The 57,671-nt window shown below is 40.0% G+C and carries 45 protein-coding genes (1 of these 45 only partly in view); 29 read left to right on the top strand and 16 right to left on the bottom strand.

All coding sequences use genetic code 11. From position 1 onward, the window contains the following. A protein-coding gene (locus I6F41_RS04860) for an SDR family oxidoreductase (RefSeq protein ID WP_197107813.1) crosses the window boundary here: on the top strand, positions 1–516 show its 3' portion. The gene continues 165 nt to the left of window position 1, outside the view; the window shows 516 of its 681 coding nt (coding positions 166–681); its start codon lies beyond the left edge, outside the window; the stop codon is at positions 514–516. A 234-nt stretch (positions 517–750) separates the two neighbouring features. On the opposite strand, the gene I6F41_RS04855 is transcribed toward I6F41_RS04860, so the two are convergent. Both I6F41_RS04855 and I6F41_RS04850 read right to left on the bottom strand, forming a co-directional pair. After that, a complete protein-coding gene (locus I6F41_RS04855; RefSeq protein WP_011329810.1) occupies positions 751–1,050 on the bottom strand; it encodes a type II toxin-antitoxin system RelE/ParE family toxin in 300 nt (99 codons plus the stop codon). Next, positions 1,038–1,295, bottom strand: coding sequence for a type II toxin-antitoxin system Phd/YefM family antitoxin (locus I6F41_RS04850; protein ID WP_011329809.1), 258 nt, complete (start codon positions 1,293–1,295; stop codon positions 1,038–1,040). Before I6F41_RS04850 ends, I6F41_RS04855 begins: the two co-directional genes overlap by 13 nt. 451 nt (positions 1,296–1,746) lie before the next feature. Between I6F41_RS04850 and I6F41_RS04845 the strand changes: the two genes are divergently transcribed. Beyond that, the gene (locus I6F41_RS04845) at positions 1,747–3,060 is read left to right on the top strand and encodes a M20/M25/M40 family metallo-hydrolase (protein WP_197107812.1); all 1,314 of its coding nucleotides are present in this window, start codon (positions 1,747–1,749) and stop codon (positions 3,058–3,060) included. A 239-nt stretch (positions 3,061–3,299) separates the two neighbouring features. Here I6F41_RS04845 and I6F41_RS04840 read toward each other — a convergent pair whose 3' ends face one another. The 4 genes from I6F41_RS04840 to I6F41_RS04825 form a co-directional block, all read right to left on the bottom strand. Next, positions 3,300–3,617: a hypothetical protein gene (locus I6F41_RS04840; protein WP_182683741.1), complete on the bottom strand. Its 318-nt coding sequence runs from the start codon at positions 3,615–3,617 to the stop codon at positions 3,300–3,302. Positions 3,618–3,798: 181 nt separating this feature from the next. Further along, positions 3,799–4,596, bottom strand: a complete 798-nt coding sequence (locus I6F41_RS04835; protein WP_197107897.1) for a response regulator — start codon at positions 4,594–4,596, stop codon at positions 3,799–3,801. 63 nt (positions 4,597–4,659) lie between these two features. Next, positions 4,660–5,376 (bottom strand): SIR2 family NAD-dependent protein deacylase, encoded by a 717-nt coding sequence (locus I6F41_RS04830; RefSeq protein ID WP_197107895.1) that lies wholly within the window; start codon positions 5,374–5,376, stop codon positions 4,660–4,662. A gap of 98 nt (positions 5,377–5,474) precedes the next feature. Beyond that, positions 5,475–6,350, bottom strand: coding sequence for a sensor domain-containing diguanylate cyclase (locus I6F41_RS04825; RefSeq protein WP_182683743.1), 876 nt, complete (start codon positions 6,348–6,350; stop codon positions 5,475–5,477). Between the two features lie 384 nt (positions 6,351–6,734). Between I6F41_RS04825 and I6F41_RS04820 the strand changes: the two genes are divergently transcribed. The 3 genes from I6F41_RS04820 to I6F41_RS04810 all read left to right on the top strand — a co-directional run bounded on the left by I6F41_RS04820 (position 6,735) and on the right by I6F41_RS04810 (position 11,381). Then, positions 6,735–8,816, top strand: coding sequence for a TonB-dependent receptor plug domain-containing protein (locus I6F41_RS04820; RefSeq protein WP_331460865.1), 2,082 nt, complete (start codon positions 6,735–6,737; stop codon positions 8,814–8,816). 84 nt (positions 8,817–8,900) lie between these two features. Further along, the gene (locus I6F41_RS04815) at positions 8,901–9,356 is read left to right on the top strand and encodes a YfiR family protein (protein ID WP_231613390.1); all 456 of its coding nucleotides are present in this window, start codon (positions 8,901–8,903) and stop codon (positions 9,354–9,356) included. 3 nt (positions 9,357–9,359) lie between these two features. Beyond that, positions 9,360–11,381, top strand: coding sequence for an EAL domain-containing protein (locus tag I6F41_RS04810; protein ID WP_197107810.1), 2,022 nt, complete (start codon positions 9,360–9,362; stop codon positions 11,379–11,381). A 9-nt stretch (positions 11,382–11,390) separates the two neighbouring features. On the opposite strand, the gene I6F41_RS04805 is transcribed toward I6F41_RS04810, so the two are convergent. The 4 genes from I6F41_RS04805 to I6F41_RS04790 form a co-directional block, all read right to left on the bottom strand. After that, positions 11,391–12,026 (bottom strand): methyltransferase family protein, encoded by a 636-nt coding sequence (locus tag I6F41_RS04805; protein ID WP_197107890.1) that lies wholly within the window; start codon positions 12,024–12,026, stop codon positions 11,391–11,393. A 143-nt stretch (positions 12,027–12,169) separates the two neighbouring features. After that, positions 12,170–15,097 (bottom strand): TonB-dependent receptor, encoded by a 2,928-nt coding sequence (locus I6F41_RS04800; RefSeq protein ID WP_197107809.1) that lies wholly within the window; start codon positions 15,095–15,097, stop codon positions 12,170–12,172. 247 nt (positions 15,098–15,344) lie between these two features. Then, a complete protein-coding gene (gene dsbG / locus I6F41_RS04795; protein ID WP_197107808.1) occupies positions 15,345–16,118 on the bottom strand; it encodes a thiol:disulfide interchange protein DsbG in 774 nt (257 codons plus the stop codon). Between the two features lie 9 nt (positions 16,119–16,127). Then, positions 16,128–16,949 (bottom strand): TlpA disulfide reductase family protein, encoded by an 822-nt coding sequence (locus tag I6F41_RS04790; RefSeq protein WP_182683748.1) that lies wholly within the window; start codon positions 16,947–16,949, stop codon positions 16,128–16,130. Positions 16,950–17,109: 160 nt separating this feature from the next. Here I6F41_RS04790 and I6F41_RS04785 point away from each other — a divergent pair, with 160 nt between their 5' ends. The 7 genes from I6F41_RS04785 to I6F41_RS04755 all read left to right on the top strand — a co-directional run bounded on the left by I6F41_RS04785 (position 17,110) and on the right by I6F41_RS04755 (position 28,580). Continuing rightward, a complete protein-coding gene (locus tag I6F41_RS04785; protein WP_086999058.1) occupies positions 17,110–17,781 on the top strand; it encodes a response regulator transcription factor in 672 nt (223 codons plus the stop codon). Then, entirely contained in the window at positions 17,781–19,097 is a 1,317-nt protein-coding gene (locus I6F41_RS04780) for a histidine kinase dimerization/phospho-acceptor domain-containing protein (protein ID WP_197107807.1), read from the top strand. Before I6F41_RS04785 ends, I6F41_RS04780 begins: the two co-directional genes overlap by 1 nt. A 341-nt stretch (positions 19,098–19,438) precedes the next feature. Further along, a complete protein-coding gene (locus I6F41_RS04775; protein WP_197107806.1) occupies positions 19,439–22,042 on the top strand; it encodes a sodium:solute symporter family transporter in 2,604 nt (867 codons plus the stop codon). Positions 22,043–22,102: 60 nt separating this feature from the next. Then, positions 22,103–23,245, top strand: coding sequence for a sialidase family protein (locus I6F41_RS04770; RefSeq protein WP_197107804.1), 1,143 nt, complete (start codon positions 22,103–22,105; stop codon positions 23,243–23,245). 331 nt (positions 23,246–23,576) lie between these two features. After that, positions 23,577–26,408 carry a TonB-dependent receptor plug domain-containing protein gene (locus tag I6F41_RS04765; RefSeq protein ID WP_197107802.1) on the top strand — a complete coding sequence of 944 codons (2,832 nt, stop codon included), beginning with the start codon at positions 23,577–23,579 and terminating at the stop codon, positions 26,406–26,408. Positions 26,409–26,523: 115 nt separating this feature from the next. Then, on the top strand, positions 26,524–27,657 hold the full coding sequence (gene nagA / locus I6F41_RS04760) for an N-acetylglucosamine-6-phosphate deacetylase (RefSeq protein ID WP_058374773.1): 1,134 nt from the start codon (positions 26,524–26,526) through the stop codon (positions 27,655–27,657). 17 nt (positions 27,658–27,674) lie between these two features. Then, on the top strand, positions 27,675–28,580 hold the full coding sequence (locus tag I6F41_RS04755; protein ID WP_011329793.1) for a dihydrodipicolinate synthase family protein: 906 nt from the start codon (positions 27,675–27,677) through the stop codon (positions 28,578–28,580). Positions 28,581–28,816: 236 nt separating this feature from the next. Here I6F41_RS04755 and I6F41_RS04750 read toward each other — a convergent pair whose 3' ends face one another. The 3 genes from I6F41_RS04750 to I6F41_RS04740 all read right to left on the bottom strand — a co-directional run bounded on the left by I6F41_RS04750 (position 28,817) and on the right by I6F41_RS04740 (position 34,190). Beyond that, positions 28,817–29,977 carry a Kelch repeat-containing protein gene (locus I6F41_RS04750; protein ID WP_197107800.1) on the bottom strand — a complete coding sequence of 387 codons (1,161 nt, stop codon included), beginning with the start codon at positions 29,975–29,977 and terminating at the stop codon, positions 28,817–28,819. A gap of 87 nt (positions 29,978–30,064) precedes the next feature. Next, positions 30,065–32,968 (bottom strand): TonB-dependent receptor domain-containing protein, encoded by a 2,904-nt coding sequence (locus tag I6F41_RS04745; RefSeq protein ID WP_197107798.1) that lies wholly within the window; start codon positions 32,966–32,968, stop codon positions 30,065–30,067. A gap of 436 nt (positions 32,969–33,404) precedes the next feature. Continuing rightward, on the bottom strand, positions 33,405–34,190 hold the full coding sequence (locus I6F41_RS04740) for an alpha/beta hydrolase (RefSeq protein WP_197107796.1): 786 nt from the start codon (positions 34,188–34,190) through the stop codon (positions 33,405–33,407). A 173-nt stretch (positions 34,191–34,363) separates the two neighbouring features. On the opposite strand from I6F41_RS04740, the gene I6F41_RS04735 reads away from it, so the two are divergent. From I6F41_RS04735 to nagB, 6 genes are all read left to right on the top strand, one after another. After that, positions 34,364–35,341 (top strand): DUF4862 family protein, encoded by a 978-nt coding sequence (locus I6F41_RS04735; protein ID WP_197107794.1) that lies wholly within the window; start codon positions 34,364–34,366, stop codon positions 35,339–35,341. A gap of 81 nt (positions 35,342–35,422) precedes the next feature. Continuing rightward, a complete protein-coding gene (locus tag I6F41_RS04730; RefSeq protein ID WP_197107792.1) occupies positions 35,423–36,127 on the top strand; it encodes a transcriptional regulator NanR in 705 nt (234 codons plus the stop codon). A 148-nt stretch (positions 36,128–36,275) separates the two neighbouring features. After that, the gene (locus I6F41_RS04725) at positions 36,276–38,714 is read left to right on the top strand and encodes a sodium:solute symporter (RefSeq protein ID WP_197107790.1); all 2,439 of its coding nucleotides are present in this window, start codon (positions 36,276–36,278) and stop codon (positions 38,712–38,714) included. A gap of 19 nt (positions 38,715–38,733) precedes the next feature. Further along, a complete protein-coding gene (locus tag I6F41_RS04720) occupies positions 38,734–39,441 on the top strand; it encodes an N-acetylmannosamine-6-phosphate 2-epimerase (RefSeq protein WP_011329788.1) in 708 nt (235 codons plus the stop codon). Next, positions 39,441–40,316 (top strand): ROK family protein, encoded by an 876-nt coding sequence (locus I6F41_RS04715; protein WP_197107788.1) that lies wholly within the window; start codon positions 39,441–39,443, stop codon positions 40,314–40,316. Before I6F41_RS04720 ends, I6F41_RS04715 begins: the two co-directional genes overlap by 1 nt. A 1-nt stretch (position 40,317) precedes the next feature. Further along, a complete protein-coding gene (gene nagB, locus I6F41_RS04710; protein WP_011329786.1) occupies positions 40,318–41,124 on the top strand; it encodes a glucosamine-6-phosphate deaminase in 807 nt (268 codons plus the stop codon). A gap of 55 nt (positions 41,125–41,179) precedes the next feature. On the opposite strand, the gene I6F41_RS04705 is transcribed toward nagB, so the two are convergent. Then, the gene (locus tag I6F41_RS04705) at positions 41,180–41,434 is read right to left on the bottom strand and encodes a YfhL family 4Fe-4S dicluster ferredoxin (RefSeq protein ID WP_011329785.1); all 255 of its coding nucleotides are present in this window, start codon (positions 41,432–41,434) and stop codon (positions 41,180–41,182) included. A 563-nt stretch (positions 41,435–41,997) separates the two neighbouring features. Between I6F41_RS04705 and I6F41_RS04700 the strand changes: the two genes are divergently transcribed. Then, positions 41,998–42,882, top strand: a complete 885-nt coding sequence (locus I6F41_RS04700; RefSeq protein WP_011329784.1) for a LysR family transcriptional regulator — start codon at positions 41,998–42,000, stop codon at positions 42,880–42,882. Positions 42,883–42,961: 79 nt separating this feature from the next. Here I6F41_RS04700 and trhP read toward each other — a convergent pair whose 3' ends face one another. Continuing rightward, complete coding sequence (trhP, locus tag I6F41_RS04695; RefSeq protein WP_011329783.1) at positions 42,962–44,368, bottom strand: prephenate-dependent tRNA uridine(34) hydroxylase TrhP; 1,407 nt, start codon at positions 44,366–44,368, stop codon at positions 42,962–42,964. A 258-nt stretch (positions 44,369–44,626) separates the two neighbouring features. After that, positions 44,627–45,127: an acyloxyacyl hydrolase gene (locus tag I6F41_RS04690; protein WP_225740922.1), complete on the bottom strand. Its 501-nt coding sequence runs from the start codon at positions 45,125–45,127 to the stop codon at positions 44,627–44,629. A gap of 309 nt (positions 45,128–45,436) precedes the next feature. On the opposite strand from I6F41_RS04690, the gene I6F41_RS04685 reads away from it, so the two are divergent. The 10 genes from I6F41_RS04685 to der form a co-directional block, all read left to right on the top strand. Then, entirely contained in the window at positions 45,437–47,053 is a 1,617-nt protein-coding gene (locus tag I6F41_RS04685) for an esterase/lipase family protein (RefSeq protein WP_231613386.1), read from the top strand. Between the two features lie 143 nt (positions 47,054–47,196). Then, positions 47,197–47,628 carry a nucleoside-diphosphate kinase gene (gene ndk, locus I6F41_RS04680; protein ID WP_011329780.1) on the top strand — a complete coding sequence of 144 codons (432 nt, stop codon included), beginning with the start codon at positions 47,197–47,199 and terminating at the stop codon, positions 47,626–47,628. 169 nt (positions 47,629–47,797) lie between these two features. Continuing rightward, a complete protein-coding gene (locus I6F41_RS04675) occupies positions 47,798–48,928 on the top strand; it encodes a bifunctional tRNA (adenosine(37)-C2)-methyltransferase TrmG/ribosomal RNA large subunit methyltransferase RlmN (RefSeq protein ID WP_011329779.1) in 1,131 nt (376 codons plus the stop codon). Positions 48,929–49,073: 145 nt separating this feature from the next. Next, positions 49,074–50,816, top strand: a complete 1,743-nt coding sequence (pilW, locus tag I6F41_RS04670) for a type IV pilus biogenesis/stability protein PilW (RefSeq protein ID WP_197107786.1) — start codon at positions 49,074–49,076, stop codon at positions 50,814–50,816. Next, entirely contained in the window at positions 50,813–51,676 is an 864-nt protein-coding gene (locus tag I6F41_RS04665) for a RodZ domain-containing protein (protein WP_011329777.1), read from the top strand. The genes pilW and I6F41_RS04665 overlap by 4 nt, the downstream gene beginning before the upstream one ends. Positions 51,677–51,681: 5 nt before the next feature. Continuing rightward, positions 51,682–52,800, top strand: a complete 1,119-nt coding sequence (gene ispG, locus I6F41_RS04660) for a flavodoxin-dependent (E)-4-hydroxy-3-methylbut-2-enyl-diphosphate synthase (RefSeq protein ID WP_086998188.1) — start codon at positions 51,682–51,684, stop codon at positions 52,798–52,800. A gap of 179 nt (positions 52,801–52,979) precedes the next feature. Further along, positions 52,980–54,260, top strand: coding sequence for a histidine--tRNA ligase (gene hisS / locus I6F41_RS04655; RefSeq protein WP_011329775.1), 1,281 nt, complete (start codon positions 52,980–52,982; stop codon positions 54,258–54,260). A 47-nt stretch (positions 54,261–54,307) separates the two neighbouring features. Next, positions 54,308–54,928 (top strand): YfgM family protein, encoded by a 621-nt coding sequence (locus tag I6F41_RS04650; RefSeq protein ID WP_011329774.1) that lies wholly within the window; start codon positions 54,308–54,310, stop codon positions 54,926–54,928. Between the two features lie 10 nt (positions 54,929–54,938). Continuing rightward, complete coding sequence (gene bamB / locus I6F41_RS04645) at positions 54,939–56,117, top strand: outer membrane protein assembly factor BamB (protein WP_011329773.1); 1,179 nt, start codon at positions 54,939–54,941, stop codon at positions 56,115–56,117. Positions 56,118–56,210: 93 nt separating this feature from the next. Then, positions 56,211–57,671: ribosome biogenesis GTPase Der (gene der, locus I6F41_RS04640; protein ID WP_011329772.1), on the top strand; the 1,461-nt coding region annotated here is incomplete at its 3' end.

Here is a 57,671-nt window from a genome sequence, read left to right as displayed (position 1 = left end):
GTTGCCGCAGATGCCACCGACTTTACCGCGCTCGAAAACGTAGTTACCAAAGGCATTGAAAAGTTTGGCCGATTAGATGTAGCCTTTGCTAACGCAGGTATGGGCGTTTCAACTGCTGGCACCGAAAAAGGTGATCCGGATGAGTGGTCAACCATGATCGATATAAATATTAAAGCCCTATTGTGGAGCGCAAAATTAACACTGCCGCATTTACGCAAAACTACCGGACACTTCATTTTAACCAGCTCTGCCGCTGGCCGTAAGCCAATTGGTGGCTCTATTTACGGTGCAACTAAATGGTTTGCTTATGGCTTTGGACAAAACTTAGCTGAGGAAATGAGCGAGTGGAATGGCCGCTGTACAACCATAGCACCAGGCATGGTAAACACCCCGTTTTTTGATGAAGCTAAACCCGACAAACTCGACCCACAAGATGTAGCCGACGCCGTACTGTTTGCTATTGAAGCAAACCAGCGCAACAGCGTACGCGAAATTTATTTAATGCCGACTAATTAAAGCGTTAGTTGGTAGAGTTTGGCTGTCAGGTTTAATGCTAATGGTGTTAAACCTAATGGTTGCTTGTCCTAAATATGGGCTGAGAGCTGTTTGAGAGAAAAATTTTGGTCGTTTAAAAGCCCTGTTATATTTTTTAAACTGCACTTGTCGCTCTATTTTAATTTGCGATTTTCTTAGTAATCAAGATGGATTCAGCCAAATTTTCATACTAGTGGATTTACTTGTTAACCGTATTTAATTCTGTAAAAGAAACCTGCGTAAATCTCGCTCTTGTCGCATTACATGTAAAATATAAACCTTATCATTTTCAATTTTATAGAAAATACGACACGGATTAACAATAACTTCTCGGTAGTTTAAGTTATTTAGCTCAGCAGGCCTTTTACCTGATTCTGGATGATTTTCTAACCTTGATACTTTCTCAAATACTTTTTGAACCAATTTTTTAGCCACAATCAGATTACTTAAAGCAATATATTCAGCAACATAATTTAAATCATCGAGAGCTGGAGATGTCCATATTATTTCAGCCATTTACTCATTTTCTCTTTTGCTTCTTGATTAGAGAATAAATGGCCATTTTTAATAGCTTGTTCACCGCGCGCTACACCTTCAAGGATTGCTATTCGTTGTTGCATGAATTCATAATCATCAACATCAACTAGATAAGCAGATGGTTTACCATGTTCTGTAATTAACACAGGCTCTTTTGAAGTATGAAGATCAGCTAATATTTTAGTAGCTTGGCGTTTAAGAGTCGTAACTAGCTCAACTTTCATAAAAAATCCTATCTAGAACTTAAGTAATGTATCACTATAGTATCACAGTAGCCGGAGGTTACAACGACACGACTAAAAATTAGCCTACGATATTTGTCATTTCACAAACCGAAATATTCCTATATTACAACAACTTAACCAAGCTATAAAATAAACAACTGTAAACAGTTAGTTAGCTTCGCCTTACCTTTTCTAAATGTAGCAAAACCCCAAAATGGTGGAGTTCAGTAATATCAGACGTATAGCTGATTAGTTATACCCGTTGATTATTAATTAAGTGGTTATATTTAAATACCTGTGTTTAAACCAATAACGCGTTCACCCTATAACTCTTAAACTTGTAACTCGTTATTGCTTATAAAATTAGTTAAAAATCACAATCTACTCCTATTGAATCCTAATTAATTTTACTTCATATTAAATACTCTTATTTCTCACTTATTATGCTGTTATGTCATTTTTAAAATTTAGCCATGCACTAATACTCACACTTGCTAGTACCTTACCGCTTATAAGTCATGCTGCGCTTGATAAAAACGAGCGTGAAATAGTAAAACAGGTCGATAAAAATATTCCTCAAGCACTTAAAGAAATAGAGCAAGCTGTAAATATTAATAGCGGTTCGCTTAATATTGCAGGTGTAAAAAAAGTAGGCGCGCTGACAAGCGAGCAGCTTAAAGCTATTGGTTTTAAAGTAGAATGGCTGGATGGCAGTGCGTTTAACCGCGCAGGGCATGTATTAGCAACCTTTGAGAGTAAAAACCCCGATGCAATAAAAATACTGATGATCGGCCATCTAGATACAGTCTTTGCCAAACACGATGATTTTACAACCTACAAACAGCTTGATGCCGATACAGCCAGTGGCCCAGGCGTTGCCGATATGAAAGGCGGTAACACGATAATAATTACCGCACTTAAAAGCTTGCAAGCGCTTAACTTACTTGAAAATGTAAGCATAAAAGTAATACTCACTGGCGATGAAGAAAGCAGCGGTCGTCCGCTTAGCTTATCTAAACAAGCCATTGTTGATGCGGCAATGTGGGCAGACGTTGCTTTAGGCTTTGAAAATGGCGATAACAATATTAAAACCGCCATGGCGGCGCGCCGTGGTTATACCGGCTGGACGCTAAACGTAAGTGCTGCAGCGGCGCATTCGTCGCAAATATTTAGTGATAATGTAGGCTATGGCGCTATTTACGAAGCATCGCGTATTTTAAATAGCTTTAGAGAACAACTTGCCACACAACCTAATTTAACTTTTAACCCAGGGCTTATTGTGGGTGGCACAAATGCCGACTACGACAGCGCTAATTCGTCAGCAACTGCGTTTGGTAAAAGTAATGTAATAGCACAAACCGTACATATAGCAGGCGATTTACGCGCACTTTCACCAAAACAATTAGAAAACGCAAAAAGGTCAATGCAACTCATAGCTAGTAATAGTTTAAATGGCAGTAAAGCAGAGCTTATTTTTGAAGACGGCTACCCGCCAATGGCATTAACCGATGGCAATAAAAAGCTATTAGCATTATACAGCGATGCGAGCCACGATTTAGGTTACAACAAAGTAGTGGCAGCCAATCCACGCAATGCAGGCGCTGCGGATATTTCGTTTGCCGCAAGCCATGTTAATATGGCACTTGATGGCTTGGGCTTAATGGGCAGTGGCGCGCACACTAAAAACGAAACTGCCGATTTAACTAGCCTTGATAAAAACATAAAAAAAACCGCATTGCTTATTTACAGGTTAGGGCAGCTGTAAGATTATTATTTAATGTTTTCTACCAGTGAGCCAACTAATTATGTTTAATGCCATTAACCCAAGAGCAGGTTAATTAACTCTGCCACCCTACTCTTTAGCCTAGCTTTAATTCTGGTAATAAGTATGCAAAAGGCCAATAAAATTGGCCTTTTGCATAAGTAATGTTGCATGTATAAGGTGATCTGGGTAATTAACTCACCATTGAACCATTACAATAACCAACGCTGGTACTATTAATTTTATGTTTCACGGTGCTTTTTCTCATGGCTGTCGTAATCAGCATCGCGCACTCTTCTATCACTGTCTCTTTTGCCTTTTTTGCGTTTTCTTTTAACTGCTTCGGCCATATCATTAACTTTAAGCCCTTCTTCAGGGTTGTCCGACTCACAGAGTATTTCATCTATAGCTAAGTCCATTTCAGCTCTGATCTCTGCAATTGCAATTCTTTTTTCTTTGAGAATTTCATCTATAGCCATTTTTTTTGCTGCAACAATTGCCTCTATTTGCTCACCAGCAGCGTCTTTACTATTGAGATTATTGATATCGGGATCAGACATAATGTGTCCTTAGCTAAAGTAGTCAGGAGTTACTAACCTTTATACTTTAGTATATAAATAGCAAAAATAAAATTGTCTCTTTATTGCTTTATACCCTAAATATTAGGGGTAAAGTAATAAACCTGAGCTCCGGATAATAACTTAAAATACTGCTATTTCTTCGAGTACTTGCTTAAACTTGTTAAGACATTATTTTAAATAGTAAATCTCTCACTGTTGCTGGTTCAAACGGTTTGTCGCATATGGCATCCACTCCGGCTTGAGAGATGTTTGCTAGGTGGGTTTCATTGGCTTCTGAGCTCACCATTAAAATAGGAATATGAGAATAGCTATTTGAGCCTCTAACCGCTGCTGTTAGCTCTCGGCCATCCATTTCCGGCATATTGTAATCGGTTACTATTAAGTCAAACGCTTGCTCGTTTAGCTGCTCAATTGCTTGTTTGCCATTCTCAGCCTCTACCGGCGCAGGTATTCCCATACCAGCAAGCACCCGAATAATATGTTTACGAGCAAAGCGGCTATCGTCAACCACTAATACGCGCAGCAAAGTAACATCAAAGTGTTCAAGCTCTACTTCTTGTTCGCTAATTATATCTAAGGTAGCTTTAAGCGCTCGGGTAATGGCTTCGCTGGTAAAGGGTTTAGGTAAAATAGCTAACACGCCCGATTGCCTTAATTGCTCAAGATACTTTTTATTACGCTCGCTCGATACCAACATAAATGCTTGGTGCTCTGTGCGCGGGTTCGATCTAATGTTTTGTAGCAGTGAATCGGCGGTGCCGTCAGCTAAGTACATACTGCTAATAACTAAATCTGGTTGGTAATTTGCAAGCAGGGTTAAAGCTTGGGTTTGTGTAGTGGCGGTTTCTATTTGTTTTACACCACTTTGTATTAATGATTTTATGATCAGTTTTTGCTGCACTTCTGAAGGCTCGACCAATAATATTGATAGATTAGCTTTTTCAGTTAAGTCACTAATTTATATCTCTTTATTATTATAATCTTGCTGTTTTTATAAGGAGCTAACACTCGGTTTAAAACTTTAATTACTCTGAATATATTCAAGCGCGGTCATTTTTTTATAACTTACATTTGGATGTAAAATATGTGCTGGGTGTGGATCTACAACTTCTAACGCAATATTGTATTCGCGGGCTATTTCCAGCGCCATTTGGGTAATGTTAACGCTAAACGATGTACCCATAAATACAATTTTATCGGCATTGACCATGCGTTGTTGTGCTTCGCTAATTTTATATAACTCGGTGTAGTATTCATCAAATAATAATACAAACGGTTTAAAAGAGTGATTAAGCACTGGCGCTTGGTTTTGAATATTAAACACCTCAAATAATGAGTTGTGTAAATGAGCCTCATCTACCTTATCCCAAGGGGTAATCACCGTTTCTACGTTTTCGCCTTGCTGATGAAACAGGGTCATTTGATCTAACCTGCCATGAACTGCAATATAGTTTTTATTTCCTGCTTTACCATCAAGCCCATCTATATTTTGCGTTATTAGGTTTTTATCTTTTAGCCAATAATGTACGTCGTTAGGGCCGTGGTTTCTATACGTTGCAAACCTGTGGTAATACCAAGCTAAAAACTCTTTAGGGGCGTTTTGATACATAGCGCGTGTGGCCATTTGCATTGGTGTATAACTTTTACTACCAATAGTCCAATAACCATCTTCACCTCTAAAGGTAGGAATACCGCTGGCTGCGCTAACGCCCGCGCCTGTAATATATAACGTATTAATTGCTAACCTCTGCACTTACTATTTGAATCTAAGTTATGTAACATAAAATACTTAACTTACCTAACTGGCCTGCTTTTTTATTATTTGAGCGTTTAATTTTAAGTTGGGTAATCTATGCTATTGGCACTCATTCTTTTGATTTTATACATGGCTTGATCAGCGTGTTTTATTAATTGATGGTCTGTTTCTCCGTGGGTGGGGTAATTTGCAATTCCAATACTCGGAGATACATTTAATGATAGCTCATCTAGTTTAAATGGCTGTTGGAACTGCCCAATTATTTTTCTTTTAACGGCCGTGGTATCGCCAGCGCTACTTAAGCCCTCTAGCACAATCAAAAACTCATCTCCGCCTAAGCGCCCTACTGTATCGTATTCTCTTACTACGCTTAAAAGCCGCTGTGCTATGTGTTGCAGTAACTTATCACCCATAAGGTGGCCATACGTATCATTAATAGCTTTAAAGCCATTAATATCAATAAATAATATCGAAAATAGTGTGTTTTCTCTTTCTGCTTTTATTATTGCAGCCTGTAACCTGTCCATTAGTAATGAGCGATTTGGTAAACCTGTAAGCCCATCGTGGCCAGCCATATAATAAAGCTGCTCTTCCATTTTTTTTCGCTCGGTAATATCGTGAGCAACTGCAATTCTTACTTGGTGATCTGATGACCAGCACACTGACCACAAAATATGAATTATTTGACCGTCTTTACGAACCCAGCGGTTTTCGAACCGTGAATGAGTTGTTTCGCCCGACAAAAGTGAAGCAACGGCATTATAAGTTTTATTATGATCGCCTTTATAAACGTAATCAATCATAGGCTTGCCTACTACTTCGGCAGCTTTATAACCAAATATTTGTTCAAACGCGGCACTTACAAATACAAACGTACCTACTTTATTTACCACGCACACAGCATCAAGCATTAAATCAAGTACTTCTTCTAGTTCTATTAACTCATTCTTTATCATACTTTGTTTGCCTCTAAAGCAAGGTGAAGCTAGTTAAGTATTCGGTATACACAAAAGTTACATTTTATTTATTGTTAAATAAAGTTAATTTTTACTCGCTCGTTTTACAAATAAGACATTAAAAATAAGACTAACCTCATAATCTAATACTAAGCCTATGATCTTAATAGTAACTACTCTTAACACACAATAATAAATGTTTTTTCTATAATTGCTCGGGCAGGCTATATGCTTAAATATAAAAAGTTGCCTACTACAAAATAACATCTATGCTTTTGAGTAGCATAAAGGATGCTTTAGCCAGTCACACATGTTAATTTTATGTGTTAATGTGTGTTTTTATAAAACCAATGACTGTTTTTAATTAGTGCGGGAGCCGCCTAGGTGAGTATTTTACAACGATTTTTATTAACAACACTTTTCATTACTCCGCTTTTAGCGGCCCAAACATTTAATAACAGCGACCTAGAGCTTGACACTCTAATGGGTATGGATGTTCAAACCACCTCTGCAATGAAAAGAGCACAATCGGCTTTCGATACCGCGTCATCTATTTACGTTTTAAATAAAGAACAAATTAGCCAATCGGGAGCAACGTCTGTTCCTGAAGCACTTAAAATGGTACCTGGCCTTATTGTAAGGCAACTAGATAACAATCAATGGGCTATTTCATCTCGTGGTGTGGCATCTCGTTTTTCAAGCAAGTTGTTGGTAATGATTGATGGCCAAAGCTTATACTCTCCGCAGTTTGCAGCTGTATATTGGGAAGCGCTTAATGTTCCGCTATACGATATTGAGCGCATAGAAGTTATCCGTGGACAAGGCGGGCTCTTATGGGGAAGTAACGCTAATAATGGCGTTATTAACATAATCACTAAAAATAGCCTTGATACTCGTGGCGGATATACAGATGTTACAACTGGTAGCCAAGTAAACAGTGACGTTAATTTTCGTTATGGCGACGATATCAGTAGAAATGGGAGTTACCGTGTTTACGGCCACCTAAATAATACTCAAGCTTCTAAACGTGAAAGTATTTACCGAGATAACATACTTACTCCCAATGATACTAAAAAACAATATTCGCTTGGTTTTCGAACTGACTTTACACCCAGTAATAACTGGAACATATTAGTTCAAGGCGATATAACTCATTCTAAATTATCTCAAAACTTACGTGCCGCAGTTGATGAAACAAATAGAAATATAGCTTTTACCGAAAACTTTAAAAGAACCGATTCACGTTTAATGGCTCGTATTGATAGTAGAATATCTACCAGTGCGAATCAGATGTTACAAGTATCGTGGCTTAAACAACGTGGTACCGAAATATATTTAAAAGAAGATTTTGAGTCTTTAGATATAGATTATCAAATGAACTTTATTCACAACTCTTTACAGTTAGATTGGGGGTTAAGCTACCGTTACAACGATGTTGTATCAAAAGAGGGCTTACTATTTAATTATGATAAAGGGATTGAGCATTTAAAACAGTATGGGGGCCTTTTACAACTTCAGTATGACTTAATTCCAGAAAAGCTCGCCTTAATTATTGGCACCAAACTTGATCATAACGATTTAACTGGTTGGGAAAACCAACCCTCTGCAAGGTTTACTTATAAACTGACCAAAAAACACCTCGCATGGGGCGCTGTTTCACGCAGTGTACGTATTCCTGCACTTTTGGAGTATGACTATAACTTTAAAGTAAGCGGAACCGAAACAAGCAAAATATTACAAACAACAACGGGGATTGCTGCAATCGATGAATATAGGGTGGCAACATTTTTAAACGGCAATGACAAGGTAGAATCAGAAAAGTATTTATCTTATGAGCTCGGCTATCGATTTAGTGATGCAAACTGGTCTGTCGATTTTTCAGCGTATCGTACTGATGCAAAAGATGTCGTGGTTTTTAGTACAGATCCGACTGATCAAGTAGCACAATTTTTTCCAGTACAAGCACTGTTGCAAGCAGGAAAATTCACACAAGCAGCTCAAGTACTTACAACTACCCAACTTAACTTAGATTTAGTTGCTGTTGCAGAAGCCAAAACAGATGGGCTTGATCTTGTATTTGCATGGCAAGCCCTTGATACACTTAATACAGAGCTTGGTTATAGTTATACCGATTTTACTTACGATTTACCGCCAAATACAATACCCACTATTGGCTATGACTCAATAAATAGGCAAGTTTTTGCTAAAGCCAATTACACCCCGCTAAATGGCCATAATATACTTGCTGTATTGCGATCAGAAAATTCTAGCGCATACGGTACAAATAGCTACACTGCACTGGATCTTACCTGGAATTGGCAAATAAATTCACAGTGGTTAGGCAAACTATCGGCTAAAAACTTATTTGCCGACTCTCACCTTGAATTTCACAACACAAACGAAGCGTATACAATACCAACTTATATAGACAAAAGTATTTCACTTACAATTGCCTTGACGTTTTAAGTTAAAACAATGCTTAAATTAAGATATTTACCCCAAAGCCTTTTAATAACACTAATGCTGTTACCGAGCACAAGTAGTTATGCTATGGAAAAAGAGTATCAATTGAAAGCTGCTTTTTTATATAATTTTGCACGATTCAGCCAATGGCATAATTCGCTCTCCCAGCGTGAGTATTTCACTTTATGCAGCCCCGACAAACACTTTGTAGATACAGCAAGCACGACTTTAAAAGGTCGTTCAATAAACAAACAACCCATTCAAAATAAACATGTAGCATTGGATCAAATATCAATTAATGGCTGTCATATGTTGTTTATTACTTCAAGTACAGCAGCAAATTGGCAAAGTGCACAACAGCTATTTTATAAGAATATTATGCTCGTAGGCGAAGCCGAAAATTTTATTAAAAACGGTGGGCAAATTAGGTTTTTTTTAGCTGGTGGTAAAGTTCGTTTTGAAATTGCCCCTCAAAAACTCGAAGAAGCAGATATTGCTATGAGCTCAAAAGTACTACGCCTTGCTCGCATTGTTAAGGGATAACAAATGAGAAAGCTATTTAAGTTAAATACAATGAATAAAAAATTGCTCTTTATTTTAATGAGCGTTGCTTTAGTTTCAACTGCTACAGTAACAATTGTATTTAGTGCATATGAAATGGCAAATGCTAAAGAAGAGCAAGCTAAAAGCCTAAATTCGCTGTTAAAGGTACTCTCCCCCAATATTACTACCGCGCTCATGTTTGACGATACCGACGCAGTACAAGAACTAATAAACCCTATCCTTATTCGTTCAGATATTGTATCGGTTGTTGTAAATAGTGCCTTTGGTAAGCAGCTTGCAATAGCGCCCGCGTTAGCACATAGCCAAGCGGTTGAGCACAGCTTTGAAGTATCGACAGCGCTTTCGTTAGATTCACAGTATTATGGTGAGCTAAAAATACGCACGAATAATAGTTACATAAATGATCGAGGCGAGTTTTATACTAAATTTATTATTATATTAATAATTTTTACCTTTGTAATTAGCCTACTTTTGTCGTTATTACTAAGACGACGTTTTTTAAACCCTATTTTATACTTAGCGCAAACCGCAAATAAAATAACTACATCGAACGACTATAGTTTACGCGCAAAACAACTCTCTGAAGATGAAGTAGGCCAACTTACCGCTTGTTTTAACGATATGCTATATACAATAGAGCAACGAGAAAACTCCTTAGAAAAACAAGTTAGCTTACGTACAAAAGAGCTAGAAAGCGCCAACATACAACTCCACAAATTTGCATATCAAGATGGCCTCACAGATCTACCCAATAGGCGCTATTTTTACGAAAAACTACAAAGTTTAATAAACACTAAAAATATGACCTTTACGCTTATTTTGATTGATTTAGATGGTTTTAAAGAAGTAAACGATAGCCTTGGCCATGACTACGGCGATTTATTGTTACATCAAGTAGCAACTCGACTAAAAAGTTGTGTGCGCAATAACGACACGGTGGCTCGCCTTGGAGGCGACGAATTTACACTTATTTTAGAAGGTGTTGACGATTTAAGTACTGCACAACAAATCGCTAAAACAATAAAAAACAGTTTAATTCAATGTATCCATATAAAAAAAGAGCCTATTTATATTACCGCCAGTATAGGTCTCGCATTTTTCCCTGATGATGGTTGTACTGTTGAAGAACTGGTAAAACGCGCTGATCAGGCTATGTACTTATCTAAAAGTAAAGGGCGCAATCGTTATGAGTTTTTCTCGTATATTATTGAAGAACAAGCCATAGAAAAACGGCTTTTAATAGAAGAAATCAGAGTTGCCCTCAAAGAAGAGCAGTTTGAGCTTTACTACCAACCTATTTTTTCAATTGATGGTGAAACAGTGCAAAAAGCAGAGGCATTAATACGTTGGAATCACCCTATACGAGGCTTAATTGGCCCAAATGATTTTATACCAATCGCTGAAAAAAATGGCTTAATTTGTGATATTGGCCGCTGGGTAAAATTACAGGCAATACGCGATACCATAGAATTTAATGACGTATGTGAAATACCAATGCAAATTAGTGTTAATACCTCACCATTAGAAATTGACCGTGCCGGCAACTGGGTTGACTTGTGGGTCGAGGCAAGTAAGCAATATGAATTAGCCGCACACACCATTTTAATTGAGGTAACCGAAAATACCTTAATGATCCCTGACTCGCCAATTCAAAGCCAATTTAAACGTTTAAATACAATAGGTATTGATATTGCTATTGATGATTTTGGCGTTGGTTATTCATCGCTTTCTTATTTACAGCGGCTTCCTATAAGCATACTTAAAATAGATCGTTCATTTATTAACGACATAGAGAGCAATAACAATAGCATTGCACTCATTAAAGCTATTATTACTATGGCCCATAACTTAAAGGTTAAAGTGGTTGCCGAGGGGGTAGAAACTCAAGAGCAATACGCACTTTTAGAACAGCTCAATTGCGATTATATTCAGGGGTATATATTTTCAAGACCCATTGCTAAAAAAACATTTATTGAACTATATGTTAAACCTAATAATTGCTAAGCCTTAGCGCTATAACCAACGTGGTACTAATTCTTTATATTTTTTATATTGGGTGTTAAATATGCTCACTAAATGCTGCTCTTCAATCAACACCTGACGATATAACGCAGTAAGCCCAACCAGTAAACACACTAAGCTAAACACACTCGGCAATGCTAAAAAAAAGCCTAACTGCGCCGCAGCAACGCCTAAATACATAGGATTACGAGAATATGCATAAAAGCCGTTTATTTTTAGCTCATCGGGCCCTTGTGGGTCTATTCCTGAACGCCAAAGTGATGCCATATTAAAATGCACCACCATAGTTAATATAAAACCAACAGTTAATAAAGCATTACCTAGCATTACGCCTGGCCATGTATTTAACGGCAAAAAAATTCCGAGGTAGTTATCGGTTGCAGGTATAAATACTCTTACAACGCACACCAACCAAATAGCAGCTCTAAAAAAACGAAAAACGAGGTGATTCCACCAATTAGCGCAGTATTTTTTCCCTGTAAAAATTACTCCCGATGGTGTATTGCTGTTTTTATAGAGTATTCTAACGGTGTAGAACCCCGCTACAAAGGTATAAAAAACGGCTAAATAAATGCGGGTAAATTCGATTAAGGACGCAGAGTCATTAATTAAAGGCTGATAGGTTATCAATATTAGTTACTCGCGGTGATTACTCAATTTTAATTATAAATTCATCATAGTATTCATACCGTTAAGAAACAAGGTAAACACAAATAATAAGCCAACTTTATGTTTAAGCCGGCTTATTAAAAGTTGCTTTAGGGAGCAGTTTAAAAGCTGTAGTTAAACCCAGCGTAATAACGCCTGCCCGAGTAGCTTGAGTTTAGTAACCGTGCGTCACTATCGTTACCTAAACGGGTAACCGACTCTGACTTGGTTAAGTTTATAATTGCTGCGGTAAAACTAAGGCCTTCGTATAAGTTAATTGAGGCATTAACATCAACCTGATCGTATGGGTCTTGGTACACGTTTAAGCCACTATTTAAGCCCAGTACCGTTTCGCCGCGCTTATTGTATGAGGCACGTATGTTAAAATCATCACCCTCAAAATAAACCGAAGTATTATATTGATACTTAGCACTGCCGATCAGTGGCGATTGTCCAAATGCTTCGCCATCTACGGTTACTTCTGCTTTATTGGTTTTGTTATAGGTGTAGTTAGCGTAAAAACCAAAGCCGCTATCAAAGGCATGTTGCAAAAACACCTCGGCTCCTTTAGATACCGCGTTAGTGCCATTACCTACTGTGCTGTAAGGAGTAATATTTATATTACCCGCCTCTACAATACCGTCTTTACCAGCAAAGTTTTGTTGGGCGTTAATTACCACTGGCACTACAAAGTTATCAACTTTTTTATGAAACAGCGCTAAGCCAATTGCTGAGCCTTCAGCGTAATAGTATTCGATAGATAAATCGGCTTGTACCGATATAAACGATTTTAAGTTTTTATTACCGCCACTGCCACTAAAGCCAGGTTGCTCGTTAAAATCGGCTCTGTCGGCTGCCCACTCGTCTGAAATATAACTAATGCGTTGCTGCGCGCCTAAATCAGCATAATCGGGGCGCGACATTACTTTAGCAACCGCGCCACGAATAACTAAGTCATCTGTGGCATCCCAGGCAATGTTAAAGCTAGGCAGTACTTGGGTGTCGGTGTTTTGTTGCACTACAAGTTGGTAATCCTCGACTGAGCGATCATCACCGGTAACAGGCTCCCCTGTTTCATCATTGGTATGATCTAAAAAGTAGGTATATAAATCGGTAGAAGCACTCATGGTTTTGCTGCGTACAACCCGTACCCCTAAATTACCTCTAACTTGATTAAATTCAAAGTCACCTTGCAGATAAAAAGCCGCTATTTTTTCTTCTATATCGTATACAAAGTTGTCTTCCATACGGGTGTAAGGCACGTAGTTACTGGTAATCATATCGCGGTATTTATCCCAATCAATACTGGGCATTTGGTTTATATTAAAGCCCCCTGCAATATTGCCTTGGTTAATAAAAACATCTTGCGCTGCCGGCATACCGTTATTCCACTGGTAACTATCAAAGCGGGTTATGCCGCCCTCTTTGGCTTCCCCGGCGGCAATATCAAAACGAGGATCTAAAAAGAAGGTATTACCGGTTTCGCGGTGCAATGTGGCTTCGCGGTATTTTACGCCGGTTTTAATGGCTGTTAAAAAACCCCAATCGGTGTAAAAATCTAGATCGCCTTGGTAGTAACTTTCTTCAAGCTCGCTGCGTACAAAGCTTGAGTTTGATGAACCCGGATCGCGCCCACCGCCTACGCCACTGAGTAAATTAGCCAGTGTATTTGGGTCTATATTGAGGGTTACATCGTTTTTACCAAGTTGCCAACCAGCATTTTGCGCTGCGTTTTCAATGGTTGTTGGGTTTTCGCTGGCATTTGAGCTTTTATAGGCGGCCTCCCAGCTTTCTTCTGGGCCGCCTTTTGAGCGAGTATTGCCCGCAACAAAGCGCGCTTTAAAATCATCACCTTCGTAAGTTAAATTAAAATCGAAGGTATCTGAACTCGACTCCTCACGAACATAACTGCCACGCATCCACGGAAACTGCATGTCACCTTGTGCGCCACTCGCTGTAGCATCAAACTGCATACCATTAACAATCGTGCCCGATTCATCCAAGTTCACATCGGTTAGGTAATCGGGATTTAACGACCACTCTGGCATATCAATAACCGACTCAGTTCTGTTTTGCCCCAGCGTAAAGCCAAAATAGTTTAATCCTATTTCTACACGATTGGTTGGACGCCACTGCGTACTAAACTGTATGCCTTCACGTTCACGTTTTTCATTAAGTACCGAGCCGCGCACGACTTGTGGAAACCACACGCCATCATAATTATTACCATTGGTATCGGTAATTGTATCCCAGCTATTATTGTTATTTACCGCATTACCATTTACATCTACCGGTTGGCCATCGCCCGTGTAGCGCCACACATTGGCATCGGTGCCACCAGAGAGGGTACGGTTGGTGCGCTCTTGGCGAGTATACCCTACTAAAAAACCAAGCGTTTCTGCATCGTTTTTCCAAGAATATAAACCGGTTAGTTGTGGCTCACTGTTTTGCGTTACATCACTGTAAGTACCTTCAACATTGAGTACTCCAGAGTTTGCCTCCATGCTAAGCGGCTTACGGCTATGCATTAATACTGTGCCACCTACACCACCTTCATCTAAACGCGCTTCGGGCGATTTATATACCTCAACACTGGCTATCATGGCTGAAGGAAGTAGCGTGTAATCAAACGAACGCGAAGGCTCGCCTGGTGACGAGGCAATAAAATTACCGTTAAGCTGAGTAAAAGTAAGCTCAGACGACAAACCACGAATACTTACCGATGCGCCTTCGCCGCCATCACGCTCAATCATTACCCCTGGTATACGTTGCAATGAGTCGGCTACGTTTTTATCTGGAAACTTACCAATATCTTCTGCGGTTATAGCATCAACAACTGAGCTAGACATGCGTTTAATGTCGAGGTTTTCGGCCATACTGGAGCGAATACCGCGTACTTCTATTACTTCTATATCGGCATTATTTTTAGCTGTGAGGGCTGGTTGCGCCGCATACGCACTACCTATGGCAGATAAAACAGATAAACACAGTGCTGATTTTATAAATGTTAATGCTGGTAGTGAAAAGGGGCGATTATTGCAAGTACTCATGACAGTGTACGGTTCCATTTTATGCGCTTTTGATACTTAGCGGCAGCGCTATCAATAAAGGTCAATAGCGGGTCAAAAATTGCTGCTAAGTCTACAGCGCCAAACTTAATGGCCGATTAATAATGTTGATAACTTACTGAATAGCTTATGTAAATAACAAAGTGTAACAATGTTTAACGTTATTTATAAAAAAGCCGGTAAAACTTTTACCGGCTTGACGTTGCACACTATGTACTTGGTTGGTTGTTTACTTGGTTGGCTTACTTGGCAGTGGGCCGAGGATCTCAGTCATTAATGGCGCAGGCGGTAACCCCATTTGCATTTTTACCGCACCATTAGCATCGTGATAAAAAGTAGCGGGGGTGGCTCTGGCACCAACCCCCATCATTATTTGATGGTTTTTCATTAATTGCGCATTTATGTGCTCAGGTGGATTTTTTAGCGGCTGTAATGTACGCGCTAAATTATCGTTTTCAAACTTTTTTAACACTTCTTCAGGGTTGCTTGCACTCATAATAGCCGCCGCTTTGCCTAAGCTGTCGGCTTTTAAAATACCCACTAAAATATGGCGTATTTGTACCTCACCCGCATCCACCCAAGGACGCGCATTTTGCCAAAACTGTCTGCAGTACGGGCAGTTTGGATCAGTGAAAGTATAAACTACTCGCTTTGCCTTGGCTGAACCATCGACTATCCAATGGCTACTCTCTAATGTTTGCCAGTCTTTTTGCGCTTTAGGGCCTGTGGCGTAGTCGTTTGCCGCTTGCTCTCCTACATTATTACCATTGGCGTCAAGCATAGGGCCGGTAAATAAATATTGCTCGTCGGCGGTGATATATAAAGTAATAACTTGGCCTTTAAAGTCGGCAACATAGCCTTTCATGTTGGCAGGCGCTGCAAACTCGCTGACTATTTCGCCGCCTTGCTCAGTAACTAACTTAAGGGGTGCTGGCAGTGCTTTTTGTTGAGCCAATATGGGCGAGGTAAACGCAAGTAATGGCAATAAATAAATTAACTTCATGAGGCATCCTTATTGTGCAGACTGTTGATTTATAGCTTGCATGTAATAACGCAAACTCGCGTGTGAGAGCTCTCCCATGTGACTGGTTACTAATTTGCCATCACTGCTATAAAAAAGCGTGGTTGGTAACCCAGCAGCTCCTGATTCACGACTTACATTACTGTTTTGATCAAAAAACACATTGCGTAAGTCGAGCTGCTCAGCATTAATAAATTTTTGTACCGTAAATAAATCCTCTCCTTGGTTAACAAAAACAAAAGCTATATTAGGATTGTTTTTTTGCGCAGCCTGTAATACCGGCATTTCTTTACGACACGGTGGGCACCACGACGCCCAAAAGTTAATAACGACAGGTTTGCCTTTAAATGACTGTAAATCAACCTCTTTACCACGCAGGTTATATACCGCAGATTGTGGCAGCTCAACCCCAGCTTTATAAATAGAGGCAGCAAAGGTAGGCACCATAATGGTAAACAACGCGACAATAGCCGCTATGAAATAGGTTTTCAGCACTGCTTTTTTGCCTCGCGCATACAGCGCCAACACAAGCGCACCCGCCACCCAACCATAGGTAGGCATAAAGCCGCCATCGCTTATATTTATGAGTTGCCACCAGTTTTCTTGATACGCATCCCACATAATCAAAACAAACATTAATCGCGCAACAATAAAGCCCACTACAAATGCTTTAAATACCGTGTCTAAAATTGCTTTTTGCTGTGGTTGCTTACGAGTTTGTAAATAAGTAAGCAACCAAAATACGCCTAAGCCTAATAAAATAATAAGCTGCGAAATGGCAATAACAAACGGCCCGAGTGAAATACTTAACATGGCTATAAATCTTCTTTAAATACGGTTAGCCGCTATAGTATACAAAGCGTTAATTAAGCCAATATTAAGAGCAAAAATTAATAGTAAATAAGCACATAGCAGTTACTTCACCAATGGAAACAGGTATTCTAGCTAGGGTGTTTTAAACAGGGTAGCGAGTATGTTTGTATTGTTAGTGGAAGATGATGACGTAATAGCCGACGCTATTTGTACTTACTTAACCCACCAAGGGCTAGCCGTTGAGCACGTTAGTACACTAAGCGCAGCCACTACTTATATGCAATCGAGCAATTTTGATTTATGCATTCTTGATTTAAACCTACCCGATGGTAATGGCATTAACTGGTTAAGCTGGCTGCGTGACAATCGTTTTTCGCTACCCGTGCTTATTCTTACCGCCAGCAATACCATAGATGACAAAGTTATTGGATTAAAAAAAGGCGCCGACGACTACCTGGTAAAACCTTTTGATTTAAGAGAGTTATTAGCGCGGCTATTAAGCTTAAAGCGCCGCGCAAGCGATAGGCTCAGCAATACAATTACTCACGGCGCACTGCAATACGATTTAGAGCAACATAAAGTATTACTCAATGGCACGCTTGTTTCCTTGTCACGTAACGAGGACTTATTACTGCAAACCTTTTTAAATAGTCCGCAACAAATTTTAACCCAAAGCCAGTTAAAAAATGTACTTTATGGCGTGTGCGATGATGTAGCGAGTAACGCACTTAACGTACATATTTTTAATTTACGTAAAAAACTAGGCGCACCGGCAATAGAAACCATACGTGGCCTAGGCTTTAGATTAGGCACAATAGAGGTGAGCCACTAATGAGCTTGCGTTTGCGGTTAACGGTATTGGTTGCAGCGGTATTTTTAGGCTTTTGGCTTATCGCCAGTGTGTGGATGATATCGGGGTTAAACAATAAGTTAGAGGTTAACTTTGATCAGCGCCTGCGCTCAACCGCTTTTATGTTAGGTAACATTTTAGCCCACGTACCCAAAGATGCGCTCAGTAAAAGCCTCCCTGATATTATAAATGCCAGTGGGGTAAACACTGAAAAAGGCCTAACCTGTCAAATAAGCTCCCTGCAAGGCAGTATAATTGCCAGCAGTAACAGCCAATCGTTTCCCAATCAGCCTAGCTTAAACCAAGGTTTTAGTTATTTAAGCTCTGAGCAAGCGCAGTGGCGTACATTCACCTTAATTACTGCGCAATATAAAATTACCATTGCCGATAAAGTGGCCGAGCGCGATGTGCTCTATCACGACTTACTCATTAGCATACTCATTCCACCGGCGTTAGCTATTTTTGTTGCCCTAATATTACTTTGGTTTGCAATTGGCACAGGAATACGGCCAATAAAGTTATTAATACACGCGCTTGAAAAACGCGGCAGTCACGACTTAGAACCGATACAGTTAAACCAGCCTTTAAAAGAACTGCAACCGCTTATAACTAGCCAAAATGCCTTAATGGCCCGCTTAGCAAAAGGGATCAGCCGCGAAAAACACTTTACCAGTAATGCCGCGCATGAGCTAAGAACCCCACTAGCCGGCATTTTAGCGCAAATACAATTAGCTGAGCTTACGCAAGATACCACCCAGCAAAAAGCACTAGGGCAAGCTAAAAAAAGTGCGCATAGATTAAATACTATTTTAGACAATCTACTGGTGTTAGCCCATGTAGATGCCGACACGCCGCTAAACATTACAGAGCCTTGGGAGCTTGATTCGTTAATTACTACTGTGGTAACAGAATCAAACAACAATAACGCCCGCTTAACCTATAATATAACAGCAAGCCAGCCAGTGTACTGTATTCCCAGTGCCATGCTCACTATAGTGTGTCGTAATTTACTTGATAACGCATTTAAGTACAGCAAAGCGAATACACCAGTCATTTTAGCCGCTAATTTAACAGCCACAGCACTAAAAATAACCATTGGTAACCACGCCTATATTAACCAAGCTGACTTAGCTAATATGGCAACTCGTTTTTGGCGTAAAGGCGCAGCAAACGGCGCTGGGCTTGGCCTATCAATTGTGGCCAGCATCGCCGAAAAGTACCAAGGTTCGCTCACTCTTAAAAATAATAATGCGTTATTTATTGCCGAATTTACCGTGCCCGTTAAGGTAAATAACTAAGTTACGAAGTAACCTGATGTAACAACCTTCCTTTTACTGCATGTTTTTTTTAAGCTAATAGCTGTTTTATTAAAATATGCTGAGCACTTGCTAATACATGCTCAGCAACCCGCACACTATCTCGCGCTAAGTACTAGCTGCGGCCAATATTATTAATAAATCAGCGTTGCCCTGCACAACATTTATTTACCTACCGACTACAACACCAACAATTAATTCACCCCATTTACCTTGTATTGCTAGATTTAGAAAATAACAACTGGTATAACAGGTATACATCCGAAACAGTGTTATCCATCTTTGTGTATTAAACTCTGCTAAAAATAATAGGAATACCCGCTATGCATCGTCTTTTTTCAATGCGCTTACGCACTCATTCATTGCGAGCTTTACATGTTATTTTTTGCCTCTTGGCAATCTTGCTTGGCTTAACTTCTCATGCATATGCTGGCGAGCGCGTTGCTCTACACTGGAGTAAGCAAGCCGCGCCAGTAGAAGCCGTTTCTCGTTATGCTCCTTTAGTTGGGGTACATAATGAATTACTGATAATTGCTGGCGGAATAAGTACTAACAACTCCCGAAATAGCACACCCAAATACCTCAGTTCAATATGGTTTGGGGAGCAAAACCCTAATCAGCCACGTGCTTTAAATTGGAAAAAAGCTGCCATAAAGCTGCCTTCACCACGTGCATATGGAGCCTCTGCCTCTTTTGAAAATGGCATAGTACTGCTTGGTGGCAGTGATGAAACTCATACCTTTAACGACACTTTGCTAGTGCGTCGTAACCAGGCATCTGACATAGAAATGCATACACTGCCTGCGCTACCTATTCCTATGCGTGAAGGTTCTGCTGCCTTTGTTGGTAGTACCTTATATGTACTGATAACGGCAACTGACACAGGTAAAACCACTGCACTTTATGCGCTTGATTTATCCACAACAGCGCTAGCTGCTTTCACCCAAGGTAGTGAGCCAAAGCACTATACTGCAGCGGCAAACTGGCATAAATTAACGCCTCGCCCGCAATCAATTACATTAGTTAGCCAAAATGACGGCCGTGGAGATGTATTATTTGCTTTAGAAATGCCAAATTCCGACAGCCAAAGTTCACTATGGAAATATAAGGCAGACGATTCACAACCACATTGGACGCCACAAAGCGGGTTTAACAGTGAGTTACCTAATTTACAGTTGAGCTCTGGTAATGCACTGGCAATTGGCCAGTCTCATTTTTTACTTTTTGCCAGTAGCGCCAACCAAACACAGGTGCTGAGCTATAACGCCATCACTAATGTGTGGGCAAAATATGACAGCATTGATCCACAGCTTTTGGCTATGCCTGTTCAGCAAACGGCAACCTCAATGGCAGTATTACCTTGGGATGGAAAAATACTCGTTCATCAAGCCAATAAATTTAATAGTAGTCTACAAGTAGCAGCAATTGCCGAAGCGAGTGACGCCTTTGGCTGGCAAAATATGACAGTATTGGTTGTGTACTTGTTTGCTATGGTGCTAATTGGCGTGTACTTCGTGTTTAAAAACAAAAACGTGAACGACTACTTTCGCGGTGGCCAAAATATTCCTTGGTGGGCTAATGCCTGCTCAATGTACGCAACTATGCTCAGCTCGCTGACCTTTGTGGGTATTCCTGCCATTGTTTACAGAACCGACTGGTTATATTGGGGCGGTATTTGGATGATTTTAGCGGTAACGCCTATTGCAGCTTATGTTGCTATGCCGTTCTTTCGTAAAATAGATGCCACCAGTGCTTATGAGTTTTTATCACTGCGCTTTAATATGCCGGTGCGCCTGTTTGCCAGTGGCTTATTTACCCTGTTTCATATTAGTCGCATGGGTATTGTTATGGCGTTAACTGCCCTTGCGCTTGCAGCTGTAACTCCTTTTGATGCTTGGCAGTGCGTGCTGATCATTGGAGTACTGAGCTTAATATATTGCACACTCGGTGGTATTGAAGCTGTTATTTGGACCGACACCATACAAACCGTGGTTCTGCTTTTAGGTGCGCTATTATGCTTTGCTTATATTGTCAGCGGTGTTGATGGTGGCATAGCGGAAATATTTCGCAGTGGTATCGCCAATGACAAGTTTAAAACCCTAGATATAGACTTCAGTATGGATAGTTTCACTAAGCTCTCTATCTGGGTAATTGTGCTGGGCGGTATAGGGCAAAATCTATCAACTTATACAGCCGATCAATCTATTGTACAACGCTACATGACCACTAAAGATGTGGCCTCTGCCCGCAAATCAATTTGGACTAACGGTATTATGGCACCGGTAGCATCTGTATTGTTTTTTATTATTGGTACTGGTTTATATGTTTTTTACCAGTCGAATCCTGAAAAGCTCGATCCAACCAAGCAAATTGACCAAATATTTCCTGCTTTTATTTCCAGTGAGCTACCTATTGGCATTGCAGGGCTTATTATTGCTGGCATTTTTGCTGCTGCACAATCTACCGTATCAACCAGTATGAACTCAATGTCGACCACATTAGTAACCGATTTTATGCGCCCTTTTAACCTTTGCCGCAGTGAAAAAGGCTACCTAAATGCAGCGCGACTGTTAACTCTATTGGTAGGCATTTTTGGTACTTTAGTTGGCTTATTATTTATTAGCCCCGAAATCCGCTCGTTAATGGAGGAGTACTTTAAAGTGGTAGGTATGTTTATGGGTGCACTCGGTGGGCTATTTATTTTGGGTATAATTAGTACCCGAGCCAATGCCTCTGGTGCCATGGTTGGGTTATTTTTTGGCGTAATTACTATGATGTTTGCATGGATATTTGAGCTAGTAGAAGGCTATTTATTTGGCACCATTGGCATAGTTAGCTGTATTTTTGTTGGCTATGTTGCCAGCGCCTTATTTAGCAAACAACCGGCTAATAACCTTAGCGGCTTAACTATTCATACTATGAAGTGATCGGCTAGCTGCAGCCGTTTAAACCACTATTATGCAACCCTTGCAGCCGAGGAGTTTTAAATGAGTACTGTGCAACCTTCACTGACAAATACCACAGTGATCAGCAATATTTTTGAGGCCGAAACAGATGGTTTTGGTAGTTATCGTATTCCGGCATTATTGCCTATGCCAGATGGAAAACTACTCGCATTTTGCGAAGCACGTGCGATATTGTCAGACCATGCTCACAATAAAATTGTACTAAAAACCAGCCAAGATAACGGCACAAGCTGGAGCGATCAAATTCTGGTAGCCGATGCTGGCGATAATGCCTTAAATAATCCTTTGGTTGTAATTGATGCTGGCTCAGGCGATATAGTATTAATGTACCAAGAGTACCCATACACCACACCGGAACAAGTTGAAAACCCCGCTGCGTGGGTATCTCATGCAGGACAAAACTTTCCATCTAATGTTCACGAAGGCGCGGTAGAGTCAGGCTACCAAGGGCGAATTTGCCGCACCTTTGTACAACGCAGCAGCGATGGCGGACTCAATTGGTCTGCACGGGTAGATGTTACCCGCCAAGTAAAACGCCCAACCGAGGTTACCTGCTACGCTGGTGGCCCAGGCATAGGTATTCAACTGCGCACCGGGAGCTATAAAAACCGTATTGTAATGCCATTTACCCAAGGCCCTTGGGATAATATGAAAGTATATGCTGTGTATAGTGACGATGGTGGACATCAGTGGCAATACGGTGAGGTTGCCCCTGCTGCAATAGCTGAGCACGCTAATGAAACACAAATGGCCGAGCTTGCTGATGGTCGGGTACTACTTAATGCTCGCAGTTACCATGGTAATCACCTGCGTAAAACTGCCTTTAGTGAAGATGGCGGTATTAGTTGGACACCACTGCAAGACACCCCCGATTTAACCGAGCCTGAATGTCAGGGCAGTATTATTAGCTTACAACACGACGCTAAACACAGCGGACTATTATATTGCGGCCCAGAAAACCAGTCACAACGCATTCAAGGCACTCTAAAAATAAGCCTAGATGACGCTACAAGCTGGCAACACATAGCATGTGTTTATAATGGCTCATTTGGCTACTCTTCTATTTGCCAGTTAAGCAATAACGAGATAGGCGTGATGTTTGAACGCGATAACTATAGTGCTATTTCATTTACGCGCATTAGTTTACAAAATAACGACGCATAAAGCGCAAATAGCCCCTTATAACTCTCTTCATAATTACCTCATAACGCCTTCGGCTAGCTCATTGCTAGCCACATTTACAGTGTTAATAGCCGCATATAAAATTTTATATGAATAACCTAAATAAAATTAACAATATAGCGCCAAACATGTAAACAACCAGTTAAAAAACAGATTTTAACTTTGACATTTAAAACACTCAAGTGGTACGCTGGTATAACAGGTTAATGGCGTACTTGTAACTTCAGTGCTTTGTTGTGTTATTTTGCTGTTATCGAGCAAAGCGAGTTATGAATAAACATTTAAAAAATAATTATAAATTTTTGGGGATACCATGTTGAAATCAAAAACACTTGTTAAATCACTACTGGCGATCAGTATTGCTTCGGTAACAACTTATTCATTAGCTGCAGATGCAGACAATGTAAAAGCAGAAGCAAAAGTAGAAAAAATAATTGTAACTGGATCATATATTAGTAAAGGTGACTTCGAATCTGCTTCACCGGTAAAAATATTAGACGCCGATGATATTGAAGGTGTTGGCGCAGTAAACGTGGGTGACCTACTAGCTAGAATGCCCTCAGTAGTGGGTGATACAACCTCGGCAAGCTCAAATATCAGTGAGCAAGATTCAGGCTTAAATACCGTTGCTTTACGTAACTTAGGATCTTCGCGTACCTTAGTACTAGTTGATGGTAAGCGTTACGTTTCTGGCATGTCTGTTGGCTCTGGCTACGGTGTTGATTTAAACACAATTCCTACCACTATGATCCAAAGTATTGAAGTACTTACCGGCGGTCAATCTGCTGCTTATGGCTCTGATGCAGTTGCAGGTGTGGTTAACATTATCCTTAAGAAAAACTTTGACGGTGTCGCTTTTAAAGCACAAGCCGGACGCAGTGGCGAAGGTGATAAAGACACAAGAGATATCGAATTTTCAATTGGTAAAAACTTTGATGACGGTAATGCTTGGTTATCCGTTGGTTACTCTGAAGATGATGGCTTAATGGCTGGCGATCGTGACTATTCACGCGTGCACAAAGATGCTGTTGATACCAATGGCGATGGCATACTAGATACGTCTCAGTTTGTGGGTTCTTCGCATGTTTTTGGTGGCCGTATTGATAAATACAATGGTGACGGTAGCTTATTTACCCGTACCGATGATCCCGCAACATCTGATGCGTTTAACTTTCACGATTATCGCTCTATGGTAGCGCCACTAACACGCCACTTTGTTGCCACTGGTTTATCACTGGATTTAAACGAAAAATCGCGGATGAACTTTACTGCTAACTACGCGCGTGTAGATTCACGAGCTCGTTATGAGCCTATTCCACTTGATACCCGCAACGACATTTTTAAGTTATCTAAAGGTGGTACTACAGGTATTGATATTGCAACGCACCCTTGGTTTGCAGGTACTGCACTTGGCAATAACTTACTTGCCGACGGCATTAATAGTCTTGATGATGCAAGCTTAACATTTAGACGCCTATATGAATTTGGTGACCGTGGCGCGGAGAACACCCGTAGCACATTTAGAGTTGCTGGCGAATATGAATATGATATTTCAAATGATATTTACTTAAAAGTAAGCGGCACTTATGGCGTTACAGACCAAAAGCAAACTAACCATGGCGATATTAACCTTGACCGTGCTCGCTTTGCTTTAAATGTTGAAGATAATGGCGCTGGCGGATTCCAATGTGCTGATGATATTGCACGCATTAACGGCTGTGTTGTATTTAACCCGTTCTCGCTTAATGGCATTTCGCCTGAAGCAGTAGATTACTTATCAGCTGATACCAACCTAGAAGGTAGTATTGAGCAAGTGGTAGTAACCGCCGTTGTTGCTGGTCGATTAGATTATGCCGTTAGTAACGACGTAGACACTATTGGTTTTGCTGGTGGTGTAGAATACCGCGAAGAAAAAGGCCATGAAACACCAGATCCACTACGCCAAGCGGGTATTGTACGCGGTGCAGCAATTGCTAAAACCGAAGGCTCATTTGATGTTGTTGACGTATTTGGTGAGTTACATATTCCACTGCATGAAAAGTTAAGCTTATCTGCTGCAGTACGTTTTGGCGATTACTCGTCTGTAGGTAGCACTACTAACTGGACTATTGGCTTAGATGCACCAATAACCGATAGTATTCGCCTACGTGGTGCTATGGCAACTGCAGTACGTGCTCCTAACGTAAGTGACTTGTTTGCTGGTGGTACTGCAACTGCAGCACTAATAACCGACCCTTGTAACGGAGTAACTAATGCCGATAGCGGTAATATCGCCGTTAACTGTCGTTCAATTGATGCGATTTCAGATCGTATTGATAACGATGGCGCGTTTAACTTAACGCAAGTAGAGCGCCAAAATACCGCAGGTTTATTAAGCGGCTCTACCGATGTTAAAGAAGAAAAAGCTGATACCTTCACTGCGGGTATTGTTTTTACTCCAGAGTCGATTTCTGGCTTACAAATGTCACTTGATTATTACGACATTAAGATTGATGATGCCATCGCTAAAACTGACCGTACCGTTATCTTAAATCGTTGTTACTCTGCAGATCCTAGCAATTTTGATGCACAATGTGGCGGCTTAGTACGCCGTGATGGACGTTCAGGTGCAGCACTTGAAGTAAATGCAGCATCTGGTAACGAAAACCTCATTGAAACAAGAGGCCTTGATATTGATGTGTCATACATGACCGACTTAGGTGATGGCGATTTGTATGTAGGCTTTGCAGCAAACATCTTAGACACTTATAGCATTACAGGACTCGAAACGGGTGACAAACAAGAGCTAGCTGGCGAAGTAATGTTCCCAGAGCTGCGTTTTAACGTTAATGCATCGTACACAATTAATGAGTTCAATGTGTACTGGCAAGTACGTTACTGGGATGAAACCAAAGACCGTAACGATAATACCGTATTAACAGAAGAGCTTAACTCTATCGACTCACGTCTTTATAACGATGTGCGTTTTAGCTATAACTTTACTAACCAAATCAATGCTTACTTTGGTATCACTAACTTATTTGACGAGCAGCCACCACACCTAACGGCTGGTCATAAGTATCAGCAACAAGGTACTTTAACAAATGGTAGTGCGTATGATTTAACAGGCCGCTCGTATTACGCCGGTGTTAAATTAAACTTCTAATCTAAGTAAGCTTGGGTTAACCGTTTAATACTTAAAATATTAAATGCAATGGTGGACTAACCATAAAAAATTAGTCCACCGCTTTAAATGTCAGTACTAACTTAGAAGACTTGTCATGATCACCACTTTAATAGCCGATCATCTATTTGATGGCAAAACACTACACTCTAACCACCCTATTAGTATTAAAGATGGCAAAATTATTGCTTTTGATACTGTAAAAGGCGCCATTGAAACTAAAGTTAGTGGCTTATTAACTGCTGGATTTATTGATACGCAAGTTAATGGTGGCGGAGGTTGTTTACTCAATCAAAATACCAATTTACAAACCCTAACAGCAATGAGCACAGCACATGCTAAGTATGGTACTAGCAGCTTACTGCCTACGCTAATCACCAGCAATTTAAATAAAATAGAACAAACTGCCAACCTAATAAGTACCGCTATAGCACAGCACACCCCTGGTATTTTAGGAGTACATTTTGAAGGCCCACATATTAGCGAGCCTAAAAAAGGCATTCACAGTAGCCAACAAATTCGCGGTTTAAGCCAGCAAGAATTAGATATTTATTGTCGTGACGATTTAGGCATAAAAATAGTCACATTAGCCCCTGAAAATGTCAGCTGCGAAACAATTAAAATATTAGTAGATCACGGTGTACATGTTTGTTTAGGTCACTCAAACGCAAGTTTTGAGCAAGCACAAGCCGCACTAGCTGCTGGCGCAACGGGTTTTACCCATTTATTTAATGCTATGTCAGCACTTGAGTCGCGCGCGCCAAATATGGTGGGAGCTGCATTACTTGATGAGCAAAGCTGGTGTGGCATTATTTTAGATGGCCACCACGTACACCCAAGTACTGCCAAACTAGCTTATAGAGCAAAAGCCGCTCGTAAAATGATGCTAGTTACCGACTCAATGTCGACTATAGGTAGCGAGCAAACACAACTGCATTTTGACGGCCATGACATTAACTTAGTTGGCGACAAATTAACCAGCAATAGCGGCCAATTAGCGGGCTCAGCACTAAATATGATCACCGCAGTGAATAACGCAACACACATGTTAGACATTTCCTTAACCGACGCCCTCAATATGGCTAGTTTATACCCAGCTGAGTTTTTAGGAATAGAGGGCTCTCGTGGGCAGTTAAGCATTGGCGCCAATGCCGACTTAACTTTACTTTCAACAACAAATTCGTCGCCTCGTGTGTTAAACACATGGATTGGCGGCAAAGCAATATTTTAAAATTACAGAGGCTAAAAATGAATAAACTTACTGGACTGATCGCAGCCCCTCATACTCCGTTTGATAAAAATGGTGATGTTAACTTACCAGTTATTGACCAACTTGCTGAGCTACTAATTAAGCAAGGCGTTAAAGGCGTTTATATTTGTGGTACTACAGGCGAGGGCCTTAACTGCTCGGTTGCTGAGCGCAAAGCTATTGCTGAGCGTTGGGTTACAGCAGCTCAAGGTAAACTAAGTATTACTGTGCATACCGGCGCATTATCAATAGCCGACAGCCTTGAATTAACCAAGCACGCAGAAACGCTTGATATTTTTGCTACCTCTATTATCGCACCGTGTTTCTTTAAACCCGGCTCAGTTGACGATTTAGTGCATTACTGTGCAACGGTTGCCGCTGCCGCACCATCAAAAGCATTTTACTACTACCACTCAGGTATGTCGGGTGTGATGTTTGATATGGAGCAGTTTTTAATTAAAGCTGACAAGGTTATTCCTAACCTTGCAGGTATTAAGTTTAACCATGGTGATCTTTACGAATTCCAACGTTGTAAGCGTGCTTGTGGCGGCAAATTCGATATTCCATTTGGTGTTGACGAGTTTCTTCCAGGTGGCCTAGCAGTAGGTGCTATTGGCGCAGTAGGCAGTACGTACAACTACGCAGCTCCACTTTATTTAGAAATTATCGAAGCGTTCAACAAAGGTGACCAAGAAACCGTAACTGCGTTAATGGATAAAGTTATCGCATTAATTCGTACTCTGGTTCAATATGGCGGCGTAGCAGCGGGTAAAGCAGCAATGCAACTACATGGTATTGATGTAGGTAACCCACGCTTACCAATTCGTGCGCTTAACGACGATGAGAAAAAAGACGTGGTTGCTAAAATGCAAGCCGCAGGTTTTATGGATCACCAACCAGCGTAGTAACAGTTGGGTAGCACGTTACTTTTTAGCGCTACCTAAGATTAATATTTTGCTATCCCCTTATTAGCCGCATTTATGCGGCTTTTTTATTGTTAAAGATTACAGTGCGGCTAAGCTACACAACATGATTAAAAGTTAAGGAATTTAACGCTCACTGTAGAAAGAAGTAAAATTAGTGCACCACACGCTGTTGCTTTATCGTTAAAGTAGAAAATAAATTAAAGCCCAGGGTTAGCCTAACGCTGTACTTTTGCTTGATAAATATAGGGACTACGTTGCACTGCTTTGACCTCGCCAGAAATCCAATAAATCATCTTATTATATTGCGCAGTTTGTAACGGTCCAGCGCCACCGGCAAAAGGTACATCTTGCTGCAATGCAGACCAGTTCATGGTGTGTGTATCAAATACAACCTGCTTTCGGCTAAAGTTAAATGCGCTAATCGGCATTGAGAAATACTCTAGTTTAAATTGCTCAAGCTTACTGCCTTGTAAGGTATTGAGCTTTAATACCGCATTGTTAAATACGCTTTTATTAATTCCTCCTAATACTAATATTTTTTTATTCGTTAAGCGCAAGGCACTCCCACCCGCTAAGGTAAAGTCTTCATTATTAAGTTTAGTCTTGGGTAACACACGCCACTTAGCGGTTTTGTAATCAAACGAATAAGCATCTGTGAGTGCAAAGTTATTGCTTTTAGACTGGCTATTAATCCCGCCAAACAACATAAACTGACCATTAATAGCAATTGCTGGAAATTGCGTGCGTGGACTTGCTGGTAGTGCAGGAATTTTGCCACTAACATCGCACTGACCGCGGGCAAACGAAAATTTACATACTTGATTCGATATTTTTTCATCCACCATACCTGCAAATAAATATAAAGAATCAGCGTGTAAATCAGCTGCGCCATCAGACCAAGTAAATGGCAGCGTAGCCACTAATTGGCTTTGCGGCATATGATTTTCATCTAACGTGAGCGCTATCACCGTATTATATGTTTGCTGATTGTCTTTGCCGCCAACTAACAATAAACTATTGTTTTTACTTACAGTTGCGCCATAACCCATTGGCATTGGTAGCTTACCGGTAGCAACTAATTTAAATTGCTCATTACTGAGGTCATATACATAAATATTGTCATGATAATGCTTACTTGCACCATCAAAGTAAGGGTGACCATTAGGAAAGTTAGCCCCTCCCGCTATCACTAAGTATGAGCCAATCATCCCTGTATAGGCAGCTGATATTCCTGTTGGTTGCCCTTTATGAGTATAAAGCGGCAACTTTGCAACCTCTGTCCAATTAGAAATTATGCTGTCGGTTTTTGCCTCAAGCGGCGCTACAAAAAAAATACTAAGCACTAAATAGCTGCACAACATTAACGATCGCAACATATTAACCTCGCAATTTTAATCTAAAAAATAAAAAACCTAATCTTTACGATTAGGTTTTTAACTGTGTTAATAACTTAACGAAACAAATTAAAACTTATATTTAAGACCAACAAAATACTGACGGCCAATAATATCATAAGCTCTTGGCTCAGTATTTGTGCCTGCTGCTGATGAAGTTACCGTGCCACGCGGTATAATGTCTGGCTGTTCATTAAATAAGTTGTTAGAACCGGCATATAAATTAAGTGATTCATTAACGTTATATGAAGCTCTTAAATCTACATAATATACAGAATCTAATGTGTTAATATCGTTAGATAGTGTTTGATTCACATCATTATTTACATCATTTTGAGTTTCATCTCTGTAAGTTACTTGAGTAAATAAGCTAAAGTCGTCGGTAAAATTATAAGTACCGTGCATGGTATATCTAAACTTAGGGTAAAGTACTTCACCTTTATAGTCGCGCTCTACGCCCGCCTTACTTGTGGTTACATACTCATCTAAATATGATGCAGATAGGCTTAGGTCTAATTTATCCATGGTATAGAATACTTCTAAATCAACACCGCTGGTTTTTACTTCGCTTTCGTTAATTGCTTTTGAAGTAATATTTAAAATAGGGCCATTTACTGCACGTACTACACTACCACCACAAGTTGCATCAAATTCACTTGGATCTACATTGTAACAACGATTAATAATGTCACCGGCTCCCACATTTAAAATCGCATCTTCAATCTCAATTGAATAATAATCTACTGAAACAGAAAGCGACTCCATTGGCGTAAATACAGCACCTATAGTGTAAGTATCTGCTTTTTCCTCTTTTAAGCTTTCAGAACCCGTTGTTAATAAACGTTCATTTTGACTTTCAGAACCCACTAAAGTGAACGAGCCATCTGCCGCAATACGATCTGCAATCGCATCGATTGAACGACAGTTCGCTGCAACATTACCAGCTGTACTAGCATCTACACCATCACAAACATCATGTCCACCGGTGGCACTGGCAGATCCAGCAGCAAATAAGTCGTTAACATTTGGTGCTCTAACCGCACTCGACACACTGGCACGAAAACGTACATAATCGTTTATTGGCGAATCAATACCTAGTCTATATGTTGAAGTATTACCAATAGAAGAGTAGTCACCAACGCGCAGCGCTAAGCTCACATTCAACCAATCATACACAGGTAAAAACATTTCCCCGAAGGCTTCATAAGAATAAAAACTACCTTCGGTTGCAAATACTTGTAAACGACGGCTAATACCCGCTTGACGAAATGCATCAGGGGTTTCAGCACCTTCTTCTCTACGATACTCAACACCTGTAGCAAAGCTAATATATTCATCATTAAGCGTAAATGGTAACTCACCTGATAAAACACTATTTACTACATATTGTTTTATCACGCCGCTTTGACCAGTAGGAATACCGATATAGTCGACTGCCTCAGGAGAAAAACCCGTTATTCCTGCTTGGCCCAACTCGCTGTCTGTTGTACCAAATGGATTTATTGGTACACATCCTTGCCATCTATCAGTGGCGTTTGCACATTGATAGCCACCATTGCCATCTTCTTCAATATTCAGTGCAGCACGAAGTGCAACAAGGTTTACATCGCCACTATTTTTTTGTACTTGGTTAGTCGTACCATAAACCGCTGACGTGCTTAAGAGTAAATTGTTATCAAACTCATAATCTAAGTTACCCGCGATACGAAAAGTGCTTCGGCGGTTTTCTACCCCTAAATTATCAAATTCGGCTAATCGTCTAAAGGTATTTACACGGTCAAGTGAGGTACTGCCATTTCCAGAATTTTGCAATGCCGGTAACAATTGGTTTTGTGCACTACTGCCATTAAAAAATGGGCTGTTAGCAATATCAATACCCGTTGTCCCACCACGATTCACTACAAATACATCGTTAACTATACTTAAAGGGGCTGTTTCTATGTTAGTTGACGAATTAACCTCAGAGTAGTTAATCTCTAATTCAGCATGTGCTTTACTTGAAATATCAAACGTCATACCAGCAGCAGCAAACTGTCTCTTATAAGGTGCAATTGCTTTGCGATAAAATGTTTGATTATAAAAATCACTGTTGCCATCTAACTGACCATCGGAAGTTATTTTTGGTGCAAATTGACTAAACGGATCACCATTACCAAAAATACTTACATCTGCAAACTGAAAAGCGCCGCCATCAACGTGCATTGGTCCATTTCGTACCCGCAATGTTTCACGAAGGCCGTCACCATCTTCATCATGCACATTTATACTATTTCTCGAAAAATCTCTATCTCTGGCCATTAGATCATCTTGATTGGCAAGCCCGAGTGACAACCATGCGTTACCTCCATCAAAGTTTTTACCATAAGTAAAATCAATATTTTGGCGTGCAGCACCACCTTCATCTGAATCAGCACCAAACATGTTAACTTCGAGGCCTTCAAAGTTCTTTTTAGTGATTATATTTATTACACCCGCAATTGCATCTGAACCATAAATTGCAGATTGACCACCGGTTAATACATCAACACGCTCAATAATTGAGGTAGGTATAGAATTTAAATCAACACCATAGCCGTCACCCGCAGAAGTGCCCGACACATAGCGCCTGCCATTAACTAATACTAGTGTTCTTGCTGTTCCTAGATTTCGAAGTGAAGTGGTACTAATACCTGCACTTCCGCCGCTATCGCCATTATTTGAGGCATCATTTGTGCCAGCCGTTACTGAAGGTAGTCGGCTCAAAGTATTCGCAATTGAAATGGCTGCTACTCCTTCAATCGCTTCTTTACCTAACTCTACAACGGGTGAAGATGAGCTAAAATTAGCGCTGCCCTTAAATATATTTGAACCTGTAACGTTAATGCGTTCAATATCTTTTGTTGCCGCATCTTGGGCAATTGCATGTGGGCTTACAATCGCTGCAATACAAACAGATAAAGCAGATAAGTGATGTTGTATTTTATTTTTTTTCATAACTATTCTCTCAGAGTAAAAATATTAACGTGGCTTTGTGTAAATATCATACAAGCAACCTATCATACCAGTACACCTTCAGCAACGCCTTAATTAACATTTTAGATACTAAATTTAACAACATTGCTTACAAACGTGAATGTGTTAGTAACTAATTACACTAAAGACATTTAACTACTTGAGGTTGATTTTTGAGCGAGCTGTTTATTTACTATTTAAATAATGGAGGATTTTAATTGAATATTTTTCATACTGTGAAAGTTTGCGACTATTGAATGCAACGTATAGTTTATTAAAAATAATAACTTAAGGTTAAAAATAAAGAAATGTATATAGCTAAGCTGTAAATTAACCTAGATACGCTTTGGTGGTGTGAAGTATTACAAACACGATAAATAATTAAGAAAATAAAACACTGCGGCGGCTTATAACCCGTTTAAACTAAATTTTCACTAATAATATGCTGTAGTAATTGCCAGCTGTGCAGGTTTTTATTAAAACTAGGAAACATTGTAAAATGATCAACACCCGCTAAAACATGGAAAACAACATTAGCTTTGTTACTGCTTCTTACAAAGCTAATAGCCTGTTTTATATTAACTTCTTTGTCTTTATCGCCATGCATAATGATATATTTTACGCTATTGTCGATTAACTGTGCAGGGTTACAATTTTTTATACGACTATGTCCATCAGCCAATTCACCCCCTAATAATTTTACTACTTGTTGTGGTTGCCCTAAATCACTGCGACGCCTTAAATCAACCACCCCCGCAATAGCAATAACCGTTTTTATAGCTAAGTACTCGGCTTTATACAACGCTGAATTTTTATCTATCATACCGCGTGAGGCTGCCCATGTTGCTAAGTGTCCGCCTGCTGAATGACCAATAATAAGCACATTGCTTAAATCTAATTTATGCTCTGTTGCCAAAGTGGTTAAAAAGTCGATGCCTTGTGCAACATCACTAAAAATAGTTGGCCAGGGCGCGGTAATATTAGGTCCCATGCTATTCATTCTGCGATATTCTAAGTTCCATACTGCAACACTTTTATCCGCTAAATACTCAACAATTTGCTTAGTTGGGTATGTATCTAAGCTATGGTTATCCTTCCAGTAACCCCCATGAATCACAATAACAACGGGCAAATACGCATCATTTTGTGGACGAATTAACTGACCATATTGCTGAGAGTCTACACCGTACTTATAGATGTTCATGTTTAAACCTAAATAGTTAATTTTAAAAATCAGCAGTTGTGTTAGAAATGCACTACTGGTATAACAGCTTCACCAAGATACATCAAAACCTTAGCGCTATGGAATAGACGTTAGGCTAATTTTAATAATTATGGTGTATTACTTACACTAAATTACAGCTTCAAAGGAATAACATGAAAGTACTTGTAGGGGCTTACGCTTCAGTGCCATCAGATTCTAGTTGGGATCAACAGGCAGAGCATTTATTTTACCAACAACTAAAAAAGAATAAACGCATCGACGGCTTAGAAATCCCATTTACTGGTAAACTTCATAGGTTTGATAATGAATGGTTTTATGCTCAGCTAGATGACAGTTGGTGTTATGTCGTTACCTGTATTCCTGGCACCATGGGAGAGCTTAGCAAAGATCCGCACTTTGGTATTGCATCTGACAATGAAGCAGGTCGCCTTAAAGCTATTAACTTTTATAAACAAGCTAATCAGCAAATAAAACAACTTAATAACCACTTTAAAAAGCCTGTGGTTACACATATTCAAATCCATAGTGCGCCTGCATTAAATGCACCGGCTACCTCATCAATAACGGCATTAGTTAAATCGCTCCAAGAGCTACAAAGTTGGGACTGGCACGGTGCTAAGCTGGTACTTGAGCATTGTGATGCACAGCTTGAAAACCAGCCTAGTGAAAAAGGTTTTATGCGTTTAGAAGACGAAATAAGCGCTATAACAACGGCCAACCTACACACTAGGCATAAACTAGGTATTTCAATAAATTGGGGACGCTCAGCAATTGAAGCAAGAAGTGCAAACGGCGCAATAAAGCATATGGAACTTTGCATAAAAGCAGGCTTATTTACAGGCCTCATATTTTCTGGCGCCAGCAGTCACTCTGCACTTTACGGCAGCTGGAAAGATAGCCATATGCCACCGCAAATAAATAATTTTGATCAGCAAACAAACAAAGAGTCGGCAATGAATGAGCATGAAATAAACCGTTGTATGCAGTTACAACAATTGGCTAATTTAGACTTTGTTGGCTGCAAAATTTCAATTTTGCCACAACAACAATCTTTGGCGAATAGAGTGCGCTACATCGACGAAACATTGGCGATGATAAACAACGCACGTTTGTATATTGCTACCAAATAAGGATATTTTTCAGCTAACATTAGCGAACTCTTTATTTTATGGTACGATAGGGTAATAGCTAAACAATTGATAGGTTTTTAAATGACATTGAAAGTTACGCGCCCAGTAGAACGAAAAAAATTATCCGAAACGGTCGAAGAAGAGCTCGAACGCATGATCCGCCAAGGTGAGATTTCTGAAGGTGATGCACTGCCTTCTGAGCGAGATCTTATGGCTGCATTTGGCGTCGGTAGGCCTTCGATCAGGGATGCTTTAGCTGCGCTTGCGCGTAAAGGCCTGGTAAAAATAAGTAGCGGTGAAAGAACCCGGGTTACTCGCCCCTCAGCCGACACTATTATCGCTGAGTTATCAGGGATGTCAAAAGACTTTCTTGCACAGCCAAATGGTTTAAAATATTTTGACCAGTTAAGACGATTTTTTGAATCTAGCTTAGTTAGACATGCAGCGGCCTCGGCAACACCAAGCCAAATTAAAGAACTAGGTGAAGCGCTTGAGTTAAATGGTAAATCTATTGAAAATGACAGTCAATTTAGACGTACTGATATTTACTTCCACCGGGTGATTGCTTCTATCCCAGGGAATCCAATATTTTTAGCTGTACACCAAGCGTTAATGGACTGGTTAATTGATGCTCGCCCCGAGCACGTTAATACGGTGGAATTAAATAAGCAAAGTTATAACGACCATGTTGCTATTTTTGAGTGTATAAAAAATGGTGATGTAGAGGGAGCTGACGCAAAACTCTCAGCCCATATTGATTATGTATTTGATAATTATTACGGTTAAAACTTTAAGTATAATTAATTAAACTATAGATATTATAAAAAGGCTAAATTTAGCCTTTTTTTGTGTCGCAAATGTTAAAAAACTATAGATTTCACTCACCCTAGGTGGTATAACAGGTATACACCACAAACAGGTATACAGTTGCACTATGAGAATAATTATAATTTTTTTATTACTTTTAACATCATGCAATACATTTGCTAAAACACAGCTTGATTGGAGCGTTATTAAAAGTAACGCTAATCACCTGCTTATAAATAAAGATTCTTTATATTTTTTAACGAATGACGCTTTGTTTATTTCAAGTACCGACTTTGCCAAATTAAATAAGCTAGACCTAGCAACAAATGAAATAAGTACTGTATTAAACTTCAAACCTATTGATGGTAATAGAGCGCAAGCAATTACAGTGCAGCACAATAACAAAACAGTTGTGCTGGGCGGTTTAGTTAATGGGGTAAAATCTACACGTGTTAATGTTTTAGAATGGCATGATGAATCTCAAAGTATTGTTTCAAAACAGTTAGCTAACTTACCTCGTTCGTTTAGTAAAATAAGTGCGCAAGTATTTGGGCAAAACGTGTACATTACCGGTTTTGATAAGCAGTGGTACTTTTTTAAAATAGCCCTAAATAATGACCAGCAACAGTGGACACCACTCAATGCAGCATTATTTACAGATCTAAACATTATTAACAGCGAACTTGTGGTGCAAAATGATGGCAACGAAAACCGCATTTACGCCGTTTCACAACAAAGCGCAGAGCAAAGCAGCAACTCTAATTCTAAACTTTTATTACACGAGTTTGATGAAGCTGCAAATTCATGGTTAACCGTAACAAGTAATAACCCCACTGAGCTGGTAGATATTGATAAGCTTGTATTTGCTTCTCCTCTGGGTCAATCTCATATTATGGTAGTGACTCAAGGTGGCAAAACCTTGTCATACAATACCATCACTAAAGCATGGTCTAATTACAATAAGTCAGACTATCGTTTTCATAAAATAACTCAGGTTCAGCAACACTCTTATGCAGTAGTAACAGAGTTAAATACTAACAATACCGTTTTAATTAAAGGTGAAATTAGTAATACAGCCCGCGATTTTGGCTGGCAAAACATGCTGGTTTTAGTGATTTACTTACTTTCTGTGGTCATGGTTGGTTTGTATTTTATGTTTAAAAATAAAAACACCAACGATTACTTTAGAGGCGGACAGTCAATACCTTGGTGGGCTGCAGCCTGCTCTATTTATGCCACTATGTTAAGCTCGTTAACTTACATCGCCCTTCCGGCCATTGTTTATCAAACTAACTGGGTACTACTTATTGGTATTTGGATGATAATTGCAGTAGCGCCTATTGCCGTATATGTAGCAATTCCCTTTTTTAGACAGCTAGATGCAACCAGTGCATATGAGTTTTTATCAAAAAGATTTAATATGCCGGTACGACTTTTTGCCAGTGGCTTATTCACCTTATTTCATATTGGCCGTATGGGTATTGTTATGGCACTAACCGCGTTGGCTTTGTCGGCGGTAACCCCTCTTAGTGCCTCTGATAGCGTGCTTATTATGGGAGTGCTTTGTTTATTGTATTGTACACTGGGTGGTGTTGAGGCCGTTATTTGGACTGATACTATTCAAACCGTGGTATTACTTATTGGCGCTGTTGTGTGTTTTGCTGTAATTATTGCAGGCCTCGATGATGGCTTTAATAGCTTTATACAAATTGGTTTTGCTGACGATAAATTTACCATAGTTAATAACGACTTTAGCCTTGAGAGTATTACTAGCTTATCTATTTGGGTTATTGTGCTGGGCGGTATTGGCCAAAATTTATCGAGCTACACTGCAGATCAAGCCGTTGTGCAAAGATATATGGTAACCAAAGATCCTGCCTCAGCGGTTAAATCTATTTGGGCCAATGCCATATTAGCGGCGCCGGGCGCGTTATTGTTTTTCTGTATTGGTACAGGCTTATATGCTTTTTACCAACTTAACCCTGAAAAACTCGACCCAACCATTCAAATTGATCAAATTTTCCCTACGTTTATATCAAATGAACTACCAATGGGTTTAGCCGGACTCATTATTGCGGGTATTTTTGCAGCAGCGCAGTCAACGGTTTCAACCAGCATGAACTCTATTGCCACTACGGTATTAACCGACTTTGTACGACCTTTTAATTTAGCCAAATCTGAGAAGTCTTATATGAGTTTAGCGCGCATCCTTACTTTTATTTCTGGCGTATTAGGCACCTTGGTTGGATTAATATTTATCGACCCTGAAATACGCTCACTAATGGAAGCTTATTTTAAAGTAATTGGTATGTTTATGGGTGCATTAGGTGGCATATTTATACTTGGCGCATTAACCAAACGTGCTAACTCTGTAGGCGCTATAGTAGGTATTATCTCAGGGGTGAGCTTAATGATTTCAGCATGGAAATATGGCTGGGCTAATGGCTATCTTTACGGAACAATAGGTATTTTAACCTGCTTAATTGTTGGCTACTTAGTTAGTTTATTATTCCCTGCACACAATAAAGATCTTTCAAAATTAACCTTATATACAATGAACCAATAACCAAATTTAAGAGCAAAATATGTCAAATAAAAATATAGAGTTAGAGAGCTTTTTAGTAAACCATTTGCAAAGTAGTTTAATTGCATCATGCCAGCCTCTTGACGATGGCCCTATGGACAAAGTTGAGCATATTGTTGCTATGGCATTAGCAACCGTAGCTGGGGGTGCAAAAGCACTACGAATTGAAGGCATTGAAAATGTACGTGCGGTCGCAAAAGTAAGCAATATTCCTATTGTAGGAATTGTTAAACGCGACCTTACTGATACCGAGGTGCGCATAACCCCCTTTATTGAAGACGTTATTGGCCTGGCCGAAGCCGGCGCAACTATTATCGCGTTTGATGGCACAGATAGACCTCGCCCAGTAGATAGGCTAACTCTGTTAAACACCATCCACGAACACGGTTGTATTGCTATGGCCGACTGTGCTGACCTTGCTGGCGGCAAGTTTTTACACGACGCTGGCTGTACCTTTATTGGCAGCACGCTATCTGGTTATTTAGATTTAAGTACAACCCCTAACGAACCCGACTATCAATTAGTAAGTGACTTAGTCAGTGCTGGTATAAAAGTGATTGCCGAAGGGCGCTACAACTCGCCTGAACGCGCTGCAAAAGCAATCGAACTCGGTGCATTGTGCGTCACTGTTGGCTCGGCAATTACCCGCCTTGAGCATATAACTGGGTGGTTTGTGCAAAGTATTAACAATGCAAAGAGTGATATTTAATGATGAATATTGCCATTGATATTGGCGGCACCAAAATAGCGTGCGCACTTATTGATAATGACCAAATCGTTAATTCAATAAAAGTTGACTCTATTATACATACTAATATTGATGACTTAGCGGCATACGTTTATACCGTAATTGAAAAGTGGGTACTTCAAGCCAGCTCAATTAATATTGCTTGCACAGGCCAAGTTAGCGCAGAATTTGTGAATTTTTTATCTGTGCGTCGTAAATTACCATTAAAAGCACAGTTAGAAAGCCTAACTAACCTACCCGTTACTATAATTAACGATGCCTCTGCAGCCGCTTGGGCTGAATACACGGTAAATGAGCAGGTAAAAAATAAAAACTTTATTTACATTACCGTATCAACAGGAGTGGGGGCAGGCATTGTATTTAACGACCAAATAATCACCTGCGCCGATGGGTTTTGTGCCCACCTAGGCCACACCACAGTACATATTCAATCAAACCATAACTACAGCTGCCACTGCGGCAGAACAAACTGTGTTGAGTCAATTGCCTCAGGCACTGCTATTGCTAAACACGCCAGCAAAGCACTGGGTAAAACACTCAATGCAAAAGACGTATTTACAAACTACGCTGAGCATCCTGAAGTAGCCGAAATTATTGATAATGCCGCATCGGCCGTGGCCGAGCTGATATTTAATATGAAAGCCACATTTGGCAACGAAACAGTTGTTATTGGAGGCAGTGTGGGTTTGTCAGCATTATTTTTTAATAAAGTAGCTGAAAAAATTCAACAAGCACCGGAAATTTATCAAGTAACCTTGTTACAGCCGGTATCGGGTGCAGATGCCGATTTAATCGGTGTGCATCACTACGCTAAAAATCAATTAATAGAGAAGTAAAATGCAAGTACTTATATTTGATGATAAAAAAGCTGTTGCTGAAAATGCAGCAACGTTGCTACAAAAGTTAATTTTAGCAAAAAACAATGCAAATATAGGCCTAGCTACAGGTAGCACGCCTATTGATTTATATAAGCAGCTAGTATCGATGTATAAAAATAAGCATATTAGTTTTGCTCAGGTAAATACGTTTAATTTAGATGAGTATTACGACATCGATGAAAATAATAGTAATAGCTACCGTTACTTTATGAACAGCCAACTGTTCGATCACATAGATATAGATAAAAACAACACCCATTTACCAACTTGTAACGCCAAACAAGATCCTAGAAAACAAGGTGAACATTTTGAGCAGCAAATAGCGGCACTCGGAGGCTTAGATCTGCAGCTTTTAGGCATTGGCGGCAATGGCCATATTGGCTTTAATGAACCCTCATCAAGCTTTGCATCTCGCACCCGGATCAAATCGCTAACTGAGCAAACCGTATCAGACAACAGCAGAATGTTTTCAGACGATGAGCAACAACCAAAAATGGCGATGACCATGGGTATTGCTACCATAATGGACGCTAAGTATGTGTTACTAATTGCCACGGGTAAAAATAAAGCACAAGCGGTAAATGACATGGTAAACGGCCCACTTTCGGCAAGTTGCCCGGCGTCAATTTTACAAATGCATAAAAACGCGATAGTGATAATCGACAACGATGCCGCCAGTTTATTAGCTAATAAAGATTACTTTACTTGGGTCAGTCAGCAAAACCATGAAATAAATCAAGCTTTTGGTCACTTCCCTGACTTATAAAAACGAATATTACTAAGCGTACTGTTAATCAGCTTTAAAACAGTACGCTTAGCAGTTAGCCACAACTACTAGTTAACCTTACGTACTTATCGGCAAGCTCATCAATAGTTTCACTATGGGTTGGGTCTGGCTTAATACAATCAATTGGGCAGACACTTACGCAAGTAGGTTTATCATAATGACCTACGCATTCAGTGCATTTACTGGGATCTATTTGATATATTTTAGCCCCCATATAAATAGCCTCATTTGGGCACTCTGGATCGCACATATCGCAGTTAATGCATTTGTTATTTATGAGTAGAGCCATTTTTTAGCCTTTTCAATTAATATCATTATAAAACAAAAAGATAAGTAAAAACAAAGGTGTGTAAAGGCTAACTTTTGTGCAGTTCTAGTTTAATAAAAAACCGCTATTTTTCATTAAATCGTAACACAAATTAGTAACACAAATTTTTATTTTTGGGTGTAAATTACAGCCGCGAATTATGCCTATTTTTCTCTGTTGCTTTGTTGATCTCAATCAATAAAAAATCGCCGCAAGGCCTTTATTTATATAGGTTTAACTAATGGGCTAAAAAACTACTCAAGCTTCTGGCAGAAACCGAAAGGCAACTCGTGTTTGGTATTTATGCGTCGCTATAGGCTATTTATGGCAATAACATATTGCTCGGCACTGCTTTATTTAAAAGCTCAAGCCACTGCTGCAAATTAAACCTAAAAAGATAAACTCGCCGCAAAGTATTTATAAAAGTTAAAAACGCTTTTATAAATCACTACTTTTAACATCTAATGATATTTAACAGCGCCGCTGTTATGATTAAACATAACTTCAACAATAATTAAGTTTTGAAATGATAAGCGGTTTTAATAATGCCTAATTACTCCCTTGATGATTTACGTTATTTTTGCACTATAGTGAAATTAGGTAGCTTTAAAAAAGCATCCGAAAGTCTAAATCTATCATTATCAACCTTAAGCCGCAGAATACGTTTATTGGAGCAAACTCTACAGTTAACCTTACTTAATCGAGACGCTCATCGCGTTACATTAACTCATACAGGGGAGCTATATTACGCTCGCTACTGCAAACTGTTTGAGGAAGTAGACGCCATAGAGCAAGCGTTATCTGATGAGAAGCAGCAACCAAAAGGTAAAATTAGAATTTCTGCGCCAATTTACATGGGCAAGCATTTTTTAAGCGCTATTTTTTGTGATTTTTTACTGCTGTATCCAGAAATACAGTTAGATTTACGTTTTTCAAATGACTTAATTGATATCGAAAAAAAAGGCATTGATATTGCTTTTAGAGTAAGAAACCCTGCTATTGATAATTGGGTTATTAGAGAGTTGAAACTCACCCATAATATAATATGTGGCCGCCCTAACCAAACCACTCATTTAATTACCCACCCTGAGCAATTAGAAGAACAACCCAAAGTTATTTGCTTTGGATTAGCACCGTGGCAATTAAAAAATAAACTGACTAATGAAGTGTATAACGTTGAGCCAAAAAAACACATTAGGCTTGAAGTTGATGAAATTCAAATGATGAAACATGCCGTAGAATCGGGTGTTGGCATTAGTTATATACCTGATTATATTGCATTGCCATTAATAGAGTCAGGAACGCTTGAGCGTATTCTTCCTGATTGGCAAAGTGAAGGGCAGCCTTTTTCTATGCTTTATCGCGACAGAAAACAAATCCCTCATCGTGTGAGGTTACTAATAGACTATACCTTGCAACACTTTAGCTAAAGCGCTGCAAGGTATTTTTTAATAACTCAGCCTCAGTACCATAACGCTATAAAAGTCGCTTAAAGTATTGCTGTAATTACTAAACGGCTTGCTTAAACGGATTACGAGTATCTTGATGCTCATCAAGATTACGCATTAAAATAGCGTACGCTAAATCTAGTGCTTGAGGCAGCGCTATTTTAACAATATGGCCGGAACCTTTAGCATCGCTAATACTTTCACCCTTTTTATTTTCCATCTGCTCAAGTACAAAGCTAATATTACCTTGTGGGGTCATTAACTCTAATGAATGGCCAACACAAAACTTATTTTTTACATCAATATCAACTAAGCCGTTAGCATCTCTACCCAGCACTTCGCCAACAAACTGTTGTTTAGTTGATACCGAATGGCCGTATTCATAATTTTGATAGTCTTGGTGCGCATGGCGCTTTAAAAAGCCTTCGGTGTAGCCTCTGTGGGCTAAATTTTCTAAGGTTTTAAATAAGTTGGTATCAAACGGGCGACCAGCTACTGCGTCATCAATTGCTTTGCGATAAACCTGCGCGGTGCGTGCTACATAATAAAAAGACTTAGTGCGCCCTTCTATTTTTAAGCTATGTATACCCATTTGGGTAAGTTGCTCTACATATTGTACTGCACGTAAATCTTTTGAGTTCATAATATAAGTACCATGCTCATCTTCATAAGCAGGCATATATTCACCGGGGCGACCTTGCTCCTCTAACATGACTATTTCGCTGCTAGGCGCGCCTTCACCAAGCGTAGGTATTATGCTTTTAGGATCGAACTTATGTACCATTTCACCCGTTTCGTTTTCAACGCCCGGTTTTACATCGTAATCCCAACGACAAGCATTAGTGCATGTACCTTGATTTGGATCGCGTTTGTTTATGTAACCCGACAATAAACAGCGTCCAGAGTACGCCATACACAAGGCACCATGGACAAATATTTCCAACTCGGTATTTGGGCAAAGCCTGCGTATTTCGGCAATTTCTTCTAGCGACAGTTCGCGCGATAAAATAACTCGCTCAATCCCCTGTTTTGCCCAAAACTGTACACTCGCGTAATTTACCGCATTCGCTTGTACCGATAGATGAATAGGCATAGTCGGCCATTTTTCACGCACTAACATAATTAAACCCGGATCAGACATGATCAGCGCATCGGGCTGCATAGCAATAACCGGCTCAATGTCGCGTAAATACGAGTTAACTTTAGCGTTATGCGGCGCAATATTCGATACCACATAAAACTTTTTATTTAGTGCATGCGCTTCATCTATGCCTATTTTTAATGTTTCAAGATCAAACTCATTATTACGTACTCGTAAGCTATAGCGTGGCTGCCCTGCATATACTGCATCGGCACCATAGGCAAAGGCATAACGCATGTTTTTTAAGCTGCCCGCGGGCGATAATAGTTCAGGGGTAAACGCAAACGGCGGTGTATTTTTTGAAGAGTTAACAGTAGTTGATGGCATGAGCGCTCCATACATAAAACTGGTTACAAGCCAGTTGCATGAATAATTAAATAACAAAGCGCGGCAGTATATAGAGTATTAATTTAAGGATAATTGATCAGCATCATGTACTGAGTATTTAGCGTTAAAAGCACAATAATTTAGCCCTTATTTAAAACACCTCTCACTAACGAAAAACTGAGTAGCGTTTTGCGCTAATTTTTCGTAGTAGCCGCAGTTATTTATATTGCGATACTTGCGGCTACTTAGTCACAGGGGTTAATAAAAGCGGGTATAATTTAGGGCAATAAAATCTAGCCCTGGATTTGGCTTTTTGAAGCCGGCGTTAGAATAATGAAAGTAGCGTATAGCCACGCTTTGTCGATTATTTTTGCCAAACTTCATCACTAAACCTAAGCGGTCTTCAAATTGATAATGGGTGCTGACATTTTTGCCCGCAAACACAGTATCGTCGAGTAACGAAACACCAATCCCAAACTCTATAAAAATAGGTTTATCTGCCATCTGGGTTATCGGGTATTGGATCACTGGCGAAATAGCAAGCACTAGGTTACTGTCGTAGTCATTTTCAGCACCATACTCCCACAGGTTTAAGCTTGATTCAAAATACATATTTAAATTCTCTGAATACTGTTTTAACCAGTCAACGTGGTATTGCAGCGCTAGCTTAATCCCTTTGACATCTCCTTCACCTTGAATGTAATCAATCGAATAACTCTTGTTTTGAGTTGCGTCTGCCGAAAATACAAAACCAAACATTAGTGTCAAACTTAGAATAATATTTTTCATAGCAATATAAGCGTGTTAAGTTGAATTTGGCGGCTATTTTAATGACATTTATCACGGTTAAAATTTAATTAATTAGTATAAAACAATCGACTTAATAGAATTTAATTAACCGCCAATATTATTGCTGCAGCACACAACTACACGAACAATAGCCATTATGTGAGCAAGTTTTTGCACAAACAGGCAAGTTAATTTGTTAATAGCCGTTTAATACTTGAGAAAATAACGACTAAGGTGTAGATTTTAATATTGTTTTTATAATTTTTTAGCAATGTGACTATGGTTCGATTATTCTTTATTATTGCAATTTTTATTATGCTCAATGGCTGCTCTTCTGGGCGTTTTTTGCAATTAAATGACCAACAGCCACAAATTAGCAATGCGTTGGGCTATGCTGTTTTACCTAATTTAGCGCCCTTATCGCTAGGCGCGTTACACAGCCATTGTCTGAGCGTGAGTGATGATACAGATATTGGCCTAGTATTGAGCCTACAATGTGCGCAAACTCTGTTGGCCAGACCGCAATTACCCTCTAATTTAAAAACGTATGCACTGAGCCTCTACAACAGCTCTCTTTATAAACTACTAAAAAGCGATCCCACACAATTAAACCTTGTTTCGGTTGCAATAAACGGTGAAAAACAATTTACCTTTGTAAGTAACCTATTACCTTTAGAGCCACGCCTTGCGGCTAAAACACTGGGTGAGTTGGGGGTTGCCTTAGTGGTAAAAAAACAGCAGCCCGACAACCCAAAAGCCAAGTTTTACCCTGAAGAAGGTATTTACCGCGCCTACAATGCTAAGTTAAAAACAATTGAAACACAGGGTTTAACCTACCTAGTTACCATAGATATTGAACAACAAAACAACACCAAAGAAATTAGCTTAGGAAATAATCGCTACGCATTAAGTTATTCACCCGCAGCAAGTTTTTTAATGCTGCTAGAAGATGCCACCATAGACCAATTTAGTTGGCTAGGCTTTGTCTCTGCCAGCGAAGCCGAAAAGCGTCGTGGCATATTTTCACTTGCCCAATTAACTGCTGACAAAGAACCATTAGTAATGATCCACGGTTTAAATTCTGATCCACTGATTTGGCGTTACTTAACCATGGCCATATTAAATGATGCAGTATTAAGCCAACGTTATCAAATTTGGCATGTGTATTATCCCTCAGGTCCGCCACCGTTTTTTAATGCCATGAGAGTGCGTCATTTACTCAGTGAACTGAGCCAAGTTGCTAGCGGGGAGCAAGGCTTTGAGCGCGCAACAATAATTGGCCACAGTATGGGCGGAGTGATCAGTAAAACACTAACAACAAATAGCAACTACGCATTGTGGGATGCCACTTTTACCGACAGACCCGAACTGCTACTCAACGAAAAACAACGCGATATTAAAGATATTTTTGTGTTTGAGCCGGTGTTTAACTACAACCGTGTATTCTTTTTAGATACCCCACATCGCGGCTCCAGTATTGCCAGCTCAGCATTAGGCTACATAGGCGCGTCCTTGGTTACTTTGCCACTGGAATTTACTGGCCTTTTTAAAGCACTTATCGATAAGGTTGGCATAGCTAAACTAACTAAAGGTATGCTGCCTTTTTTAAAAGATTATGGTCCAAATAGCGTACAAGTACTCAGACCAGGGCACCCTTTAATGGATGCGTTGGGCACATTACCCGTGCAAGGAGAAGCGTATAATATTATTGGTTCTACTAATCGTCTAATCTGCGATTCAAGCGATGATTGCAGTAATATCAGCGACAGCGTAGTTGACTACCCTAGCGCTTATTACGACAAAGCTAAAGAGACTATTATAGTTAAATCAAGCCATAACTCCTTTCAAAACCCTAGTGCAATTGAGTATATTTTAACAAAGTTAAAATCGCAGTAAGCGCACAAAACAAAATATAAATAAAGCCTGCTAAATATATTCAAAGATGGTTATTAATAATAATTAGTATTTTTACGTTAAAACGCGTATAATTCGCGCCCGTTAATATTCACACTTTCACTTAAAATTATTGGAGCATTAAGATGGCTTTAGAACGTACTTTCTCAATCGTAAAACCTGATGCAGTTGCTAAAAACCACATCGGCGCTATCTACAACCGTTTCGAAACTGCTGGCCTTAAAATCGTTGCAGCTAAAATGGTTCACCTTTCACAAGAGAAAGCTGAAGGCTTCTACGCTGAACACAGCGAACGTCCTTTCTTCGGTGCTTTAGTATCTTTCATGACATCTGGTCCAGTAATGGTTACCGTTCTTGAAGGCGAAAACGCTGTTCTTAAAAATCGTGAAATCATGGGTGCTACTAACCCTGCAGACGCACTAGCAGGCACTTTACGTGCAGACTACGCTGACAGCATCGACGAAAACGCTGTTCACGGCTCTGACGCTGTTGAATCTGCTGCTCGCGAAATCGCGTACTTCTTCGCTGACGAAGAGCTTTGTTCACGTACTCGTTAATTCGAACTCGTTAACATATTGAAAAGGGCTTTCGGGCCCTTTTTTAGTCATTATGTAAGGTATTAATCAGTAAACTTATAATGTTTTACTTAATGATTAAGCTGAGTGAATTGTGTACAATTCGTCCTCGTAAATTTTTATCTCCACCGTCACCGATTGAGGTTGTTTCATGACCGAACAAAAAAAGATTAACTTATTAGATTTAAACCGAGAAGGGATGCGCGAGCTATTTGCATCGTTCGGTGAAAAGCCGTTTCGTAGTGACCAGGTGATGAAATGGATTTATCATTTTGGCGTAGATAACTTCGACGATATGAGCAACGTAAACAAAAAGCTTAAAGAAAAACTTAAAGCTGAATGCGAAATTGTTGCCCCAGAAATATCAGTGCGTCAACAAGCTAAAGATGGCACGATCAAATACGCATTAGTGCTTGAAGGCGGCCAAGAAGTAGAAGCTGTTTGGATCCCTGAAAAAGAACGCGCTACGTTATGTGTATCATCGCAAGTTGGTTGTGCGCTTGAATGTACTTTTTGCTCTACAGCGCAACAAGGCTTTAACCGTAACTTAAAAGTATCTGAAATTATTGGCCAGGTTTGGCGTGTAGCTAAAGATATTGGCCTTGATGGTCACAGCGAAAAACGCCCGGTAACAAACGTGGTAATGATGGGCATGGGTGAGCCACTCCTTAACGTTAAAAACGTAGTCCCCGCGATGGAACTGATGTTGGACGATTGGGGTTTTGGTTTATCTAAGCGCCGCGTTACATTAAGTACTTCAGGCGTGGTACCGGCTCTGGATTTACTAAAAGAAAAAATTGACGTAGCACTGGCTATTTCATTGCATGCTCCTGATAACGCACTGCGCGATATTTTAGTGCCCGTTAATAAAAAATACCCTATTGAAGAGTTTTTAGCGGCGTGTCGTCGTTATATCGATGGCTCTAAAGCAAATAAAGACGTAACCGTTGAATACGTTATGCTCAATGGTATTAACGACAGCACCGACCAAGCGCACGCATTGGTACAAACGCTTAAAGGTACTCCTTGTAAGGTAAACCTTATTCCGTTTAACCCATTTCCGGGTAACGAATATACGCGTTCGAGTAATAGTCGTATTGACCGTTTTTCTAAGGTTTTACAAGCAGCCGGCATTACCTGTATTGTGCGTCGCCCTCGCGGTGATGATATTGATGCAGCCTGTGGTCAATTAGCTGGCGATGTTGTTGATAGAACAAAACGCTTGGCTAAAAAGAAAATGCGTGACGATAACGCGATTGCCGTTAATATTCACCAAGCATAGTCTCATCTCTAAATAGCAATCAGTCTTAATTAATACTTCATATCAAGACTGATTGCTTTTAAGTCGTTTATTTTTAAATAATTGATGCAACATAGATGCTTTTAGGTAAGATAGGCGCTATGGACAAAAATAAAGAGACAAGGTAATGCGACCTTTACTAGTTTTAACTATATCTACGCTCGCCTTAGGCGGTTGCGTTACAGAAAATAGTTATAACGGCAGTGATAAACCCGTTGTCGAAAATAAAATTAATAGCGCAGGCGCAGCTCGAACTCGCATTGCCCTTGCTTTACAATATTTAAATACGGGTAATAACTCTCAAGCGAAATATAACCTTGAACGTGCCAGCGAATATGCGCCAAACCTACCCGAAGTCCACTACTCTTTGGCTTATTACTATCAACAAGTTGGTGAAAAAAAACTTGCCGATTTAGCCTATCAAAAAGCACTTGCTATTAAACCTGACGATCCTAATACCTTAAATAACTATGGGGTATTTTTATGTGGTATTGATGAATACGACCGTGCTACTGATCAGTTTTTAAAAGCAATCGCAATACCTAGCTATATCCGTGTTGCCCAAAGCTACGAAAACTTAGCGTTGTGCGCTATAGAATTTGACGACTTTGATAACGCCGAAACTTATTTTCAGCAAGCAATAAATCACAGCTCTCAGCGCGCTTCAACGCTTATTAGTTTAGCGGCTTTATATTACGCTAAAAGCGATTTATACAAAGCAAGTGCACTGTTAAAGCGCTACGACGATACCGCGCAAATATCTCCGCGTGCTTTATTACTTAGTTATTTAATTAAACAGCGCATGGGTAAAATTGAAGAAGCAGAGAAAATTGCTGCAACTATCCTACAAACTTACCCAAGTAGTGATCAGGCTTTTGCGATTAGAGATAGCCAAATAAAACAAACCGAATTTGAAGTCTTGCGCGAAAAATATCGTCAAGCGCAGCTCAATGAATTAAAACAAGATGGTAGCGAAGCGCAATTAAGTTCACAGCCTAAAATAAAAATAATTCGTAAAAAGCGTCCATCACAAAATGACTCAACAAGCTTAATTAGTGCTAATAAAACACCCGTTGCAACAGTAACAGCCCCAGCTGCAGTAATAGCCGAAGTTAAACCAGCTCAGCCGTCAAGCAAAACTGTCGCGCCAACAAGCCAGGTGAACGCTGCGCTAAACGCAAAACTAATAACAAACTCAACAAACCAAAGCAGCAAGCAAGCTATTGTTAGCCCTTTAAGTACGCAGCCTGAGACACCACCAAGCACCTTGCCTGCAGCACAGGTAGCAGCTAATAATAACGTTAAAATAATTTCTTTTGGCGCTCCTCAACCTGCTAATAACAGCGCTAATAAAGCAAATACAACTAACACTACTTTCAGCCAAACGAGTGCTCAACCTAGTAATAATGGTCAGGTGGTTTTTTATAAGGCCACTAAAGATGCAGATGTATTTACTAGCAATAACAGCAACGAACTTGACACCATAGAGCTGAGAAATGCGCCAACAAGTAACGACAATAAGCTACCTATGCTCAATCCTAAGGTTGCGCCACTTACAGTACCGTTTCATATAATAGAGTTTGGTGAAAACCTATTTAGCATTTCGGTACGATACAATGTTAAACTACAAAAGCTCCTACTATGGAATGGATTAAAAGAGTCAGATCGGGTAATGAATGGCAGTAAAATTTACCTTAACGATCCTAATATTTATTATGAAATTAAAGCTGGTGATACCCTTTTTGAAATAGCTACCCAGCGGCAGGTATTAATTGATGAATTAATGCGATGGAATAAATTAAGTCCTGATATAGCACTAACACCAGGGCACAATCTTTTACTAGTGGATCCAGACTCATACCTATTATGAATGAAGAAATTACTCAGCCCCAAAGCGAACAACCTTCTCTTGGGCAAATATTAAAAACACACAGAGAAAACGCTGACATTAGCCTTGCTACTATGGCAACACATTTAAAACTGACTGTGTTACAAGTACAACGCATGGAAAATGATGAATATCAGTTACTTGGCCCTACAACCTTTGTAAAAGGGTATATAAAAAATTATTGCCGAGAGCTAAAAATTGATCATACACCTATTTTGGCTATGCTACCTGCACCTACAACGCCTGAAAAACCCGTTGATATGCAGAGTTTTTCGCGTCGTACTGAAAAAGAAGCTAACGACAGTCGTTTAATGATTGCCAGCTATATTATTTTAGCCATTGTAATTGGCTCCTCTGCCTTATGGTGGTGGCAAAATTCTATGCCAATTGAAGAACAAACAAGTAATATTAATGTTGAAAACTCGATAATGAGTGAGCAACAAGAACAGGCTGCGCAAAGTAATATTGGCGCATCACAGCAGCAAGTTCAGGAAATAAATAATGTAGCATTACCGCAAAGTGAGCAATTAAGTGCGCTACCTAGCGGTAATAGTACAATTAACACCACTACTACAGCCCCTAATGAAGCAAACAATAGTAGTACTATCGTTATGCTTTTTAATGATGAGAGCTGGGTAGAAATTTATGATGCCGAAGGTGAAAAAATTGCGTTTGGAGTAAAAAAAGCAGGCTATGAAATGACCTTAACAGGCATAGCTCCTTTTTCGGTTGTGCTGGGTAAGCATGATGCAGTTAATATTACTCTAAACGGTGAAACTGTTGATCTATCAGCTTTTCCAAAAAATCGTTTAGCTAAATTTAAATTACCACTAGCAGAGTAGCCGCTATGTTTTCAGAATCCCCAATTAAACGCAGAAAATCAACCCGTATTAATGTTGGTAATGTACCTATAGGTGATGGCGCACCCATTGCCGTGCAGTCAATGACTAACACCGACACTATGGATGTGGATGCAACCGTAGCACAGATTCAGGCAATACAAGATGCCGGCGCCGATATTGTGCGCGTATCTGTACCAACTATGGACGCCGCCGAAGCATTCAAAAGCATTAAAGAGCAGGTAACTATACCGTTAGTAGCCGATATTCACTTTGATTACCGAATTGCCTTAAAAGTGGCAAAATATGGCGTAGATTGTCTGCGTATTAACCCAGGTAATATTGGCAGCGAAGAGCGAATTAGGGCTGTGGTAGATGCGGCTCGCGAGCACAACATTCCTATTCGTATTGGTGTAAATGGCGGCTCATTAGAGCGCGATTTACAAGAAAAATACGGCGAGCCTTCGCCCGAGGCATTATTAGAGTCGGCAATGCGCCATGTAAATATATTGCGCCGTTTAGACTTTGATCAATTTAAAATATCAGTAAAAGCGTCTGACGTGTTTTTAGCTGTAGGTGCTTATCGCTTGCTAGCAAAAGAAATAGACCAACCTCTGCATTTAGGTATCACCGAAGCCGGTGGCATGCGCTCAGGCTCAGTTAAATCTGCAGTCGGTTTAGGCATGTTACTTGCCGAAGGAATTGGCGATACGCTACGTGTTTCGTTGGCAGCCGATCCGGTGCAAGAAATTAAAGTTGGTTTTGATATTTTAAAATCACTGCGTATTCGTTCTCGCGGTATTAACTTTATTGCTTGCCCTAGCTGCTCTCGCCAAGAGTTTGATGTAGTTAGCACCATGAACCAATTAGAAGAGCGCTTAGAGGATATTATTGAACCGGTTTCGGTCTCAGTGATTGGCTGTGTAGTAAACGGCCCTGGCGAAGCATTGGTAAGTGATATTGGTTTAGCCGGCGCTAGTCGTCGCTCAGGATTATATATTAATGGCGAACGCCAAAAAGCCCGTATAGATAACAATAATATTGTTGAACAACTTGAAGGCTACGTGCGCGATTTTATTGCAAAAAAACAAAACCAAACACCTATCGATATTAAAATCGTTGAGTAACACCTTTAATTAGTTAGTTTGGCCTTTATTTAAATTGTGCTATCGCTGGGTAACTTAGCAATAGCGCGCCTCTAAGCTCGCATTTACGTGTAAATTAGGGTTATAATATCGGGTCAATTTTTTTAGTTTTATGTTGTCGCAGTCAAGCATTGTACAACAACAGTTTTTAGGATTTAGCAGTGGCAAAACAAATTCAAGCAGTTCGCGGTATGAACGATTGCCTACCAGGCGATACTCAAGTTTGGCAAAAAGTAGAAAATATTTTACGCGAAACCGTTGCGTCGTTCGGTTATCAAGAAATTCGTTTTCCAATTGTAGAATCAACCGACCTATTTAAACGCTCTATTGGTGAAGTAACCGATATAGTAGAAAAAGAAATGTACACCTTTGCCGATCGTAATGGCGACTTACTTACGCTTCGCCCAGAAGGCACCGCTGTGTGTGTACGCGCAGGAAACGAAAATGGCTTACTGTATAACCAAGAGCAACGCCTTTGGTATATGGGCCCAATGTTTCGCCATGAACGTCCGCAAAAAGGCCGCTATCGCCAGTTTCACCAATTTGGTTTAGAAACCTTTGGTATTGCGAGTGCCGACATAGATGCAGAAGTTATTTTACTTACAGCGCAATTATGGGAATCGTTTGGGATTAGCGAACATGTACGTTTAGAGCTTAACTCGTTAGGTTCAAACGAAGCACGTGCCAATTACCGTGATGCACTGGTTGCCTATCTTGAGCAACACCTTGATGTACTAGACGAAGATTCAAAACGTCGCATGTATTCAAACCCGCTACGTGTACTTGATAGCAAAAACCCTGACGTGCAAGCAATTTTAATTAATGCACCTAAGCTATCTGAGCATTTAGACACTGAATCAAAAGAACATTTTGCAAATTTATGTGAACGTTTAGACGCAGCCGGCGTCAAATACACGATTAACGAAAAACTGGTACGTGGTTTAGATTATTACAACCGCACTGTGTTTGAATGGATCACCGACAGCTTAGGCGCGCAAGGTACTGTGTGTGCCGGTGGCCGTTACGATGGCTTAGTTGAGCAACTTGGCGGAAAAGCGACCCCTGCAGTAGGTTTTGCAATGGGCCTTGAGCGCTTAGTGCTACTGCTACAAGCACTTGAGTGTGTAGGTGATATTCGTCGTAATGCTGATGTATATTTAGCATCAATGGGCGACAAAGCCAGTATTCAAGCACCTATTATTGCAGCGACGCTTCGACGCGATGTGCCAAACTTACGCGTTATGGTGCATGCTGGCGGCGGCAACTTTAAAAAACAATTAAAACGTGCTGATAAAAGCGATGCACTCGTTGCCGTTATTATCGGTGAAGATGAATTAGAACAAGGCGTTGTGACCATTAAGTATTTACGCGAGCGTAAAGAACAAGTCACATTAGAATTAGAACAAGCTAAAGCGCTATTAGCAGAGCTTATTAATAGCTAATATTTTAATAAAAGCATATTAATGCCAAAGCTATCACAGAGGTAAAAATGGATATTTATTCAACAGAAGAACAACAAGCCGAAGCCATAAAGCGCTTTTTCCGTGAAAACGGCCTTTCTCTTGCACTAGGTGTAATTGTAGGTTTAGGTGGTTTATATGGCTGGAAAGCGTATAACCAAAACCAAATTACCACAGCTGAGCAAGCATCAGACGCTTACACAACATTGGTTTCAGGCGAAAGTGTATTATCGTCAGCTGATACGTTTATTAGCGAAAATAAAGATACCAACTACGCAACGTTAGCTGCATTTGTAGCGGCTAAAGATGCTGTAGAAGCAAATGACCTAGACGCCGCAAGCGAAAAGCTAAGCTGGATAGTCTCTAACGTAAAAAACGATGAATTAAAAGCCATTGCTATTACACGCCTAGCTCGCGTTCAAATTGCCCAGCAGCAGTATGATGAAGCGCTAACGTCGTTAAATGCATCATTACCTGACGCATTTTCTGCCAATGTTGCAGAGCTTAAGGGTGATATTTACACTAAGCAAGGCGACAAAAAACAAGCTCGCGCAGCATATCAAGCAGCGGTTGATGCCGGTGGACTAACCAGTAATCCACTATTACAAATTAAGTTAGATGACCTAGCAGTAACAAGCCCAGCGGCATAAGGTTTTAGCTATGAAAAAAATAACAATCGCAACGCTTGCGCTTTGCATGGCAACTTTAATGGGTTGCTCGTCAAGTGATGACGAAGAAGAACTGGTTCTGCCTGAAATAGCCAACCAGTTCGAAACTAATATTGTATGGCAAGAATCAATTGGTAATGGTGTAGAGCATTATTTTTCACGCTTATCACCTGCTGTATATAAAGATACCGTATACGTTGCTAACCGCGAAGGCCAAGTAAAAGCACTTAAGCTAGAAAATGGCGATACGCTATGGAAAAGCGATGTGCGCCAAGATGTATCGTTTTGGCCATGGGCCGATAACGATAGTGCAAAATTATCGGGCGGAATATTACAAGCTTATGGTAAAATATATTTAGGTTCGGAGCATGGCTATGTTATTGCTCTAGATCGTGAAACTGGTGAAGAAGTTTGGCGTAAAAACGTACCCGGTGAAGCACTTTCAAAACCAGCTGCCGGTGACGGTTTGGTATTTGTAAATTTAGCTTCGGGTAAGTTATTAGCCCTTCATCCTGATACGGGTGAAGAACGCTGGCGCTTTGAGCAAGAAGTACCTGCGCTAACCTTACGTGGACAAAGCGCGCCTACTGTTGCAAATGGTGGTGTATTAGTTGGCCTAGAAACCGGCAAATTAAGCGTATTAATTTCAGACAGTGGTTACTCTGCATGGAGTGCCGAAATTGCAGTTGCTAAAGGTGCTTCAGAGTTTGAGCGTCTAGTTGATGTAGACACACAACCACTTATTAGCGGCCCATACGCTTATGCTATTGCTTATAATGGTAACCTAGCGGCAGTTGATATTCGTTCTGGTAATATTGTATGGAAACGTGAATACAGCAGTTACCGCGATATTGCCATGGATGCACAAAGTATTTATGTAGTAGATAGCAACGGTGTTATTTACGCATTGGATAAAGATTCAGGTATTGAACGTTGGAGCCAACCCGCTCTACGTGGTTGGTATTTAACAGGCCCTGCAGTTGCAGGTGAATATTTAGCGTTAGGGGATCAAGAAGGTAACCTACATTGGCTAAATAAAGTCACTGGCGAGCTAGTATCTCGTGAAGACTTTGACAGTTCAGGCTTTTTTGTTGAGCCTGTTGTTGCCAACGATAAACTGATTTTATATACCCGAGATGGGGAAGTTAGTGCGGTACAAATACCAAACTAACTTATGATTATTAGTATAACCCACTAATAGTTAATTATTTTTTGTAAGGCTTCGCAACGCGAAGCCTTTTGTTGTTTTTTAAAGAGGTAGTTTATGCTTCCCGTGATCGCTCTAGTGGGGCGACCCAATGTGGGCAAATCCACATTATTTAACCGTTTAACACGTACTCGTGACGCGCTCGTAGCCGATTTTCCAGGTTTAACTCGTGATAGAAAATATGGCCAAGCAAATTACGATGGCTATGAATTTATCGTGGTAGACACGGGCGGTATTGATGGTTCTGAAGAAGGCATTGAAATCGAAATGGCTGATCAGTCTCTGCTCGCCATTGAAGAAGCCGATATAGTACTGTTTTTAGTTGATGCCCGTGTAGGTATGACAGTAGCTGACCAAGCCATTGCTAATCACTTGCGCAAGCAAGAGAAAAAATGCTTTGTGGTTGCTAACAAAACCGACGGTATTGACGCCGATTCAAACTGCGCTGAGTTCTATCAATTATCGCTGGGCGAAATTCATCATATTGCTGCATCACATGGCCGTGGTATTACGTTATTACTTGAGCAAACGCTACAGCCTTTAATTGCTGAATTAGCGGCGCTTGATGAAGATGTAAGTAACGATGATGAAGAGCTTATCGATTTATACCAAGAAGACAGTGAAGATGACTCTCATCAAGCATTTGCAGACAAACCTGTAAAGCTAGCCATTATTGGTCGTCCTAACGTAGGTAAGTCAACACTTACCAACCGTATACTCGGTGAAGAACGTGTAATTGTTTACGATATGCCAGGCACAACCCGCGATTCTATTTATATTCCGATGACCCGTAACGACAAAGAATATATTTTAATCGACACAGCTGGTGTGCGTAAGCGTAAAAAAGTAAGCGACGTGGTTGAAAAGTTCTCCGTGATTAAAACCCTACAAGCAATTGAAGACTGTAACGTAGTGTTATTAGTCGTTGATGCTCGTGCGGGTATTTCTGATCAAGATTTAAGCTTATTAGGTTTTGCACTTAACTCTGGCCGTTCACTGGTTATTGCGGTGAACAAATGGGATGGCTTAGACGATTATGTTAAAGATCGTATTAAATCAGAACTAGATCGTCGCTTAGGCTTTATCGACTTTGCCCGTTTGCACTTTATATCGGCATTACACGGTACTGGCGTAGGTCATTTATTTGAGTCGGTAGATGAAGCGTACGAATCAGCTACTAAGCGTATAAGCACCGCAATGTTACGTCGTATTATGGACATGGCACAAGCAGATCATCAGCCGCCACTTGTTCGTGGTCGCCGTGTTAAGCTTAAATATGCGCATGCCGGTGGTTATAACCCACCACGTATTGTTATTCATGGTAACCAAGTTCATGATTTACCTGATAGCTATAAACGCTACCTAATGAACTACTACCGTAAAGCACTGAAAATTATGGGCACACCTATCAAAATCGAATTTAGAGAAGGTGATAACCCATTTGCCGGACGTGTTAATAAAATAACACTATCGCAAAAACGTAAAATTCGTGCGTTTAGTAAAGAAAACCGTAACAAA

The sequence above is a fragment of the Pseudoalteromonas sp. SCQQ13 genome (assembly GCF_015864415.1).
GTDB lineage: Bacteria > Pseudomonadota > Gammaproteobacteria > Enterobacterales > Alteromonadaceae > Pseudoalteromonas > Pseudoalteromonas nigrifaciens.
The sequence above is the reverse complement of the archived record's forward strand: the minus strand, read 5'-3'. Positions and strand labels throughout refer to the sequence as shown.

Bases quoted from the DNA above. Each gene is read 5' to 3' on its own strand.
- I6F41_RS04850 (WP_011329809.1), bottom strand. From the start codon at position 1,295: ATGAAAGTTGAGCTAGTTACGACTCTTAAACGCCAAGCTACTAAAATA.
- I6F41_RS04765 (WP_197107802.1), top strand. From the start codon at position 23,577: ATGTTGAAATCAAAAACACTTGTTAAATCACTACTGGCGATCAGTATT.
- trhP (WP_011329783.1), bottom strand. From the start codon at position 44,368: ATGCCATCAACTACTGTTAACTCTTCAAAAAATACACCGCCGTTTGCG.
- I6F41_RS04755 (WP_011329793.1), top strand. From the start codon at position 27,675: ATGAATAAACTTACTGGACTGATCGCAGCCCCTCATACTCCGTTTGAT.
- I6F41_RS04745 (WP_197107798.1), bottom strand. From the start codon at position 32,968: ATGAAAAAAAATAAAATACAACATCACTTATCTGCTTTATCTGTTTGT.
- I6F41_RS04685 (WP_231613386.1), top strand. From the start codon at position 45,437: ATGGTTCGATTATTCTTTATTATTGCAATTTTTATTATGCTCAATGGC.
- I6F41_RS04715 (WP_197107788.1), top strand. From the start codon at position 39,441: ATGATGAATATTGCCATTGATATTGGCGGCACCAAAATAGCGTGCGCA.
- ispG (WP_086998188.1), top strand. From the start codon at position 51,682: ATGTTTTCAGAATCCCCAATTAAACGCAGAAAATCAACCCGTATTAAT.
- I6F41_RS04750 (WP_197107800.1), bottom strand. From the start codon at position 29,977: ATGTTGCGATCGTTAATGTTGTGCAGCTATTTAGTGCTTAGTATTTTT.
- I6F41_RS04705 (WP_011329785.1), bottom strand. From the start codon at position 41,434: ATGGCTCTACTCATAAATAACAAATGCATTAACTGCGATATGTGCGAT.
- I6F41_RS04775 (WP_197107806.1), top strand. From the start codon at position 19,439: ATGCATCGTCTTTTTTCAATGCGCTTACGCACTCATTCATTGCGAGCT.
- bamB (WP_011329773.1), top strand. From the start codon at position 54,939: ATGAAAAAAATAACAATCGCAACGCTTGCGCTTTGCATGGCAACTTTA.
- I6F41_RS04825 (WP_182683743.1), bottom strand. From the start codon at position 6,350: ATGATAAAGAATGAGTTAATAGAACTAGAAGAAGTACTTGATTTAATG.
- I6F41_RS04650 (WP_011329774.1), top strand. From the start codon at position 54,308: ATGGATATTTATTCAACAGAAGAACAACAAGCCGAAGCCATAAAGCGC.
- I6F41_RS04780 (WP_197107807.1), top strand. From the start codon at position 17,781: ATGAGCTTGCGTTTGCGGTTAACGGTATTGGTTGCAGCGGTATTTTTA.
- I6F41_RS04690 (WP_225740922.1), bottom strand. From the start codon at position 45,127: ATGTTTGGTTTTGTATTTTCGGCAGACGCAACTCAAAACAAGAGTTAT.
- I6F41_RS04725 (WP_197107790.1), top strand. From the start codon at position 36,276: ATGAGAATAATTATAATTTTTTTATTACTTTTAACATCATGCAATACA.
- I6F41_RS04770 (WP_197107804.1), top strand. From the start codon at position 22,103: ATGAGTACTGTGCAACCTTCACTGACAAATACCACAGTGATCAGCAAT.
- I6F41_RS04845 (WP_197107812.1), top strand. From the start codon at position 1,747: ATGTCATTTTTAAAATTTAGCCATGCACTAATACTCACACTTGCTAGT.
- I6F41_RS04720 (WP_011329788.1), top strand. From the start codon at position 38,734: ATGTCAAATAAAAATATAGAGTTAGAGAGCTTTTTAGTAAACCATTTG.
- I6F41_RS04815 (WP_231613390.1), top strand. From the start codon at position 8,901: ATGGAAAAAGAGTATCAATTGAAAGCTGCTTTTTTATATAATTTTGCA.
- I6F41_RS04800 (WP_197107809.1), bottom strand. From the start codon at position 15,097: ATGAGTACTTGCAATAATCGCCCCTTTTCACTACCAGCATTAACATTT.
- I6F41_RS04735 (WP_197107794.1), top strand. From the start codon at position 34,364: ATGAAAGTACTTGTAGGGGCTTACGCTTCAGTGCCATCAGATTCTAGT.
- I6F41_RS04675 (WP_011329779.1), top strand. From the start codon at position 47,798: ATGACCGAACAAAAAAAGATTAACTTATTAGATTTAAACCGAGAAGGG.
- nagB (WP_011329786.1), top strand. From the start codon at position 40,318: ATGCAAGTACTTATATTTGATGATAAAAAAGCTGTTGCTGAAAATGCA.
- I6F41_RS04810 (WP_197107810.1), top strand. From the start codon at position 9,360: ATGAGAAAGCTATTTAAGTTAAATACAATGAATAAAAAATTGCTCTTT.
- I6F41_RS04855 (WP_011329810.1), bottom strand. From the start codon at position 1,050: ATGGCTGAAATAATATGGACATCTCCAGCTCTCGATGATTTAAATTAT.
- I6F41_RS04700 (WP_011329784.1), top strand. From the start codon at position 41,998: ATGCCTAATTACTCCCTTGATGATTTACGTTATTTTTGCACTATAGTG.
- I6F41_RS04790 (WP_182683748.1), bottom strand. From the start codon at position 16,949: ATGTTAAGTATTTCACTCGGGCCGTTTGTTATTGCCATTTCGCAGCTT.
- ndk (WP_011329780.1), top strand. From the start codon at position 47,197: ATGGCTTTAGAACGTACTTTCTCAATCGTAAAACCTGATGCAGTTGCT.
- nagA (WP_058374773.1), top strand. From the start codon at position 26,524: ATGATCACCACTTTAATAGCCGATCATCTATTTGATGGCAAAACACTA.
- I6F41_RS04665 (WP_011329777.1), top strand. From the start codon at position 50,813: ATGAATGAAGAAATTACTCAGCCCCAAAGCGAACAACCTTCTCTTGGG.
- I6F41_RS04785 (WP_086999058.1), top strand. From the start codon at position 17,110: ATGTTTGTATTGTTAGTGGAAGATGATGACGTAATAGCCGACGCTATT.
- pilW (WP_197107786.1), top strand. From the start codon at position 49,074: ATGCGACCTTTACTAGTTTTAACTATATCTACGCTCGCCTTAGGCGGT.
- dsbG (WP_197107808.1), bottom strand. From the start codon at position 16,118: ATGAAGTTAATTTATTTATTGCCATTACTTGCGTTTACCTCGCCCATA.
- I6F41_RS04730 (WP_197107792.1), top strand. From the start codon at position 35,423: ATGACATTGAAAGTTACGCGCCCAGTAGAACGAAAAAAATTATCCGAA.
- I6F41_RS04740 (WP_197107796.1), bottom strand. From the start codon at position 34,190: ATGAACATCTATAAGTACGGTGTAGACTCTCAGCAATATGGTCAGTTA.
- I6F41_RS04840 (WP_182683741.1), bottom strand. From the start codon at position 3,617: ATGTCTGATCCCGATATCAATAATCTCAATAGTAAAGACGCTGCTGGT.